Origin of the sequence: Clostridium sp. UBA871 (genome assembly GCF_002295255.1) — a bacterium.
GTDB classification, from domain to species: Bacteria; Bacillota; Clostridia; order Clostridiales; family Clostridiaceae; genus Clostridium_J; species Clostridium_J sulfidigenes.
Genome location: NZ_DBFV01000011.1, coordinates 115,343 through 173,013, shown reverse-complemented (window position 1 = coordinate 173,013; position 57,671 = coordinate 115,343). Strand labels below are relative to the sequence as shown.

General features: G+C 30.7%; 58 protein-coding genes, 5 tRNA genes and 4 riboswitches (2 of these 67 running past the window's edge). Of the genes, 9 read left to right on the top strand and 54 right to left on the bottom strand.

Features of this window, described 5'->3' with window-relative positions:
* The 21 genes from B3086_RS13975 to B3086_RS13875 all read right to left on the bottom strand — a co-directional run.
* Positions 1-470, bottom strand: partial view of an energy-coupling factor transporter ATPase gene (locus B3086_RS13975; RefSeq protein ID WP_346893663.1) — the 5' portion only. The gene continues 1,210 nt to the left of window position 1, outside the view; only the first 470 of its 1,680 coding nucleotides appear in the window; the start codon lies at positions 468-470; its stop codon lies beyond the left edge, outside the window.
* Entirely contained in the window at positions 451-1,335 is an 885-nt protein-coding gene (locus B3086_RS13970; RefSeq protein ID WP_346877607.1) for an energy-coupling factor transporter transmembrane component T, read from the bottom strand. Before B3086_RS13970 ends, B3086_RS13975 begins: the two co-directional genes overlap by 20 nt.
* Positions 1,336-1,559: 224 nt before the next feature.
* Positions 1,560-1,735: riboswitch (cobalamin riboswitch) on the bottom strand.
* Between the two features lie 96 nt (positions 1,736-1,831).
* A complete protein-coding gene (gene asrC / locus B3086_RS13965; protein ID WP_346847044.1) occupies positions 1,832-2,794 on the bottom strand; it encodes a sulfite reductase subunit C in 963 nt (320 codons plus the stop codon).
* A gap of 15 nt (positions 2,795-2,809) precedes the next feature.
* Positions 2,810-3,604, bottom strand: a complete 795-nt coding sequence (gene asrB, locus B3086_RS13960; RefSeq protein ID WP_346893661.1) for an anaerobic sulfite reductase subunit AsrB — start codon at positions 3,602-3,604, stop codon at positions 2,810-2,812.
* Complete coding sequence (asrA, locus tag B3086_RS13955) at positions 3,605-4,612, bottom strand: anaerobic sulfite reductase subunit AsrA (RefSeq protein WP_346893659.1); 1,008 nt, start codon at positions 4,610-4,612, stop codon at positions 3,605-3,607. It abuts the gene before it with no gap.
* 9 nt (positions 4,613-4,621) lie between these two features.
* Complete coding sequence (locus B3086_RS13950) at positions 4,622-5,395, bottom strand: formate/nitrite transporter family protein (protein WP_346893657.1); 774 nt, start codon at positions 5,393-5,395, stop codon at positions 4,622-4,624.
* Between the two features lie 73 nt (positions 5,396-5,468).
* Positions 5,469-6,161, bottom strand: a complete 693-nt coding sequence (locus B3086_RS13945) for a Crp/Fnr family transcriptional regulator (protein ID WP_035129674.1) — start codon at positions 6,159-6,161, stop codon at positions 5,469-5,471.
* Positions 6,162-6,601: 440 nt separating this feature from the next.
* Positions 6,602-7,309, bottom strand: coding sequence for a CbiQ family ECF transporter T component (locus B3086_RS13940; protein WP_346893655.1), 708 nt, complete (start codon positions 7,307-7,309; stop codon positions 6,602-6,604).
* Entirely contained in the window at positions 7,303-7,614 is a 312-nt protein-coding gene (locus tag B3086_RS13935; RefSeq protein ID WP_051823852.1) for an energy-coupling factor ABC transporter substrate-binding protein, read from the bottom strand. The genes B3086_RS13940 and B3086_RS13935 overlap by 7 nt, the downstream gene beginning before the upstream one ends.
* 1 nt (position 7,615) lies before the next feature.
* Positions 7,616-8,356, bottom strand: coding sequence for an energy-coupling factor ABC transporter permease (locus B3086_RS13930; RefSeq protein ID WP_346879760.1), 741 nt, complete (start codon positions 8,354-8,356; stop codon positions 7,616-7,618).
* Positions 8,357-8,591: 235 nt separating this feature from the next.
* Positions 8,592-9,365: a cobalt-precorrin-6A reductase gene (locus B3086_RS13925; protein WP_346847037.1), complete on the bottom strand. Its 774-nt coding sequence runs from the start codon at positions 9,363-9,365 to the stop codon at positions 8,592-8,594.
* A 21-nt stretch (positions 9,366-9,386) separates the two neighbouring features.
* A complete protein-coding gene (gene cobJ, locus B3086_RS13920; RefSeq protein ID WP_035129681.1) occupies positions 9,387-10,112 on the bottom strand; it encodes a precorrin-3B C(17)-methyltransferase in 726 nt (241 codons plus the stop codon).
* Positions 10,113-10,128: 16 nt separating this feature from the next.
* Positions 10,129-11,124: a cobalt-precorrin 5A hydrolase gene (cbiG, locus tag B3086_RS13915; protein ID WP_346893653.1), complete on the bottom strand. Its 996-nt coding sequence runs from the start codon at positions 11,122-11,124 to the stop codon at positions 10,129-10,131.
* 36 nt (positions 11,125-11,160) lie between these two features.
* Positions 11,161-11,913 carry a precorrin-4 C(11)-methyltransferase gene (cobM, locus tag B3086_RS13910; RefSeq protein WP_346893651.1) on the bottom strand — a complete coding sequence of 251 codons (753 nt, stop codon included), beginning with the start codon at positions 11,911-11,913 and terminating at the stop codon, positions 11,161-11,163.
* Between the two features lie 11 nt (positions 11,914-11,924).
* Positions 11,925-12,590 (bottom strand): cobalt-factor II C(20)-methyltransferase, encoded by a 666-nt coding sequence (locus B3086_RS13905; RefSeq protein ID WP_346847034.1) that lies wholly within the window; start codon positions 12,588-12,590, stop codon positions 11,925-11,927.
* Positions 12,591-12,694: 104 nt separating this feature from the next.
* The gene (cbiT, locus tag B3086_RS13900) at positions 12,695-13,258 is read right to left on the bottom strand and encodes a precorrin-6Y C5,15-methyltransferase (decarboxylating) subunit CbiT (protein ID WP_346847033.1); all 564 of its coding nucleotides are present in this window, start codon (positions 13,256-13,258) and stop codon (positions 12,695-12,697) included.
* A complete protein-coding gene (gene cbiE, locus B3086_RS13895; RefSeq protein ID WP_346847032.1) occupies positions 13,259-13,864 on the bottom strand; it encodes a precorrin-6y C5,15-methyltransferase (decarboxylating) subunit CbiE in 606 nt (201 codons plus the stop codon). It lies immediately after the preceding gene.
* Between the two features lie 10 nt (positions 13,865-13,874).
* Complete coding sequence (gene cbiD / locus B3086_RS13890) at positions 13,875-14,954, bottom strand: cobalt-precorrin-5B (C(1))-methyltransferase CbiD (RefSeq protein ID WP_346893649.1); 1,080 nt, start codon at positions 14,952-14,954, stop codon at positions 13,875-13,877.
* A gap of 16 nt (positions 14,955-14,970) precedes the next feature.
* A complete protein-coding gene (locus B3086_RS13885) occupies positions 14,971-15,597 on the bottom strand; it encodes a precorrin-8X methylmutase (RefSeq protein WP_035129691.1) in 627 nt (208 codons plus the stop codon).
* 58 nt (positions 15,598-15,655) lie between these two features.
* The gene (locus tag B3086_RS13880) at positions 15,656-16,972 is read right to left on the bottom strand and encodes a cobyrinate a,c-diamide synthase (RefSeq protein ID WP_346847030.1); all 1,317 of its coding nucleotides are present in this window, start codon (positions 16,970-16,972) and stop codon (positions 15,656-15,658) included.
* 11 nt (positions 16,973-16,983) lie between these two features.
* On the bottom strand, positions 16,984-17,814 hold the full coding sequence (locus tag B3086_RS13875; protein ID WP_346847029.1) for a sirohydrochlorin cobaltochelatase: 831 nt from the start codon (positions 17,812-17,814) through the stop codon (positions 16,984-16,986).
* 144 nt (positions 17,815-17,958) lie between these two features.
* A riboswitch (cobalamin riboswitch) is annotated at positions 17,959-18,139 on the bottom strand.
* 204 nt (positions 18,140-18,343) lie between these two features.
* Here B3086_RS13875 and B3086_RS13870 point away from each other — a divergent pair.
* The gene (locus B3086_RS13870) at positions 18,344-18,610 is read left to right on the top strand and encodes a GIY-YIG nuclease family protein (protein WP_346847028.1); all 267 of its coding nucleotides are present in this window, start codon (positions 18,344-18,346) and stop codon (positions 18,608-18,610) included.
* A 254-nt stretch (positions 18,611-18,864) separates the two neighbouring features.
* A complete protein-coding gene (locus B3086_RS13865) occupies positions 18,865-19,242 on the top strand; it encodes a hypothetical protein (RefSeq protein WP_346893647.1) in 378 nt (125 codons plus the stop codon).
* A gap of 97 nt (positions 19,243-19,339) precedes the next feature.
* Here B3086_RS13865 and B3086_RS13860 read toward each other — a convergent pair whose 3' ends face one another.
* The 6 genes from B3086_RS13860 to B3086_RS13835 all read right to left on the bottom strand — a co-directional run bounded on the left by B3086_RS13860 (position 19,340) and on the right by B3086_RS13835 (position 23,891).
* Complete coding sequence (locus B3086_RS13860; RefSeq protein WP_346878049.1) at positions 19,340-20,491, bottom strand: MGDG synthase family glycosyltransferase; 1,152 nt, start codon at positions 20,489-20,491, stop codon at positions 19,340-19,342.
* 221 nt (positions 20,492-20,712) lie between these two features.
* Positions 20,713-21,243 (bottom strand): hypothetical protein, encoded by a 531-nt coding sequence (locus B3086_RS13855; protein WP_035129701.1) that lies wholly within the window; start codon positions 21,241-21,243, stop codon positions 20,713-20,715.
* Between the two features lie 55 nt (positions 21,244-21,298).
* A complete protein-coding gene (locus B3086_RS13850; RefSeq protein WP_346847025.1) occupies positions 21,299-21,970 on the bottom strand; it encodes a hydrolase in 672 nt (223 codons plus the stop codon).
* 290 nt (positions 21,971-22,260) lie between these two features.
* A tRNA-Trp gene (locus tag B3086_RS13845) sits at positions 22,261-22,336 on the bottom strand.
* 83 nt (positions 22,337-22,419) lie between these two features.
* A complete protein-coding gene (locus B3086_RS13840) occupies positions 22,420-22,980 on the bottom strand; it encodes a DUF3867 domain-containing protein (RefSeq protein WP_346847427.1) in 561 nt (186 codons plus the stop codon).
* 290 nt (positions 22,981-23,270) lie between these two features.
* Complete coding sequence (locus B3086_RS13835) at positions 23,271-23,891, bottom strand: CBS domain-containing protein (protein ID WP_035129736.1); 621 nt, start codon at positions 23,889-23,891, stop codon at positions 23,271-23,273.
* 270 nt (positions 23,892-24,161) lie between these two features.
* Here B3086_RS13835 and B3086_RS13830 point away from each other — a divergent pair, with 270 nt between their 5' ends.
* From B3086_RS13830 to rimI, 4 genes are all read left to right on the top strand, one after another.
* Positions 24,162-25,415: an HD-GYP domain-containing protein gene (locus B3086_RS13830; protein ID WP_346847024.1), complete on the top strand. Its 1,254-nt coding sequence runs from the start codon at positions 24,162-24,164 to the stop codon at positions 25,413-25,415.
* Positions 25,416-25,509: 94 nt separating this feature from the next.
* Positions 25,510-25,968, top strand: coding sequence for a tRNA (adenosine(37)-N6)-threonylcarbamoyltransferase complex ATPase subunit type 1 TsaE (gene tsaE / locus B3086_RS13825; RefSeq protein WP_346879765.1), 459 nt, complete (start codon positions 25,510-25,512; stop codon positions 25,966-25,968).
* Entirely contained in the window at positions 25,965-26,672 is a 708-nt protein-coding gene (tsaB, locus tag B3086_RS13820; protein ID WP_346847022.1) for a tRNA (adenosine(37)-N6)-threonylcarbamoyltransferase complex dimerization subunit type 1 TsaB, read from the top strand. The genes tsaE and tsaB overlap by 4 nt, the downstream gene beginning before the upstream one ends.
* The gene (gene rimI, locus B3086_RS13815) at positions 26,665-27,111 is read left to right on the top strand and encodes a ribosomal protein S18-alanine N-acetyltransferase (RefSeq protein ID WP_346847021.1); all 447 of its coding nucleotides are present in this window, start codon (positions 26,665-26,667) and stop codon (positions 27,109-27,111) included. Before tsaB ends, rimI begins: the two co-directional genes overlap by 8 nt.
* 136 nt (positions 27,112-27,247) lie before the next feature.
* Here the strand turns inward: rimI and B3086_RS13810 are convergent, their stop codons facing one another.
* Both B3086_RS13810 and B3086_RS13805 read right to left on the bottom strand, forming a co-directional pair.
* On the bottom strand, positions 27,248-27,877 hold the full coding sequence (locus B3086_RS13810) for an ECF transporter S component (protein WP_035129749.1): 630 nt from the start codon (positions 27,875-27,877) through the stop codon (positions 27,248-27,250).
* Between the two features lie 312 nt (positions 27,878-28,189).
* A riboswitch (FMN riboswitch) is annotated at positions 28,190-28,303 on the bottom strand.
* Positions 28,304-28,450: 147 nt separating this feature from the next.
* Entirely contained in the window at positions 28,451-30,625 is a 2,175-nt protein-coding gene (locus B3086_RS13805) for a Tex family protein (RefSeq protein ID WP_346847020.1), read from the bottom strand.
* 124 nt (positions 30,626-30,749) lie between these two features.
* Between B3086_RS13805 and B3086_RS13800 the strand changes: the two genes are divergently transcribed.
* Positions 30,750-32,093, top strand: a complete 1,344-nt coding sequence (locus B3086_RS13800; protein WP_346847019.1) for a M28 family metallopeptidase — start codon at positions 30,750-30,752, stop codon at positions 32,091-32,093.
* 6 nt (positions 32,094-32,099) lie between these two features.
* Here the strand turns inward: B3086_RS13800 and prfB are convergent.
* The 3 genes from prfB to hpf all read right to left on the bottom strand — a co-directional run bounded on the left by prfB (position 32,100) and on the right by hpf (position 36,495).
* A protein-coding gene (prfB, locus tag B3086_RS13795; protein WP_346847018.1) for a peptide chain release factor 2 occupies positions 32,100-33,207 on the bottom strand; the annotation gives its coding sequence in 2 pieces (ribosomal slippage) (positions 32,100-33,128 and positions 33,130-33,207; 1,107 coding nt in all).
* Between the two features lie 2 nt (positions 33,208-33,209).
* Positions 33,210-35,711, bottom strand: coding sequence for a preprotein translocase subunit SecA (gene secA / locus B3086_RS13790; protein WP_346847017.1), 2,502 nt, complete (start codon positions 35,709-35,711; stop codon positions 33,210-33,212).
* 253 nt (positions 35,712-35,964) lie between these two features.
* The gene (gene hpf / locus B3086_RS13785; RefSeq protein ID WP_150844074.1) at positions 35,965-36,495 is read right to left on the bottom strand and encodes a ribosome hibernation-promoting factor, HPF/YfiA family; all 531 of its coding nucleotides are present in this window, start codon (positions 36,493-36,495) and stop codon (positions 35,965-35,967) included.
* A gap of 544 nt (positions 36,496-37,039) precedes the next feature.
* On the opposite strand from hpf, the gene B3086_RS13780 reads away from it, so the two are divergent.
* On the top strand, positions 37,040-37,621 hold the full coding sequence (locus tag B3086_RS13780) for a hypothetical protein (RefSeq protein WP_346893645.1): 582 nt from the start codon (positions 37,040-37,042) through the stop codon (positions 37,619-37,621).
* 448 nt (positions 37,622-38,069) lie between these two features.
* On the opposite strand, the gene B3086_RS13775 is transcribed toward B3086_RS13780, so the two are convergent.
* The 9 genes from B3086_RS13775 to B3086_RS13735 all read right to left on the bottom strand — a co-directional run bounded on the left by B3086_RS13775 (position 38,070) and on the right by B3086_RS13735 (position 45,314).
* Positions 38,070-38,750, bottom strand: coding sequence for a ComF family protein (locus tag B3086_RS13775; protein WP_346893643.1), 681 nt, complete (start codon positions 38,748-38,750; stop codon positions 38,070-38,072).
* A complete protein-coding gene (locus tag B3086_RS13770) occupies positions 38,723-39,745 on the bottom strand; it encodes a hypothetical protein (RefSeq protein WP_346893641.1) in 1,023 nt (340 codons plus the stop codon). The genes B3086_RS13775 and B3086_RS13770 overlap by 28 nt, the downstream gene beginning before the upstream one ends.
* 14 nt (positions 39,746-39,759) lie before the next feature.
* Positions 39,760-41,967, bottom strand: a complete 2,208-nt coding sequence (locus B3086_RS13765; RefSeq protein ID WP_346893639.1) for an ATP-dependent RecD-like DNA helicase — start codon at positions 41,965-41,967, stop codon at positions 39,760-39,762.
* Between the two features lie 310 nt (positions 41,968-42,277).
* Positions 42,278-43,453 carry a methionine adenosyltransferase gene (gene metK / locus B3086_RS13760; protein ID WP_346847012.1) on the bottom strand — a complete coding sequence of 392 codons (1,176 nt, stop codon included), beginning with the start codon at positions 43,451-43,453 and terminating at the stop codon, positions 42,278-42,280.
* 97 nt (positions 43,454-43,550) lie between these two features.
* Positions 43,551-43,653, bottom strand: a riboswitch (SAM riboswitch).
* Between the two features lie 233 nt (positions 43,654-43,886).
* A tRNA-Tyr gene (locus B3086_RS13755) sits at positions 43,887-43,971 on the bottom strand.
* Between the two features lie 5 nt (positions 43,972-43,976).
* Positions 43,977-44,051: transfer RNA gene (locus B3086_RS13750), tRNA-Thr, on the bottom strand.
* A 42-nt stretch (positions 44,052-44,093) separates the two neighbouring features.
* Positions 44,094-44,169 (bottom strand) — tRNA-Val (locus B3086_RS13745).
* A 5-nt stretch (positions 44,170-44,174) separates the two neighbouring features.
* Positions 44,175-44,259 (bottom strand) — tRNA-Tyr (locus tag B3086_RS13740).
* Between the two features lie 404 nt (positions 44,260-44,663).
* Positions 44,664-45,314, bottom strand: a complete 651-nt coding sequence (locus tag B3086_RS13735) for a hypothetical protein (RefSeq protein ID WP_346847011.1) — start codon at positions 45,312-45,314, stop codon at positions 44,664-44,666.
* A 97-nt stretch (positions 45,315-45,411) separates the two neighbouring features.
* Here B3086_RS13735 and yyaC point away from each other — a divergent pair, with 97 nt between their 5' ends.
* Complete coding sequence (yyaC, locus tag B3086_RS13730; RefSeq protein ID WP_035135412.1) at positions 45,412-45,942, top strand: spore protease YyaC; 531 nt, start codon at positions 45,412-45,414, stop codon at positions 45,940-45,942.
* 322 nt (positions 45,943-46,264) lie between these two features.
* Here the strand turns inward: yyaC and B3086_RS13725 are convergent, their stop codons facing one another.
* From B3086_RS13725 to atpA, 13 genes are all read right to left on the bottom strand, one after another.
* Complete coding sequence (locus tag B3086_RS13725) at positions 46,265-47,299, bottom strand: rod shape-determining protein (RefSeq protein WP_346847010.1); 1,035 nt, start codon at positions 47,297-47,299, stop codon at positions 46,265-46,267.
* A 96-nt stretch (positions 47,300-47,395) separates the two neighbouring features.
* Positions 47,396-47,650 carry a sporulation transcriptional regulator SpoIIID gene (gene spoIIID, locus B3086_RS13720; RefSeq protein WP_035135408.1) on the bottom strand — a complete coding sequence of 85 codons (255 nt, stop codon included), beginning with the start codon at positions 47,648-47,650 and terminating at the stop codon, positions 47,396-47,398.
* 121 nt (positions 47,651-47,771) lie between these two features.
* Positions 47,772-48,464: a M23 family metallopeptidase gene (locus B3086_RS13715; protein WP_346847009.1), complete on the bottom strand. Its 693-nt coding sequence runs from the start codon at positions 48,462-48,464 to the stop codon at positions 47,772-47,774.
* Between the two features lie 137 nt (positions 48,465-48,601).
* A complete protein-coding gene (gene spoIID, locus B3086_RS13710; protein ID WP_346879768.1) occupies positions 48,602-49,711 on the bottom strand; it encodes a stage II sporulation protein D in 1,110 nt (369 codons plus the stop codon).
* 146 nt (positions 49,712-49,857) lie between these two features.
* Positions 49,858-51,111 carry a UDP-N-acetylglucosamine 1-carboxyvinyltransferase gene (murA, locus tag B3086_RS13705; protein WP_346847007.1) on the bottom strand — a complete coding sequence of 418 codons (1,254 nt, stop codon included), beginning with the start codon at positions 51,109-51,111 and terminating at the stop codon, positions 49,858-49,860.
* A gap of 28 nt (positions 51,112-51,139) precedes the next feature.
* Entirely contained in the window at positions 51,140-51,844 is a 705-nt protein-coding gene (locus B3086_RS13700; protein WP_346847006.1) for a hypothetical protein, read from the bottom strand.
* 278 nt (positions 51,845-52,122) lie between these two features.
* Entirely contained in the window at positions 52,123-52,656 is a 534-nt protein-coding gene (locus tag B3086_RS13695) for a hypothetical protein (RefSeq protein ID WP_346847005.1), read from the bottom strand.
* Positions 52,657-52,674: 18 nt separating this feature from the next.
* Positions 52,675-53,322 (bottom strand): permease prefix domain 1-containing protein, encoded by a 648-nt coding sequence (locus B3086_RS13690; RefSeq protein WP_346879769.1) that lies wholly within the window; start codon positions 53,320-53,322, stop codon positions 52,675-52,677.
* Positions 53,312-53,656 (bottom strand): PadR family transcriptional regulator, encoded by a 345-nt coding sequence (locus tag B3086_RS13685; RefSeq protein WP_346847003.1) that lies wholly within the window; start codon positions 53,654-53,656, stop codon positions 53,312-53,314. The genes B3086_RS13690 and B3086_RS13685 overlap by 11 nt, the downstream gene beginning before the upstream one ends.
* Positions 53,657-53,977: 321 nt before the next feature.
* Complete coding sequence (locus tag B3086_RS13680) at positions 53,978-54,244, bottom strand: hypothetical protein (protein ID WP_346847002.1); 267 nt, start codon at positions 54,242-54,244, stop codon at positions 53,978-53,980.
* Between the two features lie 23 nt (positions 54,245-54,267).
* Positions 54,268-55,659, bottom strand: coding sequence for a F0F1 ATP synthase subunit beta (gene atpD / locus B3086_RS13675; protein WP_346847001.1), 1,392 nt, complete (start codon positions 55,657-55,659; stop codon positions 54,268-54,270).
* 92 nt (positions 55,660-55,751) lie between these two features.
* Positions 55,752-56,615: an ATP synthase F1 subunit gamma gene (gene atpG / locus B3086_RS13670; RefSeq protein WP_346847000.1), complete on the bottom strand. Its 864-nt coding sequence runs from the start codon at positions 56,613-56,615 to the stop codon at positions 55,752-55,754.
* Positions 56,616-56,647: 32 nt separating this feature from the next.
* Positions 56,648-57,671, bottom strand: partial view of a F0F1 ATP synthase subunit alpha gene (gene atpA, locus B3086_RS13665; RefSeq protein WP_346846999.1) — the 3' portion only. The gene runs 491 nt beyond the window's last position; the window shows 1,024 of its 1,515 coding nt (coding positions 492-1,515); its start codon lies beyond the right edge, outside the window; it ends in the stop codon at positions 56,648-56,650.

Here is a 57,671-nt window from a genome sequence, read left to right as displayed (position 1 = left end):
GCAGAGGCTATTGCAACTTTTTGTTTTTGACCCCCTGATAAAGTTGTTATATCTCTTTCTGCCAGGTCAGTTATTCCTATAAACTCCATGACCTCCCATACACGTCTCTTAATAGTTGATTCACTTACCCCTATATTTTCAAGTCCAAAAGCAATCTCTCTATGAACCTTATTCATCATTAATTGTTTCTCCGGATCCTGAAAAACCATTGTAACTGTCTTTGCCCTTTCGCTATGGCTCATCTCTTCTAATGGTACTCCATCAATGATAATTCCTCCTGATATTGTGCCCCCATAAAAATGAGGAACAGCCCCAGTAATTGATTTAGCTAAAGTTGATTTCCCTGAACCCGATTTCCCAACTACTAATAAAACCTCTCCTCTACCTAATCCTAAATTTATGTTATTTAAAGATTTCTTTCCTTCTAGAGGATATGAATAACTTAAATTTTCAATCTCTATATATTCCATAGTCTTTCTCCCTACTATATTTTAAAATTAATAATGTAATAGCTAGAATAATCACAAATATTGATGTTGTTCCATAGTTAAATATATTTACTATACTTACCCCATCATATATTTTGAAATCAACAGCTCCTTTATATTGAGCAAATATATATACTATTAATAAAACTCCGCTTAAAACCATAATAGAAATATCTTTTTTTCTAAACTTCTGTCTGTCATAGGTACTTCTTTCATTACTTAAAAATCCTCTAACAAAAGCTGCTTCCCCTATATCAAAAGAACTTTCCATAGAATTTTCAAGTAATATTGACAATACTGGAACATAGCTTTTAGTCTTTTCTCTTGAACTCTTTTTATTAAAATCAACTCCTCTAATTGTATAAATTTCTTTAAGTTTATTTAATCTATCTCTAAGACCAGGAACTAACTTAAAAGCAATAACTAGAGTTAAAGTTGATTTTGGCATCTTGCTTGAAAAATATGAAATTGCCCTATCTGAATCAATAATAAATTCAAAGGATATAAAGAGACTGGCCACTGCAAATAACTTAAGTGCCATTGTTAATGCATATATTAAAGCCTCCAAGGTAAATCTTTTACTTCCAATTTTAAATAAAATCATACTACCTTGTGTAACAAATATCATATTTAGAAGAATTATAAATATGGCAAAGGGTATAAAATAGACTAAAACTTTTTTTAATTTATATGTGTTTCCGCTATATATGAATAATGAAAATATATAAAAATATAGAGAGAAAACCACTGCCGGATTATCATTAGAAAAAATTATTATTATTAATGATAAAAATAGAATAATATATGTTAGAACATGAAAATCAAACTTTCTTTTGTTAAAACTCAATTTTTCGCCCCCTTTTAAAAATATTAATTTATTACTTATTTCAAATAAATTTAAACGTAAAAAAAGTCCATTTAACTCTAAGTTAAATGGACTTAAATAACATCATATTTACCAACCATATACATCATAAAAATATATAAATACAAAAAATATATTAAAAATATATTTATGTATACATATGTATATAAATATCTTGTGTTACACCACTCCATTCTCCGCAGAGTTTACGTGTTAAAACACAGGCAGGTCTTCTGACTCAGGTTTCATGGTTTTTGTACACCTTCCCAGTTTCCCAGTGGTATAAGTACAAAACTCCACCTTTACAGCGGCGGGACCGTGTAGGATTTACACCTACTTCCCTTTTAATTGATAAAATCAAACCTATATTTCATTATTTAGTTTTATTTATTTTTTCAAATTTTACAAATATGATTATACTACAACAAATATTTACATTCAAGGGTAAAAAGTCAATTGTGACTAAAATATATTATTTTTAATACTTAATCCCATCCCAATACATGGTTTCTTGAACAACAGTTTTATCAGAAAGCTTAACTCCCTCCATGGCCCACTTTTTAAATTCTGGGAAGCCTGTTCTATCTACAATATATCCTATATGCTCCTTACCACCTGGTGCATCCTTATCTATATATTCCTTAACATAGCTGTAGGTGTTACAGATTATTTTTATTATACTCTCTTCGTCTACCCAAGCTATAAAATCCTTAGCTAAACGTGGATTTTTCTTTCCTGTTCTACCTAAAAGAACAAGCTTGTAATATTTTTCTCTGCTTCTAGTCCATGCATCTGTTGGACATGCTATTACACACTCTCCACACCCTATACACTTCTTATGATCACGTTGAATTTTATAGTTATTCATAGTTAATGCTCCAGTGGACTTCTTTGTACATGCTCTTACACAAGCTCCACAGGATACACATTTATTCATATCATATTGAGGTTCTGTCATCCCTATTATTCCAAAATCATTTAGTCTAACTTTTCCACAGTCATTAGAACATCCTGTTAAAGCTACTTTGAAGTGTAAATCATTGGGGAAGATGGCCTTTTCTATCTTCTTTGCAAATTCCGTTGTATTGTAATTAGCATATGGACAGATATTGTTTCCTACACAGGCAGATATATTTCTAGTTCCAGCTGCAGAGTAACCCTTTCCTTCATCTGTTTGATTAATTTCTAATCCTTCAATGATTGGTTGCAATAATTCATTTACTTTATCCATATGTTCAAAGCTAATACCTGGTACTTCAAAGCCTTGCCTCATAGTAATGTTTACAGTTCCATCACCGTATTTTTCTGCAATCTCTTGAATCATGGCTAAATATTTAGCATCCATCTTTCCCCCTGGAACACGAATTCTTGATGCTGTATATCCTCTTCTTTTTGTAACCCTAAATGCATTCTTTTTTAGGTTTTTAGTGTTTATATCCATGTAATTCACCTCCAATTAATCTATTAACTCTTTGCCCTTTGTATAGTTAAACACAGGTCCATCTAGGCATATATACGTATCATCTATCTTGCAATGTCCACATTTTCCAATACCACAGCACATTTTTCTCTCTTGAGAAATCCAAATATTTTTTTCTGGAATTCCTCTTTTTAAGAATTCATCCACAGTAAACTTCATCATAATTGGTGGTCCTACTACAACTACTTGTACATCATTAATATCATCTATCTTCATATCTGGAATGTACTTAGTCACCATTCCAACATTTCCTCCATAGCTCTCCTCTGCCTTATCTACAGTAAGAATTAATTCCATGGTGTTATTCCATCTCTTAATATCTTCTTTAAATAAAACATCTTCAGGAGATTTAAATCCACAAATTAGAGAAAACTTTTTAGCATCCTGTGGATTATTACCAAAATAGTCCACAATTCCCCTTACTGGAGAAAGTCCTGTACCTCCAGCTACTACTATAACTTCATGATCTTTATAATTATCTATATCGAAACCATTTCCATAGGGTCCTCTTAAAAATAATTTGTCACCCACATAGTTACTAAATATTTCATCAGTAACCTTTCCTACCTTACGTATTGTTAAATCAACAGTTCCTTCTCCAATACCACTTACTGATATAGGTGCTTCTCCATATTTAGGTATTGATACTTCAAAGAACTGCCCTGGTTTCACATCACCAATATAGCTCATTCTAAAGGTATACTCAATTTCTGTATGCTTTATTACTTCCTTTATTTCTGAAATAAAAGGTATATATTCATTCTTATTCACCTATCTCACCTCATCACATGCTGATTGCAATTTATTAATACAGTTACTAAATGAAATGTATTCCGGGCATATATCATCACATCTACCACAGCCTACACACATATGGTAACCCCATTTTTTCTTGTAATCATATACTTTGTGTAGCACCTTAAAACGCATTCTTTGACCCTTATTTTGTCTAAAACTATGTCCTCCAGCCATATCAGTAAATCCATCCACTTGACAGGAAGACCATACTCTTCTACGCTCTCCTACATTTTTATTATCTTGATAGAAAATATCTTGCATAGTGAAGCAAGTACATGTAGGACAGACAAAATTACAACGACCACAAGCAATGCATCTTTGATTATATTCCTCCCACATGGTAGATTTCATAACATCTAGACTAAGTTCTTCTGGAATGTTAACGGTAACATTGCTTTCAGAAATAAATTTAGGTTCTACCTCTATAGTATCAACCTCTTTTTTCTCTAATAAAATGTCAAAAGTTTCACATTTACTATCAAAGTAAACTTCATGATTTTCTACCCTAATGTATCCATCATAATTATTTGATTTATTAGTTCCCATATCTACACAGAAACAATTTTCAAAGGTTCTTTCACACCCCATCAATATGAATTTTGTATTCTCTCTAAGTCTTTTGTAATAGTAATCTTCAAAGCCATTTCTTAAGTATATATCATCCATTCTTTTTACAGCATGTAAGTCGCAACTTCTTAAAAATACTATTGACCCTTTAGATTTAGGGGCTGCTTCCTTTACTTCATCTTCAGTAAAATAAAGTAGAGTTTCAGATTGTGGTAATAACACTTCCTTAAAGGAAAAATGAGATTTTTCATCAAATACTATATCTTCAACCTTTGATATTTGCCCATATCTAACCCTGTCTGTATCGGAAAAGTTTGCACCACCTTTAATTAATATAGGAGCATATATTATATACTCTGATGAAAGCTCTTTTAAAATTTCATTGAATTTTTCTAAATATAATTTGTAACCCATAATTCACCTCTAATTTACTTTTTTTCTTGATATAATGTAGTATGGAAGAGCTACGAAGAAAATACCTCCAACCATATTACCAAGTGTTACAACTAAAATATTATATATATATCCACCTATGGTGACATAAGCATCAAAAGGTGATAATAAACCTATTGTTAATACTGTCATATTAGCGATACTGTGCTCAAATCCTACTGTAATAAAAATAAATAAGCACCAAAATATCATAATTAATTTTGCTACTTCTTCTTTGCATTTAAATCCACACCAAACTGCTAAACACACTAATATATTGCAAAATACTCCACGGAAAAATAGTGGTATAAGTGGTATTGTCATTTTTATTTCTGATGCCTTTGCAATGTATTCACCGACACTACCTGTAGCTAAACCTGATAATTTAAACATTACTCCTGCTATAATTGAACCTAGTAGATTTCCTAAAAAACATACTAACCATAACTTCATAGTACCTTCCCATGGTACATCCTTATTTAGGGATGCTGATGCTAGTACAAAGTTATTTCCTGTAAATAATTCCCCCCCTGCCATTATAACTAGACTCAATGCTCCACCAAAAGCTAATCCCATAACAATCTTTACAGCACCTGAACCTGCTGATGTCAGTTGACCTCCTATGGTAAAGATAAGAATAGAACCTAATCCTATAAATAATCCCGCCAACATAGAAGAAATAAAATATCCTATAGGGTTTTCATTTAACAATTGCATCTTTGTTTTACCAGCTGCACATACTTTGTTAAAATCTCCACAAACCATAATAAATCCCTTCCCTCTTTTATAATTATAGCTTCATTATAGGCTTATAAAATTTAAAGCACCGTGATAAAAATCACGGTGCTTTAAAATATTCTAAAAGTTTTTCTTTATTTTTTATTATAAATTTTTTATTATTGTATTCAATTAATCCCAATTCACTAAGTTCTTTACATGCCCTTGATATGGTCTCCCTTTGTGCTCCAAATAAGTCTGCTAGATAGGTTATACTAATCTCCATATCTATTAATATACCATTGTCATCAGCTACCCCATAATCCCTACCTAGTTTCCAAAGCTTTGATGCAACTCTCTTTCCCATATTTAAAACTCCAGTAGTATTTTTAAATTGTCTATACATTCTTCTTACTTTTAAAGATAAAGATGACAGTACCATTTTTGTAAACTCAAAGTCTGATTCCATGACTTGTAAAAGCTCCATAGTGTTACAATACATTATTTGAGAGTCCTCTATGGTTTCACAATTTATAGATGCAGTAGAACTTTGTAATATAACTTCATTTATAAGATCACCTAGCCCCAATATAAATATAACCTTTTTTTGACCCTTTTCATTGAACTTATATAGTGATACTTTTCCCTTTAATACTATGTAGATATTATCTACAATATCCTTATCTCTAAATAGTACCTTCCCCTTTTCATACCTAGTGACTCTAGTAATATTAGATAACTTTCTTAAAGTATTTTCATCTATGTTATTAAAACCTGGAAGCTCTTTCAATTCTTCTAAATTAACATATCTCATTTTCTAAATTACCCCAATCATTTTTTAATTAATTTATTATCCATATCCCACATGTTTTTCAAGATTTATTTATGTAAATGTATTACAAGTCTCCACTTAATTATATATTAACAAATATGTTTACTAAATACATTAACTTTTAATTGAAAATTATTTTCAATTATATTGACATATGTAAAATATTATAGTAATATGAATTTATTGATAATAGTTATCAATTATTATTAAATCCTTAATCTTTTATATTTATCTTATATAGGAAATTTCCTTCTATTTACTTCAGGAGGATTTTCCCTATTTTTTGTCCTTTTAAGTTCTATACTTTAATTTATATTTTTAACAGTCTGTATTATATAGTATATATCTTTAACCATATACACTACAAAATTCTATATTAAATTAAGAGAGTTATCTAAAAAAATAAAAAGTATACCCAGCTTCTAAAACCACTTAGGTATACTCACCAAAATAATAAGAAATGTAATATATCCTACTATTATAGCTACTCTTTTATATGACAAATGGAACTCTTCAAAGCCATAATAAATATTTCCTCTATAGCCTCTACTATTAATTCCATCCTTAATTTCTTTCCAACGTTTTAAAGTATTAATAAAAAGTAAAGCAGCAAGACTTCCTGAATCCTTAACTTTATTCTTAAAACCACCAAAGGCACCTCTACATAACATACTCTTTCGTAATGTTTGAAATTCATCATCTATAAGTGTTAAAAATCTCTCCATAGATTTTCCTATATCACAAATATCTCTAAGCCAACTTATCTTAGAGAATATATAAAATACATGATCTGTAGGTGTAGTTAAAGTTAAAAAACTAACGGATATCCCCCCAGACACCGCCTTTAATATAAGTATTAAAGTACTATACCATCCATAATCAAATACAAAGGTTATAGAAGAAACTAAAGCAAATAAAAAAGTTGCCTCTATAAAGTGTTTTACTATATGCATAGGGTTCTTATAAACAATATGAAGTACAAGAAAAAAAATTATATTTATAACCAAAGGATAGCACCTAGTACTAAAACTAAGTGCTGTTATTGGTAATATACATAAAATTATTTTCTCTATAGGATGAATATTTGCTAATTTACTTAGCTTTGAATATGAAAGTACTGTCCTTAACATTCTTTCACTTTTCCACCTACATTAGTCTTAGCTCCTTTGTTCTTTGAAGCTCCTTTTTTAACACCAATGTAGTATCCTATGAATCCAGCCCCAATTGCTGCTTGTAAACAGAAAAGGAAGCTTTCAATTTCTCCTGATGGTGGCTCCCACATAGGAGCTGCCCAAGGTTCATAATCTCCATTTAATTCTTGGATTTTAACTTCAATTTCTCCATCGGCACCATTAAATTCACCATTTCTACCTAAGAATAAAGATCCTACCACAATTGCTATACATAATAAAATTAATCCTATATTTTTTTTCATATTATCTTACACCTCCAACTTCTAATAACTCCTCAGAGGCATGTTTTTCTATAAAGTCAAATATCATAACAGTTATTATTCCTTCTACTACAGCAAGTGGAACTTGAGTTATAGCAAATATTGATACAAACTTTATAAATGCCGCTGCAAATCCACCTGTAGTAGCTGGGAATGCAAGTCCAAGTTGAATGGATGTAACTAGGTATGTTGCTAAGTCCCCTAAAGTTGCACCAAGGAATATTGCTAATTTTTTATTTTTATTTTTAAATACCTTATAAATTGCAAAGGCTACTATTGGTCCTGCAATACCCATTGATAAAACGTTAGCTCCTAAAGTTGTTAATCCTCCATGAGCTAAGAAAAGTGCTTGGAATAAAAGAACTACTATAGAAACCACAGACATAGCAAATGGTCCAAATATCATTGCTCCAAGACCTGTACCTGTTGGATGTGATGAACTTCCTGTAACAGACGGTAGTTTCATTGCTGATAATACAAAAGCAAAAGCTCCAATCAATGCTAAAAGCATTTTTAAATCCTTGCTACTCATAGTTTTTTTTCTTATATCTCTAATTCCTAATGCTACAAATGGAATGCATGCTACAAAATAAAACGCACACCAAGCCATTGGTAAAAACCCTTCTGCAATATGCATACCATAAGCTAATTTAGGCACTGTAAAGAATAGTGCTAATGCCCATATAAATACAAATGATTTTTTAGTAATACTTGATTTATTCATAATTTTTCCCCCTTATATTTAGTAAAAATGATTTAATTTAAATATAATACCGCTAGCAATGCTTATATTTAAATTCCTATATACTTAACTGTAGCTAAATAATGTGATTATAAAGAATATACTTAACGTGCACTTTAAATATATTAGTATATAATCTATAACATAACTTTTTGTTTTGTATAATAAAAGTTACTCCCACCGTCACCCGAGTCTTTTATTACACTTTGAAATGTTACTAATAGTTTTCTTGGTTGCTACAGATATAGTGACTTAACTTTTCTTCATCATTAAAGACAATGCCGTAATCCATTGTCTTTCTTTCTACTACAAAAACTTTAATTCCCATGTCTATGGCAGCCTTTATTTTTTCATAAGTTCCACCTTGTGGACCACTATCCTTTGTTATTAAAGCCTTGCCATCATATTCTTTTATAAAGGCTTTATTTAGTTCATAGCCTATAGGTCCTTTTATGAATATCAAATCCTCTACTCTAACACCTAACGCAAATACTTCCTCCATAACTTTTAAAGAAGGTAGAACTCTATGAACTATTCTATTTTCAAGTTTTAAATCTAATATCTTATCTATATTTCTACTTCCTGTAGTATTTAAAATACATCCATCTATATCTTTTAGGGCTTCTCCTAATTCTTCATAGGTCGGCACCTCTATTATCAAATCATTTTTAGGTAACGTATCTAAAGTACTTTGTCTTTCATACCTTACATACTCAATTCCCATATCCTTTGCTATCTTCATAGCTGTTCCACTTATTAGAACTGCATAGGGATGAGATGCATCTACAATTACCCTTACACCACTTTTCATAAATAATGCTTTTAACTCTTCATAAACTAAAGGTTTATCATTTAATATTTTATATTTATAATCCACTAAAAGCTCTCCACCATAGGTTGTAGCTGTGGATACTAAAATGTTATCTGTATATTTATTTAGATGGGAAAGAATTACCTTTCCCTCTGATGTACCTACTATTAAAGCTATCATTGTAATTCTCCCCCTTAATGTCTACTTGTTTTCTAATTTATATCCTCTTGGAGTTATAAATAATCCATCTTTTATATAACTCTTAGTATTTCCTATAATAACCATAGTCATCATATCTACTATAGAATCATCAAAGGTTCCTATAGTGCAAACTGTAGCTTCTTGACCTTCTCTTAATGCATGCTTAACAATAGCAACTGGTGTATCTTCATTTCTATATTCCTTTATTATATCTATAGCTTCTCTTAAGTAATGAGGTCTTCCCTTACTCTTTGGATTATAAAGAGATATTATAAAATCTCCTTCTGCTGCAAGCTTAACTCTCTTCTTTATATCTTCATATGGAGTCATTAAATCACTTAAGCTTATGTTGCAGTTATCATGCATAAGTGGAGCTCCAACTATTGATCCTGCTGAAGATGATGCTGTAACCCCTGGGATTACCTCTACTTCTTCATCCTTTTTCATTTCAAGAATTAACCCAGCCATACCATAGATTCCAGCATCTCCTGTACTTACTACAGCTACCGTTCCTTCACTAGTTAATCTTAAAGCTTCCTGGCATCTTGCCTCTTCACCCATCATTCCTGTAGAATAAACTTTCTTACCATCTAAAAGTGGCTTTATCATTTCTATATACTTTGTGTATCCTACTACTATATCACTTTCTTCTATAGCCTTTACAGCTTTAATTGTCATGTAATCAAGTCCTCCTGGACCGATTCCTACTACATATAATTTTCCCATTATTTTTCCTCCATTATCAGTAGACTAACTTTCCAATACAAAGGGTTATACCTTCAAAACTAATTTTATCTGTAAGTAACTCTCCCCCTGCTAATTCAACACAAGGCTCACATACCGCTCTCACACCTATAGATTTCTTAACAAAATCACTGCCCTTGTATTTATGTTCTATGCTTTCTATTTCTTTTAAAGAATGAATTTCCATGGGACAGTTTAAAAATTCACTTAAAGCAATTAATGCTCCTTCATTCTTTTTAACTTCCACTGTAGAAATAGTTTTTATGGCTCTTAAATCTATATTATATTTCTTTAAATTATCCACAACAAAGTTTTTAACTTTGTCCTTATCCACATCTTTTCTACATCCCATACCTAATATGATGTTTCGCCTTATGAGCTTAAGGTGAATCAAGCCTTCAACAGGTGGCAAGTTATCCACATCTATTTTATTAGATACTGTAACCATACCCTTAATATCTCCTTCAGGAATTACATATCCCTTTGGCATTTTTATTTGGCCTTCATCATCTAAAAAACCAACCTTAGCTTTATCAACTAATTTGGCAGCTATATCTTTAGCTATTTTCATATCATCTATAATCAGGTTATTATTCTTAGCAATCATATCTGGAGCATCTATTCCCATGGTATCTGTGGCTGTAGTTATAACTGGTGTAGCCTTAAGAATTTCTGACACTTTTAAAGCAAGTTCATTAGCTCCTCCAAGATGTCCTCCTGCAAGACTTATGGCGAATCTACTTTCACAGTCTACTACTACCACTGCCGGGTCCTTATCCTTTCCCTTTAGAAAAGGTGCTATTCCTCTTACTGCAATGCCTGTAGATGAGATAAAAATTATTCCATCTACAGTATTCATAAGCTCTTCACATACAGATTTTAGTTTGAAGTTTTTGTTATTATAACTAGAGTAAAGCTTAAGCTCTAAAGCTTCACTTAGTTTTTTTGCAATATTATCTCCTTGTCTTGTTACAGACACCGCTGCTAACTTCATAACTCTCCTACTTTCTAGAATTGTACATTCTAAGAATTATTTTTGTCCTTCTCTAAACATATGAGTAAAGGATTTATCATATAGAAGACTCTTATCATAATCGCAATTTATAAAGTCCCCTACTAATATTTGAGCACATTTAGTGATTCCTGCTTCTTTAACCTTTTCTGCTATATCATCTAAAGTTCCAATTATAGCTCTTTCATCTTCCCAAGTAGCTCTTTCAATTACAGCTATATTAACATTCCTTCCATAACCTTTTCTTAGCTTTGCAACTACCTTATCTATCATGCTAATAGAAAGGAATATAGCCATAGATGCACCAATTGATGCAAGTTTTTCTAAGCTTTCAGTTTCTGGTACTGGAGTTCTTCCCTCAACTCTAGTTAATATTACAGTTTGAGTTACTGATGGAAGTGTAAATTCCTTTTTTATTACAGATGCTGCTGCTGTAAATGAACTAACTCCTGGAATTACCTTGTACTGAATATTTAATTTATCTAGTTCATCCATTTGTTCTTTGATAGCTCCATAGATAGCTGGATCACCTGTATGAAGTCTTACTACCATTTTATTTTCTTTTTCAGCCTTATCCATAACTTCTATAACTTGTTCTAAAGTCATAGATGCTGAATTATGTATTTCACATCCAGCCTTACAATAATTCATATGCTCCTTGCTTACAAGAGAGCCTGCATATATAACTACATCTGCTTTTGTCAGTGTATCTCTTCCCTTTACTGTGATTAACTCTGCATCTCCTGGACCTGCTCCTATAAAATAAACCATTCTTCTTCCTCCTAATCTCTATTTGCTATTATAAGTGACATGTATTCTTTATTATCTAAAATATCTTCTCTCTTATGTAAAATCTCTTGCCCTTCTCTTCCAGCTTTTTTTATATATACATAGTTAAAGCCTTTTTCATCAAGAACGTCTAATACTTCTTCTTCTCTTTTATAGACCTTCATTATAACTACATACTTTTCATCCTTTATATCCGAAACTCTGCTAGCTGGGGTAATAAGTAATGGTTCATCACCTATAACTAATGGTTTTTGCGCAAGACTAGCACTAGCACAGAAGGAAGTTATTCCTGGAATTGTTTCAACTTCAAAGCCATGCTCTTCTATATACTTTAGTAAATATATATATGTACTATAAACAAAAGGATCTCCTAAAGTTAAGAAGGCTACATTCTTTCCTTCCTTAAGCTTCTCTTCTATAGCTTTAAAGGCTTCATAGATTTTTTCTTCTTGGTCTTCTCCACCCATTGGAAATTGCTTTATCATAATTTCTTTATCCTCTGATATAAAGTCCTCTGCAATGCCTAAAGCTATACTTTTCCCACCTTTCATAGCACTTGGTGAAACAATTACTTCACACATTTCTATAGTTTTAACCGCCTTTAAGGTTAATAGCTCTTTATCTCCTGGTCCTACTCCAACTCCATATAACTTTGCCATCTATTTCACTCCTCTATTTCTACTATAAAACAATATTTTCAATTCTTAACTATTTTCTATTGCTGTATTTCCTTGTACTACAAACCTACTACATTACAATATTTCTAATTCTTATAAGCCTCTACAATAAAAATTGGATTATATCCAAATAACATATAACTTTGGCCTCTTGTTTTACTTACGCCAACTTGAGTACAGCTAATTTTCATGTTTAATTCTTTTAAAGTACTCATTGCTTTATATACATTATCAATGGTTATAAAATTTAAAACCATTACTCCATCATCTTCAAGAAGGTTATGGCATTTCTCAATTATTTTTTCAAGATTTCCACCACTACCTCCAATAAAGATACTATTAAACTTTTCCTTAATAGAGTCTAAAGCTTCTAAAGCTTCACCTTCTATAATCTCTAAATTATCACAATTAAACTTATCTTTATTTTTATAGATTACCTCTAAGGCTTCTTCATCTCTCTCTATTGCAACAACACTACCAGAAGTGCAAATCTTACTTCCTTGAATTGATATGGAACCAGTTCCAGCTCCTACATCTAGAAGTTTAGAATTTTCCTCTAAATTAAGTTTTGCTACACTTAGAATTCTAACTTCTTCCTTTGTCATAGGACAGTTTCCTCTTATAAACTCTTCATCTTTTATATATTTCATTTAAACTTCCTCCACTACAAAGACACTTAATGAAGAAAATTCCTTCTCCATTATCTCTTCTGGTGTACCTACTGTTATTTTCTCATCTTCATAGGATAAATTTTCTCCTACCCATATATTACAACTTATATTTTCTATAAACAGTTTATTTGCTAAAACCTTAGGTGAATTTTTACTATCTGTTAAGAATATACACATGCTATTTTCTTTAACAACAGTTAAAAAATCTTCTTCTCTTCCATGGACACTGCCTAAAAATTTTCCATTCCAACTCTTCCCTATCTTGCTCATTAGATATTGAAAAGAGCTAAGTCCTGGTATTATCTCTATAGGCTCCTCTTTTATATTTCTCTTTATATAATCAGTAACTCCATAAAAACATGGGTCTCCCGATGCAATTATAGATATTTTCTTGCTCTTATTATCTTCTACTATCTTCAAAATATCTGATAAAGACTTAACTGCCACTCTTTCAGTATTTATAAAATTTACACTTTCCAAAGCTCTAGAAAATCCTACTAACATATCACTATTTTCTAAAGTTTCAACAGCCTTAGGAAGTATATACTCCTTACTTCCTGGACCAAGTCCTACTACATAAATCATCTTTCCACCTCTATAATGTTGTAGCTAATATCTTAGGATTAGTTGCACCCCAATACATAACTACATCACATTTAAGTTCACCATAGCTATAAAGCTCCATTCTTTTCTTCACTTTATCTACAATAGTTTTATATATCTCACTATATTCACCCTTTAAAGCTTTTATAGCACCCTCTGTAGTCTTTTCATTATATATACTTCTAACTAAGTCATGTGGAGCTCCTGCTAATGCTAATTCTAATGCTATTACTTCTAGTCTTACATCACATACTCTACTGTGAGTGTTAAAGCTACCAGCAGATATCTTACATATCTTACCTATATGACCTATTATAATTATCTCTTTAACTCCACAGCTAACACAACATTCTATAGCAAATCCAACAAAGTTTGATATTATAGCCACTTGATCTATAGAATATCCCATAGATTCTGCAACCTTTTCTCCCATGTTTCCAAAGGCTAATATAAGAACCTTATTTTTTAAAGCCTTTTGAGTTATCTCAATTTTTATTGATTCTTTAATTGATTCTTCAGACATAGGATAAACAATTCCTGTAGTTCCTAATATGGATATTCCTCCTACTATATTAAGTCTAGGATTAAAGGTTTTCTTTGCTACTTCTTCTCCCCTTGGTACAAATATAGTAATAGTAACTCCTTCATCCTCTGAAAGCACACTACTTACCTCTTGCTCTATCATAAGTCTAGGTACTGGATTAATAGCAGCTTCACCCTTTTCAATATAGAGGCCTTCACCATTAACTACTCCTACACCTTTTCCACCTTTTAAAATATATCTTTCTTCACCCTTTTCAGCTCTCGCCCATATAGGTAATCCGTGGGTAGCATCTATGTCATCTCCACCATCTTTTATAATGGAACATTCCACATAGTCATCACCAAAAACAACTTCATCTATTACTAAGTTTAAAATTATTCCCTTTGGTGTATTAATCTCTATCTCTTTAATTTTTTTACCAGTAAAAAGCATGTAAGTAGCTGCCTTAGCAGCAGCTGCTGCACAGGACCCTGTAGTATAACCACATCTTAACTTTTTACCATTACTGTTAACATATAAGTCTAACATTCTAATACCTTCTTTATTATCTCTCTACTAACATATACATAAGAGCATTGACTATAGCTGCTGCTACTGCACTTCCGCCCTTTCTTCCTCTAACTGTCATCATATCTATATCTTTTAATTTTTCTATTTCTTCTTTTGATTCAGCTGCTCCTACGAATCCTATTGGAGCTCCTATAATAAATTTACAATTAGACTTTCCTGATTCAATAAACTCTTTAAGTTTGAATAAAGCCGTTGGAGCATTTCCAAATACAAAGAACTCTACTCCATCTCCTACTGCCTTTTCTACTGCAGCCATAGAACGAGTTATGCCTCTTTCCTTTGCAATCTCTGCAACTTCTGGTTCTGATACATAACATACAACCCTGCAATTTAACTTTTCTAAGGCTCTTTTATTTATTCCTGAAAGTGCCATATTAGTATCTGTATATATAGTTGTTCCCTTTTTTAGAATCTCTAGGGCTGTATCTATAGCATCATCTGTCATATAAACTAAATCCTTATATTCAAAATCTGCTGTAGTATGAATAACTCTCTTAATTATAGAAAGCTCTCTATCATCGAAATTATGAGGTCCCATTTCTTCTCCTATAATTTCAAAACTTCTCTTTTCTATGTCCATTGGTATTTTTATATAATCCATTTCTCCTCCTACTTAAGGAAATAACTTTCCTTAATAAATCTCTATTTTAAAATTACATCTACTTAATTAAGCTATTAAAAAAATCAATATTAGAAAAGAAATGTATATGTCCATAAGCTGCTAAAACATTATTTTTTACATACCCACACTTCCACTTCTTTGTGGTTCCATCGTAGGCTTTCTTTTCTAATTCATATATTTCTTCTTCTTTTAAATCTACCAGTGATTTATGGAATTCATGACAATTAATCATCATATCCTTTGGCACTATAGAATTTTTCTCTGATATCTTTATAGTTGCGTATCCAAAATTATTAAGTTTTCCAGTCATATAAGATGTTCCATTAAAGAAACCTACTGTTTCAACTCCATCTATGCTCTCTGTAAGATACATGAGTCCACCACATTCTGCATAGCATTTTACTCCACTGTTTAAGGCTTTTCTAACACTATTTAACATAGATTTATTAGAAGATAACTCTTCCTTGAATACTTCTGGGTATCCTCCACCTATATATATAAAATCTACATCCTTTGGCACTTCTCTATCTTTTAGGGGGCTAAAATATTGAACTGTTCCAACCTCTTCCAAAAGCTCTATATTCTCTTTATAATAAAAACTAAAGGCTTTATCATAGGCTACTGCAATCTTTATATCTTTGTTTTCAGCGTGGAAATCTTCACTGTTAGTAGATTGAATATCTGAAGCTTTAAATTCTTCTATAAGGCTATCTACATCTACATACTCTTCCATAAGGCTACTGCATAACTCTATCTTCTTTGATAAATCTTCAACCTCGCTACTCTGCACAAGGCCTAAATGCCTACTTTTTAAAGCTAACCTCTCATCCTTAGGTATGTATCCGAAAACTCTAATCCCGCTGCAATTTACTTCAATAGCTTTTTTCAAAAGTTTATAGTAACTTTCACTAATATTATTAAGTATTATCCCTACTATGTTCACATTTTCATAATTTCGAAGTCCTTCTATTTCAGCACATAAAGTTGCTGATTGAGCTTTAGGAGATAATACTAATACCACAGGCAAATCTAAAGTTCTAGATACATGAGCTGTAGAAAAATTAGTATCTATACCTTTTCCATCATAAAGTCCCATAACTCCTTCAATGATTCCTAGATCACCCTGACCTCTTAGATAACTCTCCTTAACCCCTGGTTCTCCCATTAGAAATAAATCTAAGTTTCTTGTAGCTACTCCTGTTATTTCTCTATGAAAGGCTGGATCTATATAGTCAGGTCCAACTTTATATCCTTGAACCTTATATCCTCTATCTATAAGAGTTTTCATAAGTGCTAATGTAACAGTGGTCTTTCCACCGCCACTACTATTTGAAGAAACTATTATACTTTTCATAATTTACTCCTTTATGGTGTTTTCTTCGTATCTCCCAAATGAAGATATTTATTATCTATTACATCTTGTACATGATTCACATATATATGTCTAAACTTCTCAATCTCACCCAAACCATGAAGATATATGTCTACTTTAATTCCAGCTTCTTCTAAAATAGTCTTCCATGAATCTTCTTCATCAGAAGCCATATCATTAGTTGCATGGTCTCCAGCTACTAGCATAAGTGGTGCTAACTTAACGTGATCAATACCTTCTCTTTTAAGAATTTCTACTATCATATCTACGGTAGGATATCCTTCTACTGTTCCAACGTATACATTATTATAATTTAAGTAAGTAAATACGCTTTGAAGTGCTACAAAGGCTGAGTTAGCTGGATGATTACTTCCATGTCCCATAAATACCATGGTCTTATCTTTTGGTATAATTTCTTTTATAGCATCTATAAACACCTCATAATCATTAGGTGTTTCTTCCCCTCCTTGAAAGTGAAGGGCTGGTCTACCTACTTTTATTGATTTAAATTTATTACTCTCTCTAAACTTATCAACTACTAACCTAACATATTGGAACTCTTCACCTGGTATTATATGAAGCGGCTGAACTATAACTTCTTCATAGCCTTCTTTATATAGTTGCTCTAAAGCTTCCTCCGGAGTAGGTACAATTATTCCATCTCTATTTTTTATTTTCTTAATTATCATATGGGCTGTAAAAGCTCTCATAACATGATACTCTTTAAATCTTTCTCTTATTTCATCCTCAATTTTTTCTATAGTTAATTTTAATGTATCCTTATAAGTAGTTCCAAAACTTACTACTAATATAGCCTTTTTCATTTTAGTTCCTCCAAATTTAATAAATTAGTGCAAAATAAAACCTCTACCCAAAAGGTAGAGGTTAAAATTCAATTTAACTCATAACAGAATTATAATTTGTAATAAATATACAAACTAAACTATTAACTCCCTTCCCTCCGAAGTGTCATATCTATGCTTTAGGCAGGTCTCCTGACTCACGTATCATCCTCCATCTCACCTTCCCAGAAATACACTCCAGTGGTTTTTCTATGAGATTTCGTCTTCGTACACAGTAGCGGGGGCTGTAGTGGACTTTAACCACTTTCCCTATTAAACATAATGTACCTAAAACTATACTTTATTCAATTTAAATCAACATATTATTTACTATTTCTCTTTAATCCAATTTAATTATACCCTATGATTTAATTTAATTCAATATGAATATACTAGTATTTATAAAATAGTATAATATATTCATGCTAAAATAATGATATACTATTTAAATAGTATTATACAACAGTAATAATTATTCTAATTTTTAATATATTTTATATGAGGTAAAGATATGTTTTTTGTTTATATATTAAGATGTAATGACAATACTTTATATACAGGATGGACAACTGATTTAAACAAAAGGCTTAAATGCCATAATAGTGGTAAAGGAGCTAAGTACACCAGATGCAGATTACCTGTAGAAATTGTTCACTATGAAAATTTACCTGACAAATCTTCAGCTTTAAAAAGAGAATGTGAAATAAAAAAACTTTCTAGAGCAGAAAAACTTATTCTTATAGAAAACATCATAAATAGCACGGAGGGAAATCAATGAAAAATACAAAGTCTTCTTTTGCTTTATTTTTCAAATGGATATTTAGATCAATTTTATTAATACTATTTGTTTATTACTCATTTGTAAAAACTGATAATAATTCAAATTACATCAGCAACATTCTATTAATTCTTATCACGTCCTTTATACCAGATATAATTTTATATATATTTAAAGTTAAATTATCTAGTTTATCTGACTTTTTATTGCAGTTTTTTATATTTTTAGCTCTACTCTTAGGTAGGATGTATAATATGTACTCAATACTACCTTGGTGGGATATATTTCTTCATTTTGCTTCAGGGGCTCTTTTAGGGTTTTTATCTTTAATAATTTTAAAACCTCTTATAGGTGAAAATAATATCAAAACCCTTCCACCATTATTCATAGGGATGTATATATTACTCTTTACTATTTCTGGAGCTGCACTGTGGGAGTTCTGGGAATTTGCAGGAGATCAACTATTGGGGTTTGATTCTCAACTTAATAGTCTTACGGATACTATGACAGATATGATAAGTGGTTCTTTAAGTGGTGTTATATTATCTATAATGGGATTTTTACACATTAAAAATGGTTCATTTAAGTTTTTAGATAAATTTATTAATGCCATTAAAAAATCTCATAAATAAACCTAAAGACTCGTATTATAAAGTCAAATTCTAAATATTCCCATCATAAGATTAAAAGACCAAGGTCTTAAAAACCTTGGTCTTAATTATTTAAGTTTTATGCAATTTCTGAATTACATTCAGCTTCATTTTCTTTCATTAATCTTCTTATAAGTTCTAGTAACTCATTTGTTGAATTTGATTTATCAAAAGTCATACAGTTTTCTTTAATCTCTCTTAATTTGTTTTTGTCCTTAATCAAAGCCTCTATAGCTTCAGTACAATTATCACCTCTGCCTATAGATATGGACATGCCATGATCTAATAGAAACTTTGCATTTGCTTCTTCTTGTCCAGGTATTGCATCAAAGGTAATTAAAGGAAGATTTGCTGCTAATGCTTCTGATACTGTAAGCCCTCCAGGTTTAGTAATTAAGACGTCTGCTAAGTTCATATATCTATGAACTTCATTGGTAAACTTAATAAGCTTTGTCTGTTTTTTACTAAACTTAATCTGTTCCTTAATTTTATTATATAGTCTTTTATTATTACCCGTTAGAATCACAATTTGAAAATCCATAGGAATATTATTTATATTCTTATAGATTTTTTCTATATTATATACTCCGAAGCTTCCAGCCATGACTAACACGGTCATTTTACTTTCGCTTAATCCCAGCTCATCTAACAGTATTTTTTTATCATCTTCATCTTGATGAAAAAAACCATCATATACAGGGATTCCATAAGGATGAACTTTTTCTGGAGGAACTCCTCTATCTATCATACCTTCTACCATGTCTTCACATGCTACACAATATTCATCTACATTAGGTTTTATCCATGTTTTATGTGGTGCATAATCAGTCATTATACATATTGATGGCACCTTTATACTTCTATTTCCCTTTAATATAGAAATCATTTCTGTAGGAAAGGGATGAGTAGTTATGATTACATCTGGAGCAAATCCTTCTATTAAGGGTATTAATTTTTTCGAAAATAAATAAATTAACTTTGTTACTAAACATGTTAAAACCCCAGACTTGTCCGTTAAACTATATATATTTTTATATAAGGAATTTAAATACTTTGCCAGTACTATATATCCCTTAGTTACGATTTTATTTATAAATGGATTAACATACTCTAAGGTATCCACTACTTTTACTTTAGCACCTAACTCATTTTCTAAAATATATGATTCTAAAGCCTTTGATGCTTTTAAATGTCCTCCACCAGTAGATGCAGATAAAATAAGAATATTCATATTTACAATCCTCTCTCTATTTACTTCACATGGTCTTATGTAGTAAATTTAACTATTCTATTTTACCACACCTATTATGCTTTAGTCCAATTAATTAAATCTAACATAATCCATTTAAAATCATAAACATTTCATATACTTTTATTATCAAATACAAATTTGATAATACATTCATGGTAAGACTGTCTTAGAATAAAATATATTCACTATAAATATTTATATTACTTATACTTCTCTATAGATAGTTCTAACACTACAGATAAAATGTTCTTTTCTATTGTATTTAAAACTTCTATCAACGTATCTACACAGGTTTCTACTTTTTCAGAAGTAGTACCGTAGTTTTCTCTATCTTTTAATTCTACTACTATAATTTGTGATAACTTAAGTACATTTTGTGCATATTCATTTATCTTTTTGTCATTAATATAACCATTTACAAATTTATAATTATTTATAATCTCTTCAAATTCTATTATAAATTCGTCTCTATAATAGCTTTCTACGTTTATCCAATTAGGTATTGTGTTATTTTTAATTTTATCTCCAAAGACTTTAATTTTTTTATTTAGTTCAAATAGCTCCTTATAACTTTTTATTTTATCGTTATTAATATCTATAGCACGTTCTTTCTTAGATTTTTTTCTCTCTTCCATAATTAGTTTTCTCATAATTAATAGAGATATACCTCCACCAAATGCTGCAGATATTAATGGAACTATTATTCCTAACATCCAAGTTGCCTTGTCCATAAATAAATCACCTCAAATATAATATTCGTTGCAAATATTACATTTCTGAATGAAATTAGTCTTCATATCTTTTTCTATGTTTAATCATTATTTCATTTAATATATCACTAGTACTTTGTGGTGTATATGTTATAGCATTAGCCCCAGCAATTATAGTTTCACGTATGCTCTCATCTGTAGGACCTCCTGTTGCTATAATAGGTACATCTGGGTACTTACTTCTTATATGTCTAACAATATTCGCAGTTTCTTTAGCTCCTGATACATTAAGTATAGTTGTTCCTGCTGCTATTCTTCCATCTATATCATCTTTTTCTGAAACAACGGTAACTAATATTGGTAAATCTATAGTTTCTCTCATCCCTGCAATAACATCATTGCCTATAGATGAATTAACTACAACCCCCATAGCTCCCTTAAATTCAGCATCCAATGCTAGATTTATTACCCTTTTACCTGTAGTAATAGATCCACCTACCCCACAAAATACTGGGATATCTGATGCTAGTAATAGTGCTTCAGTTATTCTGGGTTGAGGCGTAAATGGATATACTGCAATAACAGCATCTGCATTAGTATTTCTTATAACTGCTACATCAGTTGAAAACACTAAAGATTTAATTCTTTTCCCAAATATAACAATTCCAGTAGCGTCCCTAATAACCTTAGGTAACTCAATCATATGACTTCTTAGTAAACCTTTAAATTCTGGCACACGTTTTTCCATAAAATTTCTCCCTTCACCATATAAAGCTATGTCCTTTCTAAAAACATAGCTTAAATCACGCCTCACATAGATAACTTTAACTTACATATATAAACTTAAAATGTGATTAATAACTTATTTTATTTTCTTAACTTACAGATTATATCACAGGTTTATTACTTCCTCAATAAATTTATTTAATTATTTTTATGGAATTATACGGTACATTTTTACTCTCTTTATCTATGTAAAAATAAGATAAAAGAAAACAATAAAAAAACCTAGCGATTACTAAAATCACTAGGTTTCTATGGCAGGGGCACGAGGACTTGAACCCGGAACCAACGGTTTTGGAGACCGCTACTCTACCAATTGAGCTATACCCCTTCGTTACTCGTTTATTATATTATATAATAAACATAAATGCAAGAGGTTTTATATAAATTATTCAACATATTCTTAAGTCAATACTAGTATAAATAAGTGGAAGTATTCTCACATATTGAAATATTTAGCATCTTATTATTCATTACCTTTTTATAGGAACATAAAAATTCATTTAACTCATTATCAGTTAAATCTATTTTCCCAAAACTTTTTAATATAACATTCTCATCTTGAAGCATTATCTCTAAATCATTCTTGTCATTCTTAATGCTATATGAAGTTACACTTTTTACTTTAAGCTTCCCTTTATACTTTTCTTGAAACCCAACCATTTTTCTTGCATCTTCATACTCAATACCTAATCCACTTAGAGGATTTTCTACACCCATAGACTTCATTTGGCTTTCTACATCTTCAGTAGAAATTCCATACCTCTCCATGACCTTATTCTGGATATTCATAAATTTCTCTTGAGATATATTATTTTCCTTCATATACTTAAATATTTCTCTGCTCATTTCCGCCATAGATAGCTTCCCTTGAGCCATTGAATAATACATAGAATATATGTAATCCTCAAATTTGTCTACATCTTTATCTGTAGCCTTATTTTTCAGTTCATTAAAATCTATTACATCACTAATTTTAACCAGCTCCTTGAATACAATATTTCTTCTATCACATTATTTATTTTATCCCATTAATTTGTATTTTAGTATCTTATTATTTATTAAATCTAATTTATAATCACTTTTATTCCCCATAATCATAGAATATGGGAAATAAATTTAAGAAATATGTTTGTAAATTAGTATATTATAAAAGTATTCAAATTACTACTGTATTAATTATGTATTTAAAATATATTAATCTTTTCTTAATATATAGTTATGTACTGTTGAGTATGTAGTTCACCTACATACTCAACGATATGCTACTGTATCTTGAATCCAGCTTCTTTCACCTTCTCAAGAATTTCATCCATATTGTCTGTGCTTAATCTTATTACTATCTCTTTAACTTCTGTTATGCTCTTAGGATCAACAACTACAAAGCTTATAATTTGCCCTTTGTTTTCAGTAATTATTTTTGATAGTTTAGATATTTGTCCAGGTATGTCATAAGCAATTACAGCTAATCGTTTACCTTTATTTAATCCAAACAATTCTGTAAATTGATGAAAAATACCGTGATGTGTTACTATTCCTTGCATTTCTCCATTTTTATTTATTACTGGTACAAAGGAAACACTTTTAGTTTCTAGGAAATGTGCAGCCTCTTCAATTTCATTAAAAGGAGTTATTGATGGTACATCAGTTCTCATTACATTTTCAACTAGAAAATCTGATAGTAAACACTGTCTCTCTATAGATTTTTCATAGTAGTATGTGTATATTTGCTCTTTTGAAATTACTCCACAGAATTTATCTCCTTCTACTACTGGTATGGATAAAAACTTATTTTCTTCCATTACCTTAAGAGCTTCTCCTATGGTTACCTTTGGTGTTACAGTTATTAACTTTTCTCTAGATAACATCAAATTATTTACAAACATAATTTATCCTCCTCTACTTATTTGTTATTCTATATTATACCTTATTTTAGTATACTATGTTAGTATTTTAATATATTTCATTATTAATATATTAAATATATTTTGATTATTGCATCAATTATTACTATTTTACGTATCCAAAATATAATACGTAAAATATATAGATTTGTTTACTTAAATATAAATTTACTTTTACAATATTTAGTACCATTCCACTGCCAAATATGCTAAAATTTTTATATAGATAAATGGTATGCTTTGGAGGACAAAATGAATATTAGTATAAAGAATATAGTTTCTGCTCTATCATTATCCTTGGATCTTACAGACAATGATTGGGGTAAATTTGAGGATGTTATAAACCCAACACATGCTAAAGATATTTCAAATAAGCAATTTTCTAATCATTCTAGATGCACCTCATATATAGCCTTAGAAATTGCTCAAACTATGAAACTAGATGAAAATTCTTACTACAATTTATATATTGCTTGTATGATTCATGATATTGGAACTCAAAATATATTTGATGAGTCTCACACCTCAAAATGGTATATAAAAAAGCATTGCATTGCTGGCTCTGAAATGATTCAACGTATTCCATCCTTAATACAAGTATATGATATAATACGTTATCATCATGAAAATTATGATGGTAGTGGATGCTTAAAATTAAAAAGTTCACTAATTCCTATAGAAGCTCAAATTCTCAGAATAGCTGATTTAATTGAAATCCAGGTAGATTATTCTAAACCTTACCACATCCAAAAGGATATTCTTATTGATTGGGTAAAACTACACAATGAAACTTTATTTTCACCACAGGTTGTAAAAGCTTTTCTCATGGTAGCTGACAAAGAAGAGTTTTGGTTAAACCTTATAAATTTACCTAATATGAATTTCATACTTGATAATATAATACCGGAGAAAGATATTTTTATCTCTCTATCGGAATTTGAAGCAATTGCTGATGTATTTGCAAGCATTATTGATAATAAGAGTTCTTTTACTGCAGAACATTCTAAAGAAATTGCTACTTTAGCTTATAATGTTTCTAAGCATTTAGGCTACACTGAAGAAAAGTGTCTTAAAATGAAAATTGCAGGATTACTTCACGATATTGGAAAATTAGCTATTCCCATCAGTATATTGGACAAAGATGGTCCTTTAACAGAAGAAGAATATTCTATTATCAAATCTCATACCTACTATACTAAATTAATTCTAGATAAAATAGACCACATATCTGATATTAGTTTATGGGCTTCTAGTCATCATGAAAAATTAAATGGTAAAGGCTATCCACGAAGACTTAAGGCTGAGGACCTTAGTGAAGAATGCCGCATTATTGGAGTATGTGATATATATCAATCTTTAACTGCTGATAGGCCCTATAGAAAAGGTATGTATATGTACGAAGCATTTAATATATTAGATGATATGGTAAATAGGAACTTAATTTGTGGTAATGCAGTAAGACATTTTAAAAATACTTTAGTATCTCGGGTAGAAAAGAAACCTTAATTTAATTATTATACAGTTATTTAATGAAAAGTAATTTTACTATTTGCTTTTCATTTTTTTTCTTTTAGGCTAAAATATTAATGAGGTGAATCATATGGAATTTATAGTTAGTAATGTTGATGAATTAGATTCCCTAGGTATACAGCTAGGAAAAATGTGTAAAGAAAATGATGTTTTATGCCTTATAGGTGATCTTGGTACTGGTAAGACTCATCTTACCAAAGGAATTGCAAAAGGTCTTGGCATAGATGAATGTATAACTAGTCCTACCTTTACAATTGTTAATGAATATGAAGGTAGATTAAAATTGTATCATTTTGATGTGTATAGAGTAAATGATCCCGATGAGATTGCTGCCATCGGCTTTGATGAATATATATTTGGAAATGGAGTTAGCGTCATTGAATGGGCTAACTATATCGAAGATTTAATACCAGAAGAAAGTTTAACTATAAACATAGCTAAACTTCCAGACTTAGGTGAAACCTATAGAAAGATTACTCTTTCCTATACTAATGATAGATATAATTATATAAAGGAGTTGAAGCTATGAAGATTTTATCCTTAGATTCTGCAACTGAATGTGCAACTGTGGCTATTATTGATAGCGATAAGATATTAGGGGAAACTATTATAAATTATAAAAAGCAACACTCTGTAATTATGATGCCTATGATAGATAACCTTTTAAAAAATTGTGGTTTATCCATATCAGATATAGAAGGCTTTGTAGTTTCTAGCGGCCCTGGTTCTTTTACTGGTCTTAGAATCGGTATGTCCACTATAAAAGGTCTTGTGCAAGCAACTAATAAACCCTTTGTGTCTATAAATTCTTTAGATGGACTTGCAAATAATCTCTTTAATATCCAAGGTATTATTTGTCCTATAATTGATGCGTTGAGGGGTAATGTATATACTAATTTCTATAAATTTGAAAATAATAATTTAGTAGTCTTAGGTGAGCCTGAATTATTATCAATGGAAGATGTAATAAATAAATGCTCAGGATTTAATGAGCCTATTACTTTTATAGGTGATGGTACATCAAAATTTAAGGATGCCATATTAACTTCTCTACCTAATGCTTCCATAGCACCTAGTCATATCAATGTGACAAAGGCATCTTCTATAGGCTACTTAGGCTATCTTAGATTAATAAACAATGAAGGTGATAATGTACTTAGTAGTTCACCTGTATATCTTAGACTTTGCCAAGCCGAGCGTGAATATGAAGAAAAGGTAAAAAATCATGACTGATGTAACCGTTGAAAGAATGAGTTCCCTTAATATATTAGGAGTTAAAGAAATTTCAGACCTAAGCTTCTCAAGCCCTTGGTCTCTCCTATCTATGGAAAAAGAACTAATTAATAAAAACGCTGTCTATATAGTTGTAAAGTTAGGTAATAAAGTTGTAGCCTTCGGTGGAATGTGGGTTGTCTTTGATGAAGGTCATATAACCAATATAGCAGTTCATCCCGACTATAGAAGAAATAATTTTGGAGATGTGGTAGTAGAAAACCTCATTACAATTGCTAAGGATATAAATATTGTTTCTATGACTCTAGAGGTTAGAGCCTCTAATATAGCTGCAATAAATCTTTATAAAAAACACCATTTTTCTGTAGAAGGTATAAGGAAAAACTATTATCAACATCCAAAAGAAGATGGATACATTATGTGGAACCACAACATATAGGTGGTATATATTAAAATTTTAAAGACGATAAAAGAATTTTTCTTTTATCGTCTTTTTGTAAATTATCTTTATATATTTTAATTTTAACTTCAACTTATTTTTTAAATTGTTAAAGATATGATTTAGTACATTTTTATTAGGCACCCTTTTTCATAGCTTGTTCAGCTAAAACATTCTCTCTATTTAGTAGTGGTGATATTCTCTTATAAGATACGAAGGTTATAAGAGATACTATGGCCCCTTTTATAATATTAAAAGGAGTTATTCCTAGAACAATTATTCCTGTTAAGCTAGAAATATTAGAGTTTCCTGCTGCTGATGCTCCTATAACATTAGCCATGCCACCCATTATTGTAGCATATAATGGAATTAGTATAAAGTAATTAAATACTGCTCCTACTATAGTCATTATTATAGTTCCTAAAATTAATCCTATAATTGCACTCTTTTTAGTTTTATTTTTATGATAAACATATGATGCTACAAACACAAAAGACCCACCAATTAAAAAGTTAGCAAATTCTCCAACTCCACCGGTGTAAGTGCCATGAAAAACTAGATTTAATATTACTTTTCCACCTTCTATAATTACTCCTGCCACTGGTCCCAATGCAAATCCACCTATAAGTGCTGGTAAATCACTAAGATCAAGTTTTAAAAATGGTGGAAATCCTGGTATTGGAAATTCAAATAACATTAATATAAATGCTATTGCTACTAATAAAGAGATTTTTACTAACCTGTTTACATTTTTAGATGTGTTCATTATTAATACCCCCTAAGTTTACTGCATACTTCATAGGGTGAATTTATCCGATGACTATCCACTCTAATATTCTCATCTTCTTCGAAGTGGGTATTAAGAGTGTCTACGTCTCTGGATAACGATTCCTAACCTTCAAAGAAGCTAAGAATTCTGTTTATAGTACCCTAATGCCTTCAGATTTGTTATTTCTCTAATGACTGTCTCATTAATACTGTTCATTAGAACTTGATTGTTAAATATAATACTTATAACAAATCTAAAAAAGCCCTGATTAAAAATCAGGGCTAAAACAAGCATCACTAAAATACTATATACCTACTTCTTTCATCCAGACTATACTGTCGGCTTCGGAGTTTCACCGAATCAGCCTTTCGGCTCGCGGGCTTTACCGCCGGTGGGGAATTACGCCCCGCCCTGAAGTGCATTATTAACTTTTATTACACTTTAATCTTACCATTAAAATCATTACACTTCAATATATTTTTTAAAATTCATAGATAAAATAGATATTTTTTTAACGATATTTTTAAACTTATATCTTACTTTTTAAGTGTTATTCCACATAAACAGAGTTTATTTTAACTCTACATCTTTTTTCATTGATAAAGATATCCTATTTCTCTTCTCATCAATATCTATTACTGTAACCTCTACTACATCTCCTAGCTTAACCACATCTAGTGGATGCTTAACAAATCTATCACTTAATTGACTTTTATGAACAAGACCATCTTGGTGTACTCCAATATCTACAAAGGCACCAAAATCCGATACATTTCTAACGGTTCCTAATAATTTCATTCCTTTTTTAAGCTGAGATAATTCCATAACCCCAGTTTTAAATATTGGTTTTGGCATTTCTTCTCTAGGATCTCTTCCTGGTTTTTTAAGTTCTTTTATGATATCTAAAAGAGTTGGTTCTCCTATACCTACTTCTTTAGCTAAATTAAATACTCCTACCTCTTTAACCTTTTCATCTATACCCTCTATATTTTTACTACTTAAATCTTTACCATCATATCCTAGGATAGTCATAAGTTTTTTGCAAGCCTCATAGCTTTCCGGATGGACAGATGTACCGTCTAAAGGTTCCTTGCTACTATCAACTCTCAAGAATCCTGCACATTGCTCATAGGCCTTAGCTCCTAACCTCTTTACCTTTAAAAGCTCTTTTCTTGATTTAAACTTGCCTGTTTCATCCCTATAGGCAACTATATTCTGAGCTATACCAGAATTTATTCCAGAAATATAAGATAAAAGTGCTGGTGTTGCTGTATTTAAATCTACTCCTACATTGTTAACACAATCTTCAACTATATTTTTTAGAGATTCATCTAATCTTTTTACAGTAACATCATGCTGATATTGACCTACTCCTATAGATTTAGGATCTATCTTTACTAACTCAGCAAGAGGATCTTGAAGCCTTCTTCCTATGGATATAGCTCCTCTTACCGTAACATCTAAATTTGGATATTCTTTTGTTGCAAGCTCTGATGCAGAATAAACTGAGGCCCCTGCTTCAGATACTATTACATAATATATATCTTTACCTGTTTCTTTCTTTATCTGTGCTATAACTTCCCCTAATATCTCTTCTGACTCTCTACAGGCAGTACCATTTCCAAGAGAAACTACATCTACATTGTGTTTTATCATCATCTTCTTTAATATTTCTTTAGCCTCTTTAACCTTAGCTTCACTTGCAGCTGTAGCATGAACTGTAACATACTCTAAAAACTTACCTGTATCATCAAGAATTGCTACTTTACATCCAGTTCTAAAACCTGGATCAAAGCCCATTACAGTTTTTCCCTTTATAGGTGGAGACATAAGAAGCGCCTTAAGGTTTTCTTTAAATATTTTTATAGCCCCATCTTCTCCTTTTTCTGTAAGCATATTACGTACTTCTCTTTCAATAGATGGATATATTAATCTCTTTATAGAGTCATCAATACTGGTATTAATACACTCATTGCACTTCATATTATCAGTGACCATAAATTTGCTTATATAGCTTTTTATTTTTTCTACATCACAGGTAATCTTGACTGAAAGAACTTTTTCATTTTCTCCTCTATTTATAGCAAGAATTCTATGAGAAGGTATGAATTTTACCTTTTCACTATACTCATAATACATTTCATATTGAGTTCTCTCTTCACTGCTTCCTTTAGTTTCTATAACTCCATTGTTTACCACATAATCTCTTATCCACTTTCTAAACTTAGCATTATCACTAATCTTTTCACTGATAATATCCATAGCTCCTTGTAATGCTTCATCTATAGAAGTTACGCCTTTATCTTCATCTATAAACTCTGCAGCATACTCCTCAGGAGATTTTTCTCCCCCTCCAGATAAGATATACTCACTTAATGGCACTAATCCCTTCTCTGTAGCTATTATAGCTCTTGTTCTCTTTTTAGGCTTAAATGGTCTATAAATATCTTCTACTTCTGTTAAAGTTTCAGCTTTATCTAAAGAAATTTTAATTTCATCTGTTAGTTTTTCTTGCTCATCAATTAATCTAATAACATCTTCCTTTCTATTTTGAAGATTTCTTAGATATGTAAGTCTTTCTGAAAATTTTCTTAAGATTACATCATCAAGACCACCGGTTTTTTCTTTTCTATATCTGGCTATAAAAGGCACTGTATTACCCTCATCTAATAATTCTATTACATCCTCCACTTGAGACTTGCTCATAGGAAACTCTTTAATTAACTTCTCGTTTATAATTGACATCTTTACTCCTCCTGATTGTTCTAAGCATAGTATTCTTTAATTTTATCACATTATTAGCAAATTTATCATAATCAAAATAACTTTTTCATACATATACTAATATAGTAATGTTTAAGGTGATGCCATGAAAAAATTTATAGTTTCTTCTCTTTTAACCTTTTCCCTAATCCTTTCTTCCATCAGTTATAATAGCCTAATGCTAACTAAAAACTTCGATGCTAAGGAAGTAAAAGAAACTATCCATTATCTATCTTCTGATGAGTTTAAAGGTCGATTAAGTGGAACCTTAGAAAATGCTTTAGTTGGCGCCTATATAAAGGATGAGTTTGAACACATAGGATTAGAACCCCTAAGTAATGGCTATTACCAAAGCTTTCAAGTAAATTACCCTAAGAGTTTGTCAGATGAACCTATGATTGCAGTTATTGATAAGGATAAGAAAATACATAAGATTTTAGAATACGGTGTTAATTACAAAGAAGATTTGCTTAACTTTAGGAATACAGAGATAGAGTTTGATAACTTAGATGTCTCTTCTAGAAACAATGATGCAATAGCAGTTTCTAATGACATGGGGACTGCAATATTTTATACTTCTTCTAATAATACTCTTGGGTTTAGAAGTTCTTTTTACGAAGAGAGTAACAAAGGACTGTTTATTACAGTGACAAAGGAAACTCTTGCCGAAATAGAAAGTTATTTAAATGAAGGTTTTTCAATCTACACCTATATCCCTTATTCTATAGAAGAAGCAAGTATCAATAATATAGTAGGTGTAATTAAAGGTAAAGATTCATCTCTTCCACCTTTAATCCTAGGTGCCCACTTCGATCATATAGGTACTGATCTAGGTGGAACTGTTTATAATGGAGCTTTGGATAATGCTTCTGGAGTATCATTTCTCTTAGAGCTTGCTAAGTACATTAAAACCTTAGGCATTCCTGATAGAGATATAATCTTTGTTTCCTTTAATGCTGAAGAATTTGGACTTAAAGGCTCTAAAGCCTTTGTAGAAGAATATAGGGACTTAATATCTGGAAGTAGGGTTTATAACTTTGATATGATTGGAAGCTATGACGGTACCCCTCTTTGTATTATGGCTGGTAAAACTAATACGGCTAAAACTCCTATAGTAGAAGAATTAACTAAGGCATTCCAAGATAAAAAAATATATTTTAATTACATCTTTGAGAATTCTAGTGACCATGGTTCCTTTGTAGATGCAGGGATTGAGGCTGTAACCCTTTGTGACTATGATTTATCTAGAATTCATACCCCAAATGATAAAATAGAATATATTAGTGAAGAAGCAATTGATAGATGCTTTAGTGTTATGAAAACTCAAATATTTAAAGATAGTTATTCTAGTAATATACTATATAATCATTTAGAATTAATTCTATTTCTATCCTTAGGTGCTTCTCTAATTCTAAGTGCTATCTATTACAACACAAAAAAGAGTAGTTAATTGAAACTACTCTTTTATTTGCTTTAGATATTCATTTATAAACATATCTATATTTCCATCCATTACTGAACCTACATTAGAAGTTTCAGCTCCAGTTCTATGATCCTTAACTAAATTATAAGGGTGGAATACATAGGATCTTATCTGACTTCCCCATGCATTATCCTTTATTTCCCCTGTTATATCCTCAATTTTATCCTTATGCTCACGAATTTTAATGTCTATAAGCTTAGCTTTCAGCATCTTTAAAGCATACTCCTTATTAGTGTGCTGACTTCTTTCATTTTGACATTGCACTATGATATTAGTAGGTATATGGGTTATTCTTACTGCAGAATCTGTAGTATTTACATGCTGTCCACCTGACCCACTAGATCTATAGGTATCTATTTTTAAATCCTCTGACCTAATTTCTATATCTTGATTTTCAGTAAGCTCTGGTAAAACTTCACATCCAGCAAAGGATGTCTGTCTTTTTCCACTAGAGTTATAGGGTGATATCCTAACCAACCTATGAACACCCTTTTCTGATTTTAAATATCCATAGGCAAAATCTCCAGTAACCTTAATAGTAACTGCTTTAATTCCAGCTTCATCATCTGCCACATAGTTTAAAACTGTAACCTTAAAACTATGGGCCTCGCACCATCTAGTATACATTCTGTATAGCATATTAGTCCAGTCCTGGGCATCGTTACCTCCAGCACCTGTATGAAGCTCCAGTATAGCATTGTTTCTATCATATTCTCCACTTAAAAGAGTTTCTATATTAAGATTTTCTATCTCTTCTCCTATGGACTTTAATTCACTTTTTATATCCTTGTAAGAGGAGGAATCCTCCTCCTCCAAACTCATCTCTATCAAAATTTGAACATCCTCTGTTCTAATATCCAAATTATTAAAATTATCTAACTTATCCTTTATCGATTTAGCATTCTGAGTAATTTCTTGTGCCTTATTTATATCACTCCAAAAATCCACTTCCTGCATTTTAAACTCAAGTTCAGATAATTTCTTTTCTTCTGCTGCTATGTCAAAGAGACACCTTCAATTCTTGTAATTTTCCACTGATGACATTTACTTCATTTAAGCATTCTTCTAATTGTAATATCACTTTTATTCTCCTCTTCCACAACAGTTCTTATATTTATATCCTGATCCACATGGACATGGGTCATTCCTATTTGGTTTAGCTTGTTTTTTTACTGGCTCTTTCTTTAAAGAATTATCCTCATTAGTTGAAGTTATTTCAGCTACTCTTTCTCTTTCTGGAGCCTTCTCAACTTTAACATGGAATAGATACTTAACTGTTTCATGCTTAATATTTTCTATCATTTCCGCAAACATTTCGCTACCTTCCATTTGATATGCTTGAGCTGGATCTTGTTGCTTATATGCTCTAAGTCCTATACCTTGTTTTAAGTGATCCATACTATCAATATGATCCATCCACTTAGAATCAACTATCTTAAGTAGGATAACTCTTTCAATTTCTCTCATTTGCTCTTCGCCAAATTCTACTTCTTTTTCAGCATATAATTCTATTGCTTTATCTAGTAATAATTCTACAATCTCATTATTAGATAACTTAGCAATTTCATCTACTGTAACAGTATCTTTAGGTAGATATATATCTTCCATGTATTTTACTAATTTATTTAATTCATCTTCAAAAGTATCATCTACACCACTAATATGAGTATTAACTGAACTTTCTATAACATCCTGTATCATTGTTTGTATTTGATCTTTTATATTAGCTCCCATAAGAACTTCTTGTCTTTGTTTATAAATAATTTCTCTTTGTTTATTCATTACGTCGTCATATTTAACAACATTCTTTCTAACATCAAAGTTATTTCCTTCAACTTTTCTTTGTGCACTTTCTATAGCCCCACTAACCATTTTACTCTCAATGGCATCTTCTTCTTGAAGCCCTAATTTATCAATCATACCTCCAAGTCTCTCAGAACCAAATATTCTCATTAAATCATCTTCAAGACAAATATAGAATCTAGATTCACCTGGGTCACCTTGACGACCAGAACGTCCTCTTAATTGGTTATCTATACGTCTTGATTCATGTCTTTCTGTACCTAATATCTTTAAGCCTCCAAGTTCTACTACTCCTTCTCCAAGCTTAATATCAGTACCTCTACCAGCCATGTTAGTAGCAATAGTTACAGCACCCTTTTGTCCAGCTAATGCTACAATTTCTGCTTCTCTTTCATGGTACTTGGCATTTAATACTTGGTGTGGTATTCCTTTTTTCTTAAGCATAGCAGAAATTACTTCAGACTTATCTATACTTACTGTACCAACTAAAACTGGCTGACCTTTTTTATGAGTTTCAGTTATCTCATCTACTAAACACTTATATTTTCCTTTAATAGTCTTATAAACAACATCTGGATGGTCTACTCTTGCTATCGGCATATGAGTTGGTATTACTATTACATCAAGACCATAAATATCTCTAAATTCAGCTTCTTCAGTCTCAGCAGTACCAGTCATACCTGCAAGCTTAGTATACATTCTAAAGTAGTTTTGGAACGTTATAGTTGCAAGAGTTTTAGACTCTTTTTCAACCTTAACCCCCTCTTTTGCTTCAATAGCTTGATGTAATCCATCACTATATCTTCTACCTTCCATAAGTCTTCCTGTAAAGTCATCAACAATAACTACTTCTCCATCTTTTACTATATAGTCCTTTTCATTCTTCATTATGTGATTTGCCTTTAACGCTTGAACTAAATGGTGTTGAATATCCATATTTTCAGGATCTGCATAATTTTCTAAGTGGAAGTACTTTTCTGCCTTTGCTATACCTTCATCAGTAAGAATAACGGAATTTCTCTTTTCATCTATTAAATAATCTTCTTCTAATAATCCCTTAACGAAGAAGTCTGCAATTCTATAAAAATCAGTAGACTTATCTCCTTGACCTGATATTATAAGTGGAGTTCTAGCCTCATCTATAAGTATTGAGTCAACCTCATCCACAATAACATAGTTTAATTCTCTTTGAACTTTTTCTTCTTTATAAACTACCATGTTATCCCTTAGGTAGTCGAATCCAAATTCATTATTAGTACCATAAGTGATATCACAATTATACATTTGTTGTTTTTCTATCTGAGTTTGACCATGAACTATAACTCCTACTGTAAGACCTAGAAATTCATGAACTCTTCCCATTTCATCTCTATCTCTCTTAGCAAGATAGTCATTAACTGTGATTATGTGCACACCCTTACCAGCTAAGGCATTTAAATAAGATGGTAGAGTGGCAACTAAAGTTTTACCTTCTCCTGTTCTCATCTCTGAAACTCTACCTTGGTGTAAGACAACTCCACCTATAATCTGAACATCATAATGTCTAAGACCAAGAACTCTTTTAGATGCTTCTCTAACTACCGCAAAAGCTTCTGGAAGAATATCATCTAAAGTCTCACCCTTTTTTAATCTACCTTTAAATTCTTCTGTTTTTTGTTTCAATTCTTCATCACTTAATTTTTCTATAATCTCCTCAAGAGAATTAACCTTTTTAACTATTGGCATAATTCTTTTAATTTCTCTTTCACTGTAGGTACCAAATATCTTATTAAATATTTTCATCTAAAATCATCCTCACTCTTTCTATCTAAGGTTTGTTAGCTATAATCATCACATAAATACTAATTAAGATTATATCAGTTATTCTTTCTCACTTCAACTTTATACCTATAATTTTCATCCAAAATAAGTAAATTAAAGCTCTATTTTAACATAGAATTAATAATTTCTGTTACTATAAAAAACTCTATAGCTAATGCCATAGAGTTTTTATTAATATAATAAGTATATTTTTAACTTTTCTTTAAAATTAAATTTAGAAATCTTGTTCAATTAAACCATAATTTCCATCTTTTCTTTTATAAACAACATTTACTTCCTCTGTATCGCCATTCATAAATACGTAGAAATCATGTCCTAAAAGTTCCATTTGTAACACTGCTTCTTCTTGGCTCATAGGTTTTATGGCAAATCTTTTAGTCTTTACTATCCTTGGCTCTTTTTCTTCATCATAGTCAGCATAGCGTTCTATATTATTAAATCTTAAAGAATTGTCATAATTTCTTCTTTCAAGCTTAGTTTTTTGTTTTCTTATTTGACCTTCAAGCTTGTCAATTACAGTATCTATTGCATTATACATATCTCCATTTCTTACTTCTGCTCTTAATAATGCACTGTTAAACGGAATTATTACTTCAATTTTGTGTATATTCTTCTCCACACTTAGTGTAGCTGTAGCATTCTCATTATTTACAAAGAATTTATCCAATTTTGATAACTTCTTTTCTACTGCAGCTCTAAGCCCTTCAGTAACCTCGATATTTCTTCCTATAACTCTAACTTTCATAATTCCAGCTCCCCTCATATTAAAAAGGATTATTGTGGTTCCTTTTAATATTTCTATTTTGTAATTATATTTTAAGCTTTACTATAAATACTTGCAAGAAGACTTTACTTAATATTCTGAAAAGTTTTCTTTCTAGCCTTTTCTAGCTTACTTTTTCTTCACTCTACGACTTATATCGCCTTTACATAGTATATGATTTTTTTCATATTTTATGTTATAATAAAATTACATGTGCTGGATATAACATATCAAATAACTAATTGTTACATAATTTATTAATAACATCTAGAATCACATCTTATAATTAACCATAAATAAATTTTCAATTTTAAATAAATAAAAGGCAGTCTAAAAGATTGCTCATTAGTATCACAAAATATAAAGTAATATTCAAAAATAACTTTTTACCACAAAAACTAGAATTTAATTTCCCGTATTTTATAATGATAATTTTATTCTAACCTTTTCTATTTCTACTTATATACTTAAATGTTTAAAATTATATATTATAATAAAATATTTATTATATGTAATGGAGGCTAATATGAAAAAGATTAATGAAATAATAAAAAATATATCTCTTACTCTTTTGTTTGTTATGCCAATTATAATTATAGTTATAAAAAGTAATGGAATTACACTTATGAATAACTTATATATATATGCATATCTAACAGTCTATATATGTATAGCAACTATATATGTAAAAATAAAAAGAGATAAAAATGTATTAAAATTTACGCTTATACTAGTAACTATTTATTCAATATCTGTTCTTCATAATTATATCGGCACATATGAAATAAATAGATTACAAAATAAGAATACAATAATAGTTAATCGTTTTTATGATAGCTTTCTTAGTGGCGATCCTGATGAAATAAGTTCTAAATTTTATAAAAGAGTATATTTTTTCTTTAAAAAGGATTTAAATGCACCTACATTCCATGGTAATTACTCTATATATCAAGAAGATGAATATATAATAATAGCAGGTAATGCTGCTAAAAATTTTATTGAATCATATAAAACTTCTAAAGAGAACAGTTATTTTAAAAATACATTTAAAAATAGCAATTTCGAAATTCTTCCAAATAACCTTATAAAAATAAATTTAATTTATTGATGGTGTTCTAGAACCTATTATATATTATATAAGATATAGTTGGTCATAAAAAAGGTTCTGAGATTACTCATAAGATTTACACCCATATAAATAAAGAAAACACTAAGAAAGATCTTCAAAATTATAGGATAAGTGTACCTAAATAGAGGTGATTTATGATTTCTAGGTCAGGAATTTTTAAAAAATATAAAAAAAGTGCAGGTCCGTAAACCTGCAAACCCTTAAAAATAGGGCACTTTATGTCGTTTGACCTGGTCTTTGACCCCACACTCGCCTACTGGAGCTTTTGCTACCCAGAATTACCCTCTCACTACTAACCCTCTCGCATTATAATACGGTAGGACTTACTTCTAAGCCGCACCATGCTCATTAAACATTTTATTTAACTTACGTGGATCGTTTCGCCTGCGACTGGCATCGACTTTCAACCACAAACCCGACTCTTATATTATACTCTACTTTTTGCCACTGTCAATATAAAAACTTCATTGGCCTTTATTTCCTTAATAGCTTTTGCCGCATAAAAAGCTGTAGCTCCAGATGTGATTACATCATCGATAATGAGTACTCTCTTTCCTTCTATTTCTTTTTTATTTTTAACTATAAAAGAACCCTTTATATTTTCCCATCTTTTTATATTGTCTAATCCAATTTGATCTGCACTATCACTTGCTTTATAAAGCAATTCCTTGTAAGGAATTTCACAATTTTTACTTATATATTTACAAAGTACTTCACATTGATTAAACCCTCTACTTTTTAAAGCAGATTTACTACTTGGAATAAAGGTTAATATATCTATCTTATCCTTTAAATTTTCTAATATAAAATCACTCATATAACCTGCTAATATTTTTCCTGCTAAAAAACTCTTATTGTATTTAAGTTTTAAAATCAATTTCTTTAATTCATAGCCGTAGAATCCTAAAGAATAGCTTATAAATTCATCATCTTGGTGAGTTATTGAGGACTCTAGATTAATTATATTAATGCTCTTTTTACATTTTTCACAAATATAATCCTTATCTTCATATTCATCACATATTATACATTTATCATCTATCCCATATATAGTGGACAATATATTATCTACTATCTGTTTTATAATTTCAAAACTCCCTCTTCCCAAGCTCTTTTATTTAACTCCCTTAAAATATTTTTACATCTATCCATATCCTCAGTTTCACTATTGCAAAGAAAAATAACCTCTTCTCGCTCTGTCATAGATCTTCTATTTATCTTACTAGATATATAAACCAAATCCTTATAATTAAAGTTATCATTATCTGCAAAAAAAATCATAATATTCAAAGGATGCACTTCATAATAGTTCTCATTATAATTATTAGTAACCAATATACCATACTCTGCTAGTAAAAATTTAGACAGTTCCTTCTTGTCACTATCTCCTGTTATATCTTTAAATATATTTTTTGTAAGCTTATGGTCTATATTAGAAAGATAATTATAAACCTTATGAGTTTTCTCATCATCTGGAGTATATATTAAAACCTTCTTATTAGTATTTATTGACCACTCTAGGTATTCATATACACTCATAGGTATTTCTTCTTCTATATTTACTCTAGTTACCATAACCCTAGGTTCAGCAATAGGAACTTGTTTATCTCTTCTTAAATTATATAATATTACCTCATTGTGAAAAATTGGTTCCATGGAATAACTAATCATAGTTCCATAGTTATTACATAGATACTCCATTAGCTTATTTATAGATTCATTGCTATATATAGGCCTAGAATTTATTTCATCATATATAATAAAGTCAAATTTCTCCTTTAAGTATAAGGCTCTACTGTGGGTACATATATTAACTTTACCTGTATATGCTATATCATTCTCACCTTCAATAGAATTTATAAAATTTTTATTAATGAATCCTAATATCTTTACCTCTTCTATATCTGTATTTATTATATATAATATCTTTTTACTTTCTTTAAAGCACCAGTTAAATACCTTATTAAAGATTTGTTTTTTATTATTTAATGCAGAAATTATATTTATTTTATGCATCTTCTTTTTAGCGCCATCTAATATGGTATCTTCTATAGATTTCTTTGATGCCTCCACTATCTCTCTATTGGTTTTTATAAATGACATAAAATCGCTCCTACCTACATATGAATTATCTCTCTTATTCTCCATTTAAGTCCTGAATATCTCTCAAAACTTCTATTGTTATCTTTCATAAATTCAACCACTTTAGAATTACCTACCAATACAACTAACTTCTTAGCCCTAGTTATTCCAGTGTAAAGTAAATTTCTATTCATCAGTAGCGGTGGTCCCATAAACATAGGCATAATAACTACAGGAAATTCACTTCCTTGGCTCTTATGGATAGTAACTGCATAAGCTAAAGTTATTTCATCTAAGTCGCTTTCCTCATATTCTACGATTTTATCATCTTCAAAGCATACAGTAATCTTATCCTCATCCTCACTAATTTCTGTTATATACCCCACATCTCCATTAAATACACCCTTACCTTCTTCACTGGAATTATTTTTGCTCCACTTTAGAGTATAGTTATTTTTAATTTGCATAACCTTATCTCCTACTCTAAAAATCATATCTTTAATCTCAACTTCATCCTTATCTTTACTTTTAGGATTTAACACTTGCTGAAGTTGTATATTTAAATTATCTATTCCCATAATCCCCTTACGCATAGGTGATAATACTTGTATATCTCTAACACTATCCCATTCCACATTAAACTTAGGAAGTCTCGTTTTCACTAATCCAATGATTTTTTCTAACATCACTTCACTATCTGCAGCTCTTTCAAGATAGAAATCACTATTTTTGGTATTTAAAATAGGCATCTTTCCTTCATTTATTAAGTGGGCATTTTGTACTATCATACTTTCTTGTCCTTGTCTAAATATCTCATTAAGTCTTACAACTTTTACTGCATCGCTTTCTATGATATCCCTAAGAACATTTCCTGGTCCCACTGATGGTAGCTGATCCACATCTCCTACTATTATTAGTCTAGTTCCCACTTGCATTGCTTTTAAAAGAGCATTCATAAGACTTATATCTACCATAGAGGCTTCATCCACTATTAAAACATTACACTCTATGGCAGATGTTTCATTTTCTATTTCATCTACCTCTTCTTCACTATAACTTCCTATTTCCAAAAGTCTATGGATAGTTTTTGCTTCTCTACCTGTAGCTTCAGCCATCCTTTTCGCTGCTCTTCCTGTAGGTGCAGCCATAAATACCTTAAGTCCTAAACTCTCAAAAATACTTACAATGCAATTTATAATTGTTGTCTTTCCTGTTCCAGGTCCCCCTGTTATAACCTCTATCCCATTAAAAAAAGCACCCTCTATAGCTTCTTTTTGAGAATTGGCTAATTTAATATTTACTTTACTTTCAAAGTCATTAATTTTCTCATTTACATTTAAACTTAATTTATCATAATTAGTAGTGGCTAGTTCTACTATTTTACGTGTTACAGACATCTCTAGATAAAGATAGGACATATTATATACCGCATCTATATTATCTACTACCTCTACCTTAATCTTTCCATCAATTATCAGTTCATAAACTCCTTCATCAAATTTCTCACTGTCTATCTCCAGAAGTTTCATTCCCTTATCCCTTAATCTATCCATAGGTATAAAGGTATTTCCTATAGCACAAAATTCATTAATTATATATATGACTCCACTTTTTATTCTAAATAGAGAATCCTTCTCTATGCCCAAGCTCTTAGCTATGGAATCCGCTGTTCTAAACCCAATTCCACTTATGTATTCTGTTAATATATATGGATTATCCTTAACTATATTTATGCAGTTAACTCCAAACTTCTTATAAATCTTCATGGCCATATTAACAGTTATGCCATAACTTTGAAAGAAAATAATAATATCCTTAGTAACCCTCTGCTCTAAATAAGATTTCATAATGGTATTTATCCTCTTTTTACCTATGCCAGGAATCTCTTCAAGCTTTTCTATATTACTATCTAATATTTTTATTGTATCTTCTCCAAAAAATTCTACTATTTTTTTTGCTGTAACCTTTCCTATACCTTCAATGACTCCACTGGCTAAATATTTTTCGATGCCACTAGTAGTTGTAGGTATTATTTCATGTATGCTTTCTATTTTAAACTGCTTACCAAACTTAGGATGAACAGTCCACTCTCCTTGAACACTATATTCTTGGGATTCATTTATAAATGGTATTGTTCCAACAATGGTGACAACTTCCTTATCACACCTTAGTTTACATATTGTATACCCATTATCATCATTTCTAAATACAATTGTTTCAACTATCCCTTCAATGGTTATCATAAAATCTCTCCTAATACCTATTATTATCTATCTATAACTATTATTATACCAAATTATATCTCATATATATTAATAATATAATAAGATTTAGTAATATGACTCAGTTTAAAGTAAAAATAATTATCCTTGTTAAATTTCATAATCTATGCAAATTTAATTATAGTCTTTTTAATGAAACTCGACTCAGTACCTTCGCTGAGTAAGTGATTCACACCAAATCGTAGATTTGAGTTCTCTACTTAAAAAATCCACACTAACAAATCATATTGTTAATGTGGATTCTTATTGGTAAATATATATCTTTAATTACTTATATATATTTCTTTATTTCTTCAACCTTATTTAATTGCTCCCATGGTAGGTTTAAGTCATTTCTTCCAAAGTGACCATAAGCAGCAGTTTGTTTATATATAGGTCTTCTTAAATCTAATTCTTTTATAATAGATGATGGTCTTAAGTCAAAAACTTTATTAACTATATCTACTATTTTATCTTCTGAAAGTTTTCCAGTTCCAAAAGTATCAATTTGTATAGATACTGGTCTAGCAACACCAATAGCATATGCAAGTTGTATTTCTAGCTTATCAGCAACACCAGCAGCTACTAGGTTTTTAGCTACCCATCTTGATGCATAAGCAGCCGATCTATCTACCTTTGTTGGGTCTTTTCCTGAGAAAGCCCCACCGCCATGTCTACCAGATCCACCATAGGTATCTACTATTATTTTTCTACCTGTAAGACCTGAGTCTCCTTGAGGTCCTCCAATAACAAATCTACCTGTAGGATTTATATAGTATTTTGTGCTTGCATCCAATAAATCAGCAGGTACTATCGGAGCTATAACATGCTCTTTTAAATCCTTCTCAATTTGTTCTCTTGTAACATCTGGACAATGCTGAGTTGAAATTACTATAGTATCTATTCTAACTGGCTTATTGTCTTCATACTCTACAGTTACTTGAGTTTTTCCATCTGGTCTTAAGTAAGATAAAGTTCCATTTTTTCTTACTTCTGCTAGTCTTCTTGATAATTTATGAGCCATAGCAATTGGAAGAGGCATATATTCTTCAGTTTCATTTGTAGCAAATCCGAACATCATACCTTGATCTCCAGCACCTGTAGCTTCATCATTGTTCATTTGACCTGCTTTACTTTCTAAAGCTTCATCAACTCCCATAGCAATATCACCTGATTGCTCATCTATAGATGTTAATACTGAGCATGTATTGCAATCAAATCCATATTTTGCTCTATTGTATCCAATCTCTTCAACTGTATTTCTAACAACCTTTTGGAAGTCTACATAGCAGTTTGTACTTATTTCTCCCATTACAAGTACCATTCCTGTAGTAGTTGCAGTTTCACAAGCTACCCTAGCATTGGGATCTTTTTCCAATATGGCATCTAGTATTGAATCAGATATCTGATCACACATTTTATCTGGATGTCCTTCAGTTACTGATTCTGACGTAAATAATCTTCTCATTGAATTTTCCTCCTTAAATATTTAGATATTACCGACACTTAAAATTAAAACCTCTTCTTATCAGACAAGAAGAGGTTAGTATATTTCAAACTAAACTTTCTTATCTTGCAGAAAATACTGCAGGAATTGGCACCATTGCTTTTAATAGCCGGTTGCTGGGTTTCATTGGGCCTTTGTCCCTCCACCACTCTTGATAAGAGTTATATTATTAATTTATACATAGATAATAGCATAGGGAAATTTAACTGTCAACACACTTATCTATTAATATAAATAATTAATATTTACCATTATAACAACTTTATATATGCCATTAAATATATTCTAAACTTAATAAACAGATTTATTCAATTAATATAAAACACTTATTCAATTCTTATTTTATCTTTTATTAGAAATAAAATAAGACACTAAGTAAACTTAGTGTCTTATATGGTGGAGGAGGACGGATTCGAACCATCGAAACGAAACGTAACAGATTTACAGTCTGCCCCCTTTGGCCACTCGGGAACTCCTCCATTTATGGAGCTGGCAATAGGAATCGAACCTACAACCTGCTGATTACAAATCAGCTGCTCTACCGTTGAGCCATGCCAGCATATTATATAATTTGTGCAGTTTAATGAATTTAAATTCACTATGGTGGTCGCAACAGGGATCGAACCTGTGACCCCCTGCTTGTAAGGCAGGTGCTCTCCCAGCTGAGCTATGCGACCTTATATGGTGGAGGAGGACGGATTCGAACCATCGAAACGAAACGTAACAGATTTACAGTCTGCCCCCTTTGGCCACTCGGGAACTCCTCCATAATTTTAATATAACTAGATTTTCACATTAGCTTACCTGAGCTAATTCCCAATCTTTTGCATAAATAAAAATGTCACTAAACTGACAAGACTTAGTATACAATTATATTGATTTTTTTTCAACCCCTTTTTTCAATATTTTTATAAAAATTTTATTGTTTTTTTCTCAATTAATCATAATTTTTTCATTTTAGGCATTTCGTCACTTAAATTTAAATCATTATACTAATTAAAAGCATTAATAATAAACTATTATTTCAATATATTTAATTTATTTCTTACAGGATAATACCTGAAACCCGCATGAACAGAACAACTATTTTTATAGTTCTCTAGGAAACTAGATATCTATTTTCCTAGAGAACTATAAGTATAAGTTTATATTTAAATAGTTATTTATATAATTAATTTCCTTCTACTTTGTCCATATCTATATATTTAGAAAATATTTTCTTTAATTCTTCTATTTGCTCTTCATCTACCTTACGCTCTATTACATTGAGAGTTCTTAATACAGCTAATCGTTCATTATTATAAGTAAGGAATTCGTTTATCTCTGAATAGTCTTCTTCATTCAACGCTTTGCATATACCTATTATCTTTGCCTTCTCTGAAATTGTTAACTCATCTATTAATTCTTCTGGTGGTACCTTCATTACTTTGTTTTTTTCCTTAACCTGCTTATTATATTTGTCAAACTCGATTTCATCAGTTTTAACTATTTCATTATCACTCTTATAAATTTGATTTAGCTGATTTTGCCTTTCTCTATTAGCTTCAATTCTTCTTTTTTTTAATTCTTCATCTGATACACTAGTTTCATTAACCCCATTATTCTTAATTAAATCCTGTGAAGTATTTGCATCCATATTCTCCTTTTCTATACCAGTAGTAATTTCTTTATTATAATTTTCAGCTTTCTCACTGCTTTTAGCTATAACCTTATTTTCCTCTTTGTAATATAAGTTTTCATTACTTATATTAAAGCTCACTAACGCTATTATATTTACTATTGTATATAGAATTATGATTACAGAATATCCCTTTCTATTCATAACATATCCTCCTTAAATAAAAACTATCTAAATTATTCCATATTTTTTAGAATTTATACCGAAGTTGCTTCATATAAATTCATATGGAGGTGTTTCTGTGAGCAAAGTTAAGATTCATTACAAAGATTCATTAGGTTATTATACCTTATCCAACTTTTTAAAAGATGAATTAAATGCAAACACAATTATTGTTTGTATAGGAACTGATAGATGCATTGGAGACTGCTTAGGTCCTCTTATTGGTAGCATGTTAGAAGAAAAATTTTTCCCATTGCCAGTCTATGGAACTATAGCTAATCCTATACACGCATTAAATTTAGATAGTAAACTATCGGATATAAAATTAAAACATCCAGATTCTAAAATTATTGGTATCGATGCTTGTCTTGGTCCTCCTAATAAAATTGGCGAGATACAAGTTCGAGATTACCCCATTAATCCTGGAAAAGGTGTTGGTAAATCTCTTTCTCCCGTAGGTGATATATCAATAATAGGTATTGTCGATTCTAGCGATATTGATGAACCCTTTACAAGTAGAAATATACGATTAAATCTAATTTTGGAAATCTCTAAAGTAATAACTCAAGGACTTGTTCATGGGTATTATCTCAGCTCATTATGTGATTAATGATGAACGATTATTACCTAGATATTATATACAGTACATGGACTTATTTATACTATTAAAATCTTTTTAACAACCATTAATTTCGAAGATATAATTATAGTTTTTATTAACTCTCCCTTTCATAGAAAATGAGTTACTTACACCAACTAGAAATGATACAAAATAAAATATACCTACTATACAAATATTTTTTTGCATAGTAGGTATATTAAATCACATTTTTATATTTATATAACCTTTATTTTTAACTTCTATTGTTGGACATCATATAAATTTATTTACATAATTTAAAATATAGGTTTAATATTCTAACTTGTACATCTTAACTATTTATTGAAACATTATATCCTGTAAACGAATCGTCTAACTTATCTACATAGTCAAGCATTTTTCCTGTTCCAACAGCTACACAAGATACTGAATCTTCTGCTACATATACTGGTACATTAGTAACTTTTTCAATGAGTTTGTCTAATCCATCTAATAAAGCTCCTCCACCAGTCATTATTATACCTTTATCAGCTATATCTGCAGCCAGTTCAGGTGGTGTTTTTTCTAGTACAGAATGTGCACATTCAGCTATGGAAGTAACAGCTTCTTTTAATGCCTCTTCCATCTCACTAGAACAAACTGTGATATTTTTAGGTAGTCCAGTTATAAGATCTCTTCCTCTTATCTCTGCCTTAATGTCCTCATCTTTAGGATATGCGCATCCAATGTTTATTTTAAGTTCTTCTGCTGTTCTTTCTCCAATCATTAATTTATGCTTTTTCCTTATGTAACGAATTATAGCATCATCAAAATCGTCTCCAGCAACTTTAATAGACTCTCTTACAACCATTCCTCCTAGAGAAATTACTGCTATATCGGTGGTACCTCCACCTATGTCAATAACCATATTCCCACTAGCTTTAGTTATGTCTAACCCCGCTCCTATAGCTGCTGCCAAAGGTTCTTCAATTAATAAAACCTTTTTAGCTCCTGCATTTCTTGCCGCATCCTCAACAGCTCTTCTTTCTACTTCAGTAGCCTCACATGGTACGCACATTACAACTCTTGGTGTTGACATCTTTCTCTTACCGCAAGCTTTTTTAATAAAGTGCTCTAACATTTTTTCTGTAACATCATAATCTGATATTACCCCATCTCTAAGTGGACGAATTGCAACAATATTTCCTGGCGTCCTACCTATCATTTTTCTAGCTTCTTCACCTACTGCTAAGACCTTATTGGCACTTTTATCTATTGCTACAACTGAAGGTTCTTTTAGTATTATACCCTTACCCTTTGTGTAAACCAGTACTGTAGCCGTACCTAGGTCTATTCCCATATCTGTTCCTACACCGAAAAAAAACATCTTAAAATTCACTCCTGCTCTCTAGTATTTTCTTCTTATTGAAATACTATACAATATTTACTAAAACAATATACACCTATTATATTACTATTCTACCTAACCTTCAATTGTTTTATATTTCATTTTAGTAGCTTTTCCACCTCTAATGTGTCTTTCAGCTTTATTTAGATCTAAGATGTTTTTTGCTTCCTCTGCTATTTGAGCATTTATTTTAGGTAATCTCTCAGTCATATCCTTATGGATTGTACTTTTACTTACACCAAATACCGATGCTGTTTTTCTTATTGTAGCCTCGGATTCTATTATATATTTTGCTACTTCTAGTACTCTATCTTCAATATAGTCTTTCAAAGCGTTACCTCCTTAACCCTTCTATAATTATAAATATGCTAACTTCCTTATTTAAATTACATTCTTGCTAGCCTTTTACTTTAAAGTTTTAAAGCTAGCAAGAATATTAATTCTATTTTAGTTATTTCTTATAACTAACATATTTAGCTGGGTCTACTTCTTTTCCATCTTGTAATACTTGGAAGTGAAGATAATCTCCATATTCCTCATATGCAAGGTTTGTAGTTTTACCTACAGCTCCTATTTCTTTACCAGCTGTAACTTTATCTCCAGCTTTAACTAGAACCTGTTCTTTAAGGTTTCCATATATTGTAGTTAGTCCATTTTGATGGTCTATTTCTACATAGGTACCTTCTGTATTTGCATCTACTTTTTTAACCACTCCAGCACTTACTGCTACAACTGCTGAACCTTCTGCAGCTTTAACATCCATAGCTAAGTGATTTTTATAACTCTTAGTTGTTGCCCAATATACTGGATCTTCAGAATATGCTCTACCTAAAGTACCCTCTACTGGATTTTTAAAACTAACTTTAGTTTGAGATGAAACTGCTGCAGTATCATTATTCTTAACTGTTGGTACTGGCTCAAGCTCCTCTTTAACTTGTAGTGCATTCTCAGGTTTTTCTGGTTGAGTTACAACTTCTTTTTCTGTTTGTTCTAATGCTACTTTATCTTCTTCAGAATTTTTATTGTTATTTCTTCCAGCTGTTATAGCTGCAACTGTAGCAACAGCACATAGACAAACAAATAAAATTACATAGAAGCCTTCTTTTTTGAAAAATTGCTTCACTTTGTTAAGTTTATTGTTCATAAAAACACCTCCATCAGTATTGTGGACGTTTATTGGGAAATTAATACACTATAAGAAAATTTTTTTCTTATTTATCTCATTTTTTTCATATTTTTTTGCTAAAAACTAAAAAAATAGGGCAAAAGCCCTATTTCTTTCTAATTTTCATTGATTTTTTTTATTTCAATACCTGTATAATAATGTTTTAAAATCTCTTCACAACTCTTGCCTTGACTAGCCATTACATTAGCTCCCCATTGACTCATACCTACTCCATGACCAAAGCCATTACAATTTATAACAACTTGATTATTTAAAAACTCTAAAGAGAAGTTAGCGGAATTCAATCCAAACAACTGTCTAAATTTAACCCCTGTTATAGTAACATTACCAAGGGTTATTTCTTTCACTGACCCACCATCTGTATAATTATTTACTTTAATATGATCTTCTAGATTAGGTGGTGATAAATTTGCATTACTATAACTGCTATTAACCACTTGCGCAAATCTGTTTATGTCTATAGTTTCCGTACTTTTATATCTTGGTGCAATATCTTCACCTAAACTTTCAACACTTCTAAGATAAGGTAGTGCTGTAGAAAATACATCTTCAACATTTTCAGTTTTCCCACTACTTGTAGAGAAATAATACGCCCCCAATACTAATTCATTATTATATGTTAACACTTGTCCTCTAGTCTCATTCACCACATCTTCAACTAGTTTCCATTTATTTTCTCCACCTATACCTAACTGAGCTATTTTTACTTCTTTGGGTGTATATACCTGACAATGAACAGTATCACACAAATCTGCTCCTCTTCCATTGGCACATCCACTTGATACAGCTTTTGTATGAGCTAAGGTATATGTCCTTGCTGCTATAGCTTGTGCCTTCAAAGCCTCTTTATTAAAGTTTAATGGCATCTCACTACATACTACTCCCTTAATATATTCTTCTAAAGGCACCTCTATAATCCTATTTTCCTTTGTCAAATAAACCTTTATTGTATCTACATCTAGCTTAAAGGAAATGCCCTTATTTGATTTCTCACCTTTATTTTTAGATTGCATCACTTCTATAGCCTGTGATGAGTCATTTCCTTTTTTACCTATATTACCTCCTTCACCTAATATCAATTTATAGGATAATATTAGAAATCCTAGTAATACTGCTGAATAAATAGCCACCATCAATATTGGTTTAATAACAACTATAGCTTTATCATAATTAATATTTATTTTAATCCTCCCATAGTACTTCACTTTTCTTCCTCCTAATAAATAAACTTCTCTCCTATACTAGATAGACTTAGTTATATTTATTATTATATTTATGGTAATATGCTTATAATTTTGTAAATATAAAAATGCCCAGCCTTAAATTAAAAGCTGAGCTATATAAAGTATAATTATATTCTAGTTATTTCTGCGCCTAGGGCATTGAGTTTATCCTCTATTGTTACATATCCTCTATCTATATGGTATATGTGATCTACTATAGTCTCACCCTTAGCACATAAACCTGCCAAAACCAGTCCTGCTCCTGCTCGAAGATCTGGTGCTACTACTTCAGCTCCTGTAAGCTCTTTAACACCTTCTATTGTCGCAATTCTTCCGTTAACATTAATATTAGCTCCCATCCTTCTTAACTCTGCCACCTGCATAAACCTATTTTCAAATATAGTTTCTGTCACACTACTTCTTCCATGGGTAATACTTAATAATGTCATCATTTGTGATTGCATATCTGTTGGAAATCCTGGATGAGGCATAGTCATAATATCTGTGGGTTTTAATTCTACATCTCCATCTACAACAATTTTATTTCCGAATACATCAATCTTAACACCCATTTCACGTAATTTAACTATCACTGACTTGAGATGTTCTTCATCCACACCTTCTATTGTAATTTTACTTTTTGTAATGGGTGCTGCTATTATAAATGTTCCTGCTTCAATCCTATCAAATATAGGCGTATACGAAACTCCTTCTAATCTTTTTACTCCTGTTATGCATATCTTACCACTTCCTGCACCTTGAATCTTAGCCCCCATTTTATTTAAAAAATTTGCTAAGTCTACTATCTCAGGTTCCTTAGCTGCATTCTCTATAAAAGTATCTCCTTTAGCAAGAGTTGCAGCCATCATCAAGTTCTCTGTGGCTCCCACAGATGGGAAGTCTAAATAAACTGTATTACCCTCTAATTGTTCTGCAACTACTTCAACATATCCGTGTTCCTCTTTAATTGTTGCTCCTAAAGCTTTTAGTCCCTTCAAATGCAAATCTATAGGTCTAGATCCTATTTTACATCCTCCAGGCAGAGAAATTTTTGCCTTTCCAAATCTAGCTACCATAGCTCCTATAACTAGGAAAGATGCTCTCATTTTTCTTACTAAGTCATTATCTATACCTTCATATTTTAAGTTTTTTGTATTAATATCAATTTTATTATTATCTCTATCTATATTAACCTCTGCTGAAAGAGATCTTAATACCTCACATAGTACAAATACATCTTCTAGCATAGGTGATCCATTGATGGTTGATACACTATCTGTTAGTATAGTGGACACTAGTATTGGTAATACAGCATTCTTGGCTGAACTTATGTTTACACTCCCTTTTAATCTACGGTTTCCATTTATATAAAATTTACTCATGTTAATCCTCCATTTAAAATGCTATTTCTTAGTATGTTATCCTGATTACAGGTGTCCCCATTATTAAATAGCATCCTGAGGAATATCTAACTATAGCACAGTTAAAATCTATCTCCTCACCTAGTATTATTTCTTTATCGTATAAATTTGTATTGCTTATAATACTATATCCATTACTTATTTCTACTTCATCAATATTTTGTGCTTTATTTAAATATAATTGCTTTAAAATCACATCTCTTGTTTCATCTATTGTGCCGTTTAAGATTTTACTTTTTACATATAGCGAGTATTCCACCTTACTACTAATTGGGGATAAAATTTCTTTAATTTTCTTTTCTACAGTTTTTTCTTCATCAATATCTAAATTAGGTTTACAAATAGAAATTCTTAGTACAACATCATATCCTTTACCATAATCAGCTATTGAAATCCTTCCATCATATTCTTCATGGTTATAATCTATTTTAAAACTTAAGTCCTTATTAACTTCTTGGTAAACTTGTCCCATAGCCTTTTCTATATTAGTTATTATAGTTTCATATATATTTTCTTTACTTTCTTGACTATAAAACCTGCCCTCCACTACATATTCCTCAGTAGAAGCATTTACACTATTTAATATTCCACTAAACATATCCTCTTCACTCTTCCCATAAAAGGTTTTATCCCGTATAATTAATATGCTTAATGTGAACATCACCACAATTAATAACTTAATATATAACTTCATACATATCCCACCTTAATATAAGAATAAATCCACTTATATTAAATCATTAACCTTTTTACTTTTTTTATTCATATTTACATATAATGTAATAAGTTATATTTTTATTTATACTAATAATATATAGCAACTTTTAAAATGTGTTCATAAATAAATTACTTTTCAACGTAATGTAGAAAATAAAAAGATAATTTATGAAATCACATAAATTATCTTTCTATTTTCTCCCTCTATGGTACATATTTAAGATAAGGTTGGATTAATCTATATAAAAATATTAACTATACCATATTAAAGTTAAAGTCACCATATAATATCTCTAACTTGTTATACTGGTTTATAAGCCAACTACCATGTTCTTCTGAAAGATATATATCTTTATCTACCTTATGCTCCTTAACTATCTCATCTTTATCATTTTTTATAATCCAATTGAACTTAACATTAAATCTTCTCATATCATCTGACTTTTCTTTTTCCACTATCTCTACATCTTTTATTTCTGATGTGCAATTTTTTTCATAAAGTAGTTTAAATCTATAAAAAAGAGTTCTATTAATTCTATATCCATCAAATCCTTCTTCAGTCATATACTCTGCCATCTCTTTATCTTTTTTGTTTAAATTGTCCCCTATACCAATTCCATTTTTAACATAATCACCACAGGCTTCTAAATCATCTTTATCTGCTACATAGTGCCTTTCTATAAATCCTCTTATGTTTTCTTCTGCATCATCTTTCTTCGGTGTGCAGGCTACTAAAAACATGCCTACCATCATGAATGACATTATTGCTGATATAATCTTTTTTATCATAATTCACACATCCTAATTTTATTTAAATTTAAAAACCTTTTTACTATATACAGTAAAATATAAAATCATATCTGAAAATAACGCTATATAAAAACTTTTTTCTACTCTAAAAACATTGACTATCCCTTTAGAAGCCATAACCCATAACATACTAATAAAAATATTTAAGATATTTATAACAATAGCTTGAATCTTAAACTTAAAGGTTCGACTTGTAAAAATAAAATTCATAAATGTCCATATAAAAAATATGATAGTTCCTATTATGAATACTATAAAACTAAATTTAGACATGATTCTAAGGTTATAATGTGATATATCTATAATGCCTATAATCTTTAGTCGCACAAGCAATTGAATAATTATATATATAATCATACATACATAACTAGATTTAAGGATAAATAAATATTTAGTATTATTAAATATACCTGATATTCCTTCCTCAAAGTCAGAATTATTCCCTATATTATTTTTAGCTATTTCAAAAGCCTTCTCCTCAGATTTACCTGATTCTACTAAATCACTAACTTCAGTTATAATGTAACTTTTTAATTCTTCCTTTAATTCTTTAACTTCTAATGTATCTTCAAAAGCTGAACTAAAGAGCTTTCTTAAGTATCTATTTATTTTCCTCTTTAACTTAATACTTAGATTATTCACCATTAACTGCCCCCTCTCTAAACTTTAAAATAAGCTCTGTTATCTTATTAAAATCTCCATTCAATTTATTAAGTTGAACTTCACCTTCTTTTGTAATTAAATAATGCCTTCTTTTAATTCCATTATCTCCTTCTATTACTTTAGATGTGATAAAATTTTGTTTTTCTAATCTTTTTAAAGCTATATATAAAGTTCCTGTTTGAAGTTCAAAATTATCTTCAGCAGCTATATTAACTAGTTTCATTATGTTATATCCATAAATATAATCATTACCTTTAATAATAGATAAAATTAAAATGTCTATAAACCCTTTTAATAACTCTTTATCTATTTCCAATAACACCCCTCCTTTTACTTAATATGTATAATATTATTATATGTAGTAATACTATATATAGCAATACTATTCTCAAAATATTTTTATTATTTTGAATTATTGTTGAATTTTATTCCAAGGTAATTTAAAGGAGCACATTAAATGATTTTCATATCATTTAATGTGCTCCTTTTAGTTTGTCCGATGACTACCAGCTCTAATACTCCCATCTTCTTCAAAGTGGCAGTAAAGAGCTGCTACGTCCCTGGATAACGAGTTCTAAGCTTCGAAGAAGCTAAGAACTCTGTTTATATAAATATTTGAAATATATGGTACCGAAATTTATTCTACCCATTGTGCTATAGTACAGAGAATACTAACATTATTTTTCCTTACCTTTAGGACTCCGTCAGAAGTATTAACTTTGTACTTCTTTCCATCTACATCTTCAAAGGTTGTTATTGTTGGTACAAGTCCTGCAATTATAGCAGAATGATCTGGAAGAATTCCTAGTCTGCCTTCTGTAGTTTCACAGTTTAAAGAGACTGCATCTCCTTTAAAAAACTCACTCTCTGGAGTAATTATTATAAGCTTAAAGACCTTTTTCATATTTTATCACATCCAAAATAATATTAACCCAAAGTCTTAGCTTTCTCTATAACATCATCTATTGTTCCTGCAAATAAGAATGCTGACTCTGGTAAATGATCATGTTTACCTTCTAATATTTCCTTGAATCCTCTTATTGTTTCTTTTATAGGAACATATCTACCTTTTAAACCAGTGAATTGCTCTCCTACTGTAAAAGGTTGAGATAAAAATCTTTGAACTCTTCTTGCTCTATTAACAAGAATTTTATCTTCATCTGATAATTCATCTACACCTAATATAGCTATAATATCTTGAAGTTCTTTATACCTTTCAAGAATGTACTTTACTTGAGTAGATATTTCATAATGTTCCTCACCAACAATTCTAGGATCTAGTACTCTTGAGCTTGATTCTAATGGATCAACCGCAGGATATATTCCAAGCTCTACTATAGCTCTAGATAGAACTGTAGTTGCATCAAGATGGCTAAATGTTGTTGCTGGTGCTGGGTCAGTAAGGTCATCAGCAGGAACATATACTGCTTGAACAGAAGTAATTGATCCACTGTTAGTAGATGTTATACGTTCTTGTAATGCCCCCATCTCTGTTGCTAGGGTTGGTTGGTATCCTACAGCACTTGGTATTCTACCTAATAATGCAGAAACCTCTGAACCTGCCTGAGTAAATCTAAATATATTATCTATAAATAATAATACATCTTGACCTTTATCTCTGAAGTATTCAGACATAGTAAGTCCTGTAAGTGCAACTCTCATTCTAGCTCCTGGTGACTCATTCATTTGTCCAAATACTAAAGCTGTCTTATTTATAACCCCTGAATCTAGCATCTCATTGTATAAGTCATTGCCTTCTCTTGTACGCTCTCCTACACCAGTGAATACTGATAATCCACCATGTTCTCTAGCTATATTGTTGATTAATTCTTGTATAAGTACAGTTTTACCAACTCCTGCACCACCAAAAAGTCCTATCTTTCCACCCTTTTGATATGGTGCTATTAAATCTATAACCTTTATGCCAGTTTCAAACATTTCTGGTTCCACAGATTGCTCAGCAAAGCTTGGAGCTGGTCTATGAATTGTATAATAATTATTAGTATCAAGAGGACCTTTTCCATCTTTAGTTTGACCTAATACATTGAACAATCTTCCAAGTACCTGTTCTCCTACAGGCACTTCAATAGGTCTTCCTGTATCTATAGCCTTAACTCCACGTTTAAGTCCTTCTGTTGATTCCATAGATATAGTTCTAACTATATCATCACCTATATGTTGTTCAACCTCAGCAACAATAACTCTACCATCCATCTTAATTTGGATTGCATTATAAATGTTAGGCAATGAGTCTGTGTCAAATTTTATATCTATTACTGGTCCAATAATTTGAACTACTTTACCAATACGTTGTGCCATATTAATTCGCTACATCTAACTATATTAATATATAAGTTAAATATAACTCCTCCTATCTATACTTTTTATATAGGTTACTATATAATGGCTTATTAACTTTGTGCTTGAGCTCCACCAATAATTTCTGAAATCTCTTGAGTGATAGCCCCTTGTCTAACCCTATTATATTTTAACCTTAAAGAAGCTATTAATTCATCTGCATTTTGAGTCGCACTATTCATTGTCTCCATTCTATTTCCCTGTTCTGAAGCCTTAGAATTTATCATTGCATTAAGTATCATTGCATTACAATAGGATGGTACTATTGACTCTATAAGCTCTTCTTTGTTTCCTTCTATATCAAATTCATCTTCACCAATATGGTCTTCTTCGCTTTCTTCAAAAGTAAGAGGCAATAATCTACACTCTTTTGGTTCTTTTACTATTGGATTTTTAAACCAAGTATAAAGTATACTTACTTCTCCTACTTTTTCTTCACTAAACATATTGAAGCTATACTCAAAGATACTCTTAGCTTCAGTAGCTGTAGGCACATCAGAGATAGTTTGATTATATTTATCTAATGTCTTAATCCTATGTCTCTTAGCTAAGCTTTTACCTTTTTCACCAATAACTGCTATTAAATAATCCTCTTCATGGCCTTTAGTTATCCCTTTAAGCTTATCTATAACATTATTATTATAGGCACCGCACATTCCCATATCTGAAGTTATAACAATGATTAATTTCTTTTTACTTCCATTGGATTGCATATATCTATTTTCTTTTGGCAGTGATGGAATTACTTCATTCATAACTTCTCTATAGCTTTTAAAATACGTGTCATTTGTATATAAGGATACCCTTACCTTTTTTAGTTTAGATGTTGCTACTAAGGCCATAGCCTTAGTAAGCTTTTTTGTATTCTCTATAGATTTTATTCTCTTTTTTAAAATAACTAATCCTGCAACGCCCATATTTTCACCTCCTAAAAATTTAGGTGATATCTCTAAATTTCAGTTAAAAATACTTTTTTAAATTCAGTTATGGCCATATTAAGTCTTTCTTTTATTTCTGAATCTAATTCTTGTTTTTCTTTTATAGAACTTGGGATGTCTCTATAATGAGTACCTATATATTCTAAAAATTCCTTTTCAAAGGCTTTAACCTTATGAACTGGAATATCGCTTAAGAAATCATTCACTCCGCAATATATTATTATTACTTGCTTTTCTACATCCATAGGAGCATATTGTCCTTGCTTTAATATTTCTATAAGTCTTTTACCCTTTTCAAGTCTCTTAACAGTTTCCTTATCTAAATCTGATCCAAATTGAGTAAAGTTCACAAGTTCTCTATATTGAGCAAGTTCTATTCTAAGGGTTGATGATACTTGTTTCATAGCTTTAATTTGCGCATTTCCTCCAACCCTAGATACTGATATACCTGCATTTACCGCTGGTCTTTGACCTGCATGGAACAAGTCAGATTCTAAGAAAATTTGACCATCTGTTATAGATATTACATTTGTAGGAATATATGCTGTAACATCTCCTGCTAAAGTTTCTATTATTGGAAGAGCAGTTAATGATCCTCCTCCTAAGTCATCAGAAAGTTTTGAAGCTCTTTCTAAAAGTCTTGAGTGAAGATAGAATACATCTCCTGGATAAGCTTCTCTTCCTGGTGGTCTACGAAGTAATAATGACATAGTTCTATAAGCAACAGCGTGCTTAGACAAATCATCATATACTATAAGTGCATCTCCACCTTTATACATAAAATATTCAGCCATTGAACATCCTGAGAAAGGTGCTAAATATTGAAGAGATGCAGATTGTGATGCCGTTGCAGCTACAACTATTGTATAGTCCATAGCCCCCTCAGCCTTTAGTGTATTAACTATATTAGCAACAGTTGACTGCTTTTGACCTATAGCTACATAAACACAAGTTACATTTTTACCCCTTTGATTTATGATAGCATCTATTGCTAATGCACTTTTTCCAGTCTGTCTGTCTCCTACAATTAACTCT

What these genes read in the sequence shown, in the direction of transcription:
- B3086_RS13860 (WP_346878049.1), bottom strand. Translation starts at nt 20,491, where the DNA reads ATGAATATTCTTATTTTATCTGCATCTACTGGTGGAGGACATTTAAAA.
- cbiT (WP_346847033.1), bottom strand. Translation starts at nt 13,258, where the DNA reads ATGAAATATATAAAAGATGAAGAGTTTATAAGAGGAAACTGTCCTATG.
- rimI (WP_346847021.1), top strand. Translation starts at nt 26,665, where the DNA reads ATGACTGATGTAACCGTTGAAAGAATGAGTTCCCTTAATATATTAGGA.
- B3086_RS13905 (WP_346847034.1), bottom strand. Translation starts at nt 12,590, where the DNA reads ATGGCAAAGTTATATGGAGTTGGAGTAGGACCAGGAGATAAAGAGCTA.
- atpG (WP_346847000.1), bottom strand. Translation starts at nt 56,615, where the DNA reads ATGGGCGTTGCAGGATTAGTTATTTTAAAAAAGAGAATAAAATCTATA.
- hpf (WP_150844074.1), bottom strand. Translation starts at nt 36,495, where the DNA reads ATGAAAGTTAGAGTTATAGGAAGAAATATCGAGGTTACTGAAGGGCTT.
- asrC (WP_346847044.1), bottom strand. Translation starts at nt 2,794, where the DNA reads ATGGATATAAACACTAAAAACCTAAAAAAGAATGCATTTAGGGTTACA.
- B3086_RS13850 (WP_346847025.1), bottom strand. Translation starts at nt 21,970, where the DNA reads ATGGAAAAACGTGTGCCAGAATTTAAAGGTTTACTAAGAAGTCATATG.
- tsaE (WP_346879765.1), top strand. Translation starts at nt 25,510, where the DNA reads ATGGAATTTATAGTTAGTAATGTTGATGAATTAGATTCCCTAGGTATA.
- B3086_RS13715 (WP_346847009.1), bottom strand. Translation starts at nt 48,464, where the DNA reads ATGAACAATAAACTTAACAAAGTGAAGCAATTTTTCAAAAAAGAAGGC.
- secA (WP_346847017.1), bottom strand. Translation starts at nt 35,711, where the DNA reads ATGAAAATATTTAATAAGATATTTGGTACCTACAGTGAAAGAGAAATT.
- B3086_RS13950 (WP_346893657.1), bottom strand. Translation starts at nt 5,395, where the DNA reads ATGGTTTGTGGAGATTTTAACAAAGTATGTGCAGCTGGTAAAACAAAG.
- B3086_RS13925 (WP_346847037.1), bottom strand. Translation starts at nt 9,365, where the DNA reads ATGATAGCTTTAATAGTAGGTACATCAGAGGGAAAGGTAATTCTTTCC.
- B3086_RS13810 (WP_035129749.1), bottom strand. Translation starts at nt 27,877, where the DNA reads ATGAACACATCTAAAAATGTAAACAGGTTAGTAAAAATCTCTTTATTA.
- B3086_RS13700 (WP_346847006.1), bottom strand. Translation starts at nt 51,844, where the DNA reads ATGAAGTTATATATTAAGTTATTAATTGTGGTGATGTTCACATTAAGC.
- B3086_RS13680 (WP_346847002.1), bottom strand. Translation starts at nt 54,244, where the DNA reads ATGAAAAAGGTCTTTAAGCTTATAATAATTACTCCAGAGAGTGAGTTT.
- B3086_RS13725 (WP_346847010.1), bottom strand. Translation starts at nt 47,299, where the DNA reads ATGTTTTTTTTCGGTGTAGGAACAGATATGGGAATAGACCTAGGTACG.
- atpD (WP_346847001.1), bottom strand. Translation starts at nt 55,659, where the DNA reads ATGGCACAACGTATTGGTAAAGTAGTTCAAATTATTGGACCAGTAATA.
- tsaB (WP_346847022.1), top strand. Translation starts at nt 25,965, where the DNA reads ATGAAGATTTTATCCTTAGATTCTGCAACTGAATGTGCAACTGTGGCT.
- cobJ (WP_035129681.1), bottom strand. Translation starts at nt 10,112, where the DNA reads ATGGGAAAATTATATGTAGTAGGAATCGGTCCAGGAGGACTTGATTAC.
- B3086_RS13940 (WP_346893655.1), bottom strand. Translation starts at nt 7,309, where the DNA reads ATGTTAAGGACAGTACTTTCATATTCAAAGCTAAGTAAATTAGCAAAT.
- cbiE (WP_346847032.1), bottom strand. Translation starts at nt 13,864, where the DNA reads ATGATTTATGTAGTAGGACTTGGTCCAGGAAGTAAGGAGTATATACTT.
- B3086_RS13770 (WP_346893641.1), bottom strand. Translation starts at nt 39,745, where the DNA reads ATGTCATTTATAAAAACCAATAGAGAGATAGTGGAGGCATCAAAGAAA.
- B3086_RS13930 (WP_346879760.1), bottom strand. Translation starts at nt 8,356, where the DNA reads ATGAATAAATCAAGTATTACTAAAAAATCATTTGTATTTATATGGGCA.
- B3086_RS13830 (WP_346847024.1), top strand. Translation starts at nt 24,162, where the DNA reads ATGAATATTAGTATAAAGAATATAGTTTCTGCTCTATCATTATCCTTG.
- B3086_RS13945 (WP_035129674.1), bottom strand. Translation starts at nt 6,161, where the DNA reads ATGAGATATGTTAATTTAGAAGAATTGAAAGAGCTTCCAGGTTTTAAT.
- B3086_RS13800 (WP_346847019.1), top strand. Translation starts at nt 30,750, where the DNA reads ATGAAAAAATTTATAGTTTCTTCTCTTTTAACCTTTTCCCTAATCCTT.
- B3086_RS13735 (WP_346847011.1), bottom strand. Translation starts at nt 45,314, where the DNA reads ATGAATAGAAAGGGATATTCTGTAATCATAATTCTATATACAATAGTA.
- B3086_RS13880 (WP_346847030.1), bottom strand. Translation starts at nt 16,972, where the DNA reads ATGAAAAGTATAATAGTTTCTTCAAATAGTAGTGGCGGTGGAAAGACC.
- asrA (WP_346893659.1), bottom strand. Translation starts at nt 4,612, where the DNA reads ATGGGTTACAAATTATATTTAGAAAAATTCAATGAAATTTTAAAAGAG.
- cobM (WP_346893651.1), bottom strand. Translation starts at nt 11,913, where the DNA reads ATGGTTTATTTTATAGGAGCAGGTCCAGGAGATGCAGAGTTAATCACA.
- B3086_RS13835 (WP_035129736.1), bottom strand. Translation starts at nt 23,891, where the DNA reads ATGTTTGTAAATAATTTGATGTTATCTAGAGAAAAGTTAATAACTGTA.
- B3086_RS13875 (WP_346847029.1), bottom strand. Translation starts at nt 17,814, where the DNA reads ATGAAAAAGGCTATATTAGTAGTAAGTTTTGGAACTACTTATAAGGAT.
- B3086_RS13690 (WP_346879769.1), bottom strand. Translation starts at nt 53,322, where the DNA reads ATGGTGAATAATCTAAGTATTAAGTTAAAGAGGAAAATAAATAGATAC.
- B3086_RS13935 (WP_051823852.1), bottom strand. Translation starts at nt 7,614, where the DNA reads ATGAAAAAAAATATAGGATTAATTTTATTATGTATAGCAATTGTGGTA.
- B3086_RS13780 (WP_346893645.1), top strand. Translation starts at nt 37,040, where the DNA reads ATGAAAAAGATTAATGAAATAATAAAAAATATATCTCTTACTCTTTTG.
- B3086_RS13695 (WP_346847005.1), bottom strand. Translation starts at nt 52,656, where the DNA reads ATGATAAAAAAGATTATATCAGCAATAATGTCATTCATGATGGTAGGC.
- B3086_RS13870 (WP_346847028.1), top strand. Translation starts at nt 18,344, where the DNA reads ATGTTTTTTGTTTATATATTAAGATGTAATGACAATACTTTATATACA.
- cbiG (WP_346893653.1), bottom strand. Translation starts at nt 11,124, where the DNA reads ATGAAGTTAGCAGCGGTGTCTGTAACAAGACAAGGAGATAATATTGCA.
- B3086_RS13885 (WP_035129691.1), bottom strand. Translation starts at nt 15,597, where the DNA reads ATGGATTATATAAAAATACCAATGGACATAGAAAAGAGAAGTTTTGAA.
- B3086_RS13765 (WP_346893639.1), bottom strand. Translation starts at nt 41,967, where the DNA reads ATGATAACCATTGAAGGGATAGTTGAAACAATTGTATTTAGAAATGAT.
- B3086_RS13865 (WP_346893647.1), top strand. Translation starts at nt 18,865, where the DNA reads ATGTACTCAATACTACCTTGGTGGGATATATTTCTTCATTTTGCTTCA.
- metK (WP_346847012.1), bottom strand. Translation starts at nt 43,453, where the DNA reads ATGAGAAGATTATTTACGTCAGAATCAGTAACTGAAGGACATCCAGAT.
- murA (WP_346847007.1), bottom strand. Translation starts at nt 51,111, where the DNA reads ATGAGTAAATTTTATATAAATGGAAACCGTAGATTAAAAGGGAGTGTA.
- B3086_RS13855 (WP_035129701.1), bottom strand. Translation starts at nt 21,243, where the DNA reads ATGGACAAGGCAACTTGGATGTTAGGAATAATAGTTCCATTAATATCT.
- cbiD (WP_346893649.1), bottom strand. Translation starts at nt 14,954, where the DNA reads ATGTTAGACTTATATGTTAACAGTAATGGTAAAAAGTTAAGATGTGGT.
- B3086_RS13805 (WP_346847020.1), bottom strand. Translation starts at nt 30,625, where the DNA reads ATGTCAATTATAAACGAGAAGTTAATTAAAGAGTTTCCTATGAGCAAG.